Origin of the sequence: Pseudomonas sp. zfem001, assembly GCF_032621725.1 — a bacterium.
Lineage (GTDB): Bacteria > Pseudomonadota > Gammaproteobacteria > Pseudomonadales > Pseudomonadaceae > Aquipseudomonas > Aquipseudomonas sediminis.
In genome coordinates, this window is sequence record NZ_JAVYJI010000010.1 from 1 (window position 1) to 48,737 (window position 48,737).

Genomic DNA, 48,737 nt, shown 5'->3' on the forward strand with positions numbered 1-48,737 from the left:
TGGCCCTTGTAAGCCGGCCCCCGGAGCAGCGCCGGAGCGAGGGAAGTTTCGCGTAGCGAAACCCGAATGTCGGGGTGCCCTTCTTTGGCACACCTTTCTTGGGCAAGCAAGAAAGGTGTGGCGCCCGTAAGGGGCGCAATCAAAACGCTCAGTGGACTCGGTAACGGATATTGCCAAGTCAGTAAGCGATACGCACACAAACTTGCCAGTCCGGTATCAACCCGCACTTTCCCCAATCTGTGCGTAGAAACTAAAAAAACGCCCCCGCAAAGACTGCGGGGGCGGCGCGTTGGATAAGGTCGTCCTTGAAGCGGGTTACGCGCGGTCAACCTTGTGGGGCGTTGTTCCCCGTATTGCTCCAGCCACCACCCAGGGCCTTGTACAGCTCCACTTCACTGCTGAGCTGGGCCAGGCGGTCGGCGATCAGTTGCTGGCGCACGCTGAATAGCTGACGCTGGGCGTCGAGCAGGGTCAGGTAGCTGTCCACGCCGGTGCGGTAACGGCGTTCGGCCAGGTCGTAATAGGTCTCGGTGGTTTCCAGCAGGGCGCGCTGGGCGTCCAGTTGCTGGCGGTAGGTGGTGCGCGCAGCCAGGCGGTCAGCGACTTCCTGGAAGGCCACCTGGATGGCTTTCTCGTACTGCGCGACCTGGATATCGCTCTGCAACTCGGCGTAGTCGAGGTTGGCGCGCAGACGGCCGGCGTTGAAGATCGGCAGGCTGATCTGCGGCTGGAACAGCCAGGTACCCGAGCCGCTGTCGAACAGACCGGACAACTGGCTGCTGGCGGTGCCGGCATTGGCGGTCAGGCTGATGCTGGGGAAGAACGCCGCACGCGCCGCGCCAATATTGGCGTTGGCGGCCTTGAGCTGGTACTCGGCCTGCAGCAGGTCAGGGCGACGCTGCAGCAGGTCGGCGGGCAGACCGGCTGGTACCTGCTCCAGCAGTTCGGCGTTCAATGCCAGACCTTGCGGCAGGTCGGCCGGCAGGCCGCTGCCGAGCAGTTGGGTCAGGGCGTTGCGATCCTGAGCGACCAGGCGCTGGTACTGCGCCAGGCTGACGCGTGCGCTGTCCACCGAGCTGCGTGCCTGGCTCAGGGCTAGGGCATCGGCGACGCCGACATCGAAGCTGCGCTGGGTCAGCTGGTAGCTTTCTTCGAAGGTCTTCAGGGTGTCCTGGGTCAGTTGCAGCAGCGCCTGATCCGCCTGCCATTGCAGGTAGGCGTTGGCGACGCTGGCGACCAGGCTGATCTGCGTGCTGCGCGCGGCCTGTTCGGTGGCCAGGTATTGCTGCAGGGCCTGCTCGCTGAGGCTGCGGATACGGCCGAAGAAGTCCAGCTCCCAGGCATTGACGCCCAGGGTCGCGCTGTACTGGCCGCTGGTGCGGGCTTCACCGGTCTGGCTCAGGTCGGCCGGCAGGCGCTGGCGAGTGCCGGCACCATCGGCGGAGACCGAAGGCAGCAGGTCGGCGCGCTGGATGCGATACAGCGCGCGGTAGGCCTCGACGTTCAGCGCGGCGACGCGCAGGTCGCGGTTGTTTTCCAGCGCTACCTGCACCAGTTGCTGCAGCGCCGGGTCGCGGAAGAACTCGCGCCATTGCAGGTCAGCCGCTGCACGGCTGCCTTCGCTGGCGGCGCTGCCATAGGCTTCGCCTTGCGGCCAGTCTGCGGCCACCGGAGCGTCAGGGCGTTCATAGTCGGGAATCAGGCTGCAGCCGCTGAGCAGAGCGGCGGCTACGGCCAGGGACAACAGGGACTGCCTCATTGCAGTACCTCCTTCTCTTTTTCACTGGTCGGCTCGGGGCGCTTCTTCTCGAAAATCGAGCAGACCACTACGTAGAACAGCGGAATCCAGAAGATCGCCAGGATCATCGCGCTGAGCATGCCGCCGATCACCCCGGTGCCGATGGCGTGCTTGCTGCCCGCGCCGGCACCACTGGCGATGGCCAGCGGCAGACAGCCGAGGATGAACGCCAGCGAGGTCATGATGATCGGGCGCAGACGCATGCGGCAGGCTTCGATGGCGGCTTCAGCGAAGGTCATGCCCTGCTCGTATTGGGCTTTGGCGAACTCGACGATAAGGATCGCGTTACGCGCCGACAGACCGATGGTGGTGAGCAGGCCGACCTTGAAGAACACGTCGTTGGACAGCCCGCGCAGTTCGGTGAACAGCAAGGCACCGATGATCCCCAGCGGCACCACCAGCATCACCGAGAACGGGATCGACCAGCTCTCGTACAGCGCTGCCAGGCACAGGAACACAACGATGGCGGAGATCACGAACAGTGCAGTGGTCTGCGAGCCTGCCAGGCGCTCCTCGTAGGACAGACCGGTCCAGGAGTAGCCAACGCCCTGTGGCAACTGCGAGGCGATTTCCTCGACCGCGGCCATGGCATCACCGGTGCTGTAGCCGGGCGCCGGGGCGCCGAGGATTTCCACCGCCGACACGCCATTGTAGCGCGCCAGCTTCGGTGCACCGTAAGTCCATTCACCGCTGGCGAAGGCACTGAACGGCACCATTCGGCCCTGGTCGTTGCGCACGTACCACTTGTTCAGGTCTTCCGGGCTCATGCGTGCGTCGGACACGCCTTGCAGGTAGACCTTCTTCACACGACCACGGTCGATGAAGTCGTTGACGTAACTGGCGCCCCAGGCAATCGACAGGGTGCTGTTGATGTCCGCCAGCGACAGGCCGAGGGCACGGGCACGCTCGTCATCGATCAGCAACTGATACTGCGCTTCGTCACGCAGGCCGTTGGCACGTACGCTGTCGAGCACTGGATGCTCGTTGGCCAGTTTGAGGAACTTGTCACGCGCCTCGTTCATCACCTGGTGGCCGACGCCCGCCTGGTCCTGCAGGAAGAAGTTGAAGCCGGTGGCGTTACCCATCTCCATTACTGCCGGCGGGGCGAAGGCGAACACCATCGCATCACGGAAGCTGAAGAAGTGCATCTGCGCACGTTGCGCCAATGCGGCTACGCCATTCTCCTCGCCCGGACGTTCGCCCCACGGCTTGAGCATGATGAAGGCCATACCGGAGCTCTGGCCGCGGCCGGCGAAGTTGAAGCCGGTGACGGTGAACACCGATTGGACTGTGCTCGCTTGGTCTTCCAGCAGGTACTGGCGCATTTCGTCGACCACCACCTGGGTACGCTCGGCACTGGAGCCGGACGGCGTCTGCACCTGGGCGAACAATACTCCCTGATCTTCTTCAGGCAGGAACGCGGTGGGAATGCGGGTGAACATCCACGCCATGATGATGACGATCACCAAGTACAGCAGCAGGTACGGCGCCTTGCGCTTGATCATGCCCGCAACGCCGCGCTGATAGGCATTGCTGCCGCGCTCGAAGGTGCGGTTGAACCAGCCGAAGAAGCCGCGTTTGGCTTCGTGGTGGTCACTGTCGATAGGCTTGAGCAGGGTAGCGCACAGCGCCGGGGTGAAGACCAGTGCCACCAGCACCGACAGGGCCATGGCCGAGACGATGGTGATGGAGAACTGCCGGTAGATCACCCCGGTGGAACCGCCGAAGAAGGCCATTGGCAGGAACACCGCCGAGAGCACCAGGCCGATGCCCACCAGCGCGCCCTGGATCTGGCCCATGGATTTCTTGGTCGCCTCCTTGGGCGACAGGCCATCCTCGCGCATCACCCGCTCGACGTTCTCCACCACGACGATGGCGTCGTCCACCAGCAGGCCGATGGCCAGAACCATGGCGAACATGGTCAGGGTGTTGATGGAAAAACCGAACGCGGCAAGTATGCCGAATGTACCCAGCAGTACCACCGGCACCGCCATGGTCGGGATGATGGTGGCGCGCAGGTTCTGCAGGAACAGGAACATCACCAGGAACACCAGCACGATGGCCTCGAACAGGGTGTGCACCACCCCTTCGATGGAGGCCGAGATCACCGGTGTGGTGTCGTAGGGGAAGACCACTTCCATGCCGGCCGGGAAGAATGGCTCGAGATTGGAGATGGTTTCACGCACCGCCTTGGCGGTGTCCAGGGCGTTGGCCCCAGTGGCCAGACGAACCGCCAGACCGGAGGCCGGCAGACCGTTGAACTGCGCGTTGATGGCGTAGTTCTCACCACCCAGCTCGACCTTGGCGATATCACCCAGGCGCACCTGGGAGCCATCGGCCTGCACCTTGAGCAGGATCTTGCGGAATTCTTCCGGAGTCTGCAGGCGCGTCTTGCCGATGATGGTGGCGTTGAGCTGGTTGCCCGGCGAGGCTGGCAGGCCGCCGAACTGGCCGGAGGAGATCTGCACGTTCTGCGCCTGGATGGCGCTGCGCACGTCAACCGGGGTCAGCTGGAAGCTGTTGAGCTTGGCCGGGTCGAGCCAGATGCGCATGGCGTACTGCGCACCGAACACCTGGAAGTCGCCGACGCCTTTGGTCCGCGAAATCGGGTCCTGCAGGTTGGAAACGATGTAGTCGGACAGGTCCTCACGGGTCATGCTGCCGTCTTTCGACACCACACCGATGACCATCAGGAAGTTGCGCACCGACTTGGTGACGCGGATGCCCTGTTGCTGGACTTCCTGTGGCAACAGTGGGGTGGCCAGCTGCAGCTTGTTCTGCACCTGAACCTGGGCAATATCCGGGTTCACCCCCTGTTCGAAGGTAACGATGATCTCCATGCTGCCGTCGGAGTTACTCGACGAGCTGACATAGCGCAGGCCGTCGATACCGTTGAGCTGCTGCTCGATCACCTGCACTACGGTGTCCTGCACCGTCTGCGCCGAGGCGCCCGGGTAGGAAACCTGAATGGCAACGGCGGGCGGCGCGATGCTCGGATACTGGTTGATCGGCAGCTTGAGGATGGACAGGCCACCCGCCAGCATGATCACCAGGGCGATCACCCAGGCGAAGATCGGCCGGTCGATAAAGAATCTGGACATTCAGTACTTCTCCGTTAGTCCTGGCCGCTGGCTTGTTCGGCGTCTTGGGCAGGCTGTTCGGTCTTGACGTTGCCGGCCGGCACGGCCTTGACCTCGGCGCCGGGCTGCACGAACTGCAGGCCTTCGGTGATCAGACGGTCGCCTTCGTTCAGGCCTTCCTCGACCAGCCAGGCGCTGCCAGCGGTGCGGTCGGCCTTGAGCACGCGCAGCTCGACCTTGTTGTCAGCACCCACCACCATCGCCGTCGGCTCGCCGCGCTGGTTGCGGGTCACGCCCTGCTGCGGGGCGAGAATGGCGTTCTGCCTGACCCCGGAGAGCAGCTCGGCATGCACGAACATGCCCGGCAGCAGCAGATGGTCCGGGTTGGGGAACACGGCGCGCAGGGTCACCGAACCGGTGCTTTCGTCCACTGCCACCTCGGAGAATTCCAGGGTGCCTTCATGGGCGTAACGGCTGCCGTCTTCCAGTTTCAGCGCGACCTTGGCGGCGCTGTCGCTGGCCTTCTGCAAGCGGCCTTCGGCCATGTCACGGCGTAGACGCAGCAACTCCTTGCTCGACTGGGTGACGTCGACGTAGATCGGGTCGAGTTGCTGGATGGTGGCCATGGCGTTGGCTTGACCGTTGCTGACCAGTGCACCTTCGGTCACTGCGGAGCGGCCGATGCGACCGCTGATCGGCGCCATCACCTTGGTGTAGCGCAGGTCGATGCGCGCCTGTTCCAGTGCGGCATCGGCCTGTAGACCGGCAGCACGTGCCTCGTCATAGGCCTGCTGGCTGACGGCCTTGTCGGCGACCAGCAGCTTGTAGCGATCAGCCAGGGACTTGGTGGAAAGCTGAGTGGCCTGCGCGCTCTTGAACGCGGCTTCGTAGGTGGCCGGGTCGATCTGGTAAAGCTGCTGGCCTGCCTTGACCTCACTGCCTTCGGTGAACAGGCGCTTCTGAATGATGCCGTTGACCTGAGGGCGTACCTCGGCGATGCGATAGGCGCTGGTACGACCTGGCACTTCACTGGTCAGCGTGAAGGGTTTGGCCTCGAGCGTAATCACTCCGACTTGCGGCGTTTGCTGGGTCTGGGGGGCGCTGGATTCCTGGCAGCCGGTGAGACTGAGCATTGCCACGGCGATGGCGGAAACCAAGACAGCGAAGGCTGGCTTCGAGTGCATCTGAGAACCTCGTTTTATCGAATCATGGCCCAAGGGGCGAAGGGTACGAAGGCAGGGGAAAAAATCGATGGAGGAATATACTTACGTACGTGAATGTTTGTAAATGCCTAAAGCTGCCTGCATACTCTCGCCCGTCCTTCCTTACCGAAGGATTACTGCAAGGCAAAAGTAGGTGACAAATGGCCAGAAGAACCAAAGAGGAAGCGCAGGCGACACGGGTGCAGATACTCGATGCCGCTGAGCGGGTGTTCCATGCCCAGGGCGTTTCCCGTGCGTCGCTGGCCGAAGTAGCGAAAGAGGCCGGAGTCAGTCGCGGCGCCATCTATTGGCATTTCGAGAACAAGATCGACCTGTTTCAGGCGATGCTCGAACGCCTGCGCCTGCCGCTCGAGGAGCTGGCGCGTGCCAGCGAGAGCGAGGACGAGCCCGACCCGCTGGGCTGCATGCGTGAATTGCTGATCACGGCGCTGACACGGCTGGCCTGTGAGCCACAGACTCACCGCACCCACGACATCCTGCGCTACAAATGCGAATACACCGGTGAGCTGCTCGGTCTGCGCGAGCGCATGCAGGCGCTGAGCCTGGAGTGCGATCAGCGCATCGCCAAGGCGCTGAGCAATGCGGTCAACAAGAACCAACTGCCGAGCGACCTGGACTGCGCACGCGCTGCCGTATGTCTGCATGCCTATATGGAAGGTATCGAGTCCAACTGGTTGCTGGTACCCAACTTCGACCTGGCGCAGCAGGCGCCTGCGCTGGTCGATACCGTGCTGGACATGCTGCACAGCCCGGCGTTACGCCTGATGACGGGCGGCCTGGCGAGGTAGGGTGCGCCGTGCGCACCGAGGGCTAGCCCTTTTTTCGGTGCGCACAGCACACCCTACGTCATTGCAATCAGGGCTGAGGTTCAGCTCGCCTGACGCTGCACGGGCCAGTCGGGAAGGTTATGCGGCGCGCGCAGCCGCGCTTCGAGCTTGGCAACGAACTGGTGCGCCTCTTCTTCGCTGCGAAAACTCACGCAATGCTGATCCAGGCGCACCTGCCACAGGCATTCGCCATCCTGATTCTGCGGTTGGACGACAATCTTCATGCTGACCACCTCCTTGAGCTGTGACGAGTCGTCGGCGCTACTTGGGGATAGTCAGGATAGTCCGCTCACATGACCTTATTCTGACGTGGGTCAAAGGGCCGACCAGCGTTAAGAACGCTTTGTGATAAGCAGCGTGATGGCAGACGCGGGATGCAAGAGGTGGTGGGCTGAAGCCCACCCTACGCCCACCTTAAGGACGTGCCGTGGTTTGTCGGGTGGGCCGGGCGGCGATCCGCTTCAGCCCACTACACCATCGCGCCTCAGAACCCTTCGAGTACGATCTTGCCCTTGGCCTTGCCACTTTCCAGCAGCGCATGAGCGCGACGCAGGTTGGCGGCATTGATGGTGCTGAAATGCTCACCGAGGGTGGTCTTGAGCACGCCGCTGTCGACCAGATCGGATACCCGGTCCAGCAAGCGATGCTGTTCGATCATGTCTTCGGTCTGGTACAGCGAACGGGTGAACATCAACTCCCAATGCAGCGACAGGCTCTTGCGCTTGAGTTGCATCACGTCCAGCGGTTGCAGCGGGTCGTCGATCAGTGCCAGGCGTCCCTGCGGCTCAAGGGATTCGACCAGCTGCGTGTAGTGCTGGTCGGTCTGGGTCAGACTGGCGACGTGGGTGACCTGGCCGATACCAATGCGCGCCAGCTCCTCGCTCAGCGGTTTGCTGTGATCGATCACATGGTGCGCGCCCAGCTCACGCACCCAGGCCTGAGTTTCCGGACGCGATGCGGTGCCGATCACGGTCAGGCCAGTCAGGCGGCGCGCCAGCTGGGTGAGGATCGAACCGACGCCGCCAGCGGCACCAACGATCAGCAGGCTCTGGCCCTGGTCTACCGAGCCCTCGGCGACTTGCAGGCGCTCGAACAGCAGTTCCCAGGCAGTGATGGCAGTCAGTGGCAGGGCTGCAGCTTCGGCGAAAGACAGGCTGCTCGGCATATGGCCAACGATGCGCTCATCGACCAGGTGCAGTTCGCTGTTGGCACCGGCACGGTCGATGGCGCCGGCATAGAACACTCGGTCACCGGGCTGGAACAGGCTGACCTCGCTGCCCACGGCTTTGACGACGCCGGTTGCATCCCAGCCGAGCACCTTGGCAGCACCATTTTCGGGGGCGACGCCTTGGCGGATCTTGGTGTCGACCGGGTTGACCGAGATGGCCCGTACCTCGACCTGCAGGTCGTGCGGTCCCGGTGTTGGGGCGTCCAGTTGTACGTCCTGCAGGGCTTCAGGGTGGTCGGCAGGGAGGGACTGGTAGTAGGCGACGGCTTTCATGGCGTAGCTCCGATTCATGGGGGGCAGATGATGGTGCCCATGTTCATCGGTTCTTCTGGTTGAAAAAAGTGGCTGGAGATAGAGTCTCTTTCATCATTATTTTGAAAGTGAACAGCCATGCTGCGCTTCGACGATCTGCAACTCTTCGTGCGTACTGCCGAAACCGGCAGCCTTTCCGCTGCGGCTCGGCTGCTGGATGTGTCGCCAGCCGTGGCCAGCGCCGCCCTCAAACGTCTGGAGCAGCAATTGCAGGTGCGCCTGCTCGCGCGCTCGACGCGCAGCCTGCGTCTGACGCCCGAGGGCGAGTTGTATCTGGTGCATGCCCGGCTGGCGCTGCAGAGCCTGGAGGAAGGGCGCCAGCAACTGGTCGGCAGCCAGGAGGGGATTTGCGGTGTGCTGCAGTTGTCGGCGCCGTCGGATCTGGGGCGCAATACATTGTTGCCCTGGCTCGACGAGTTCCAGAGCGAGCATCCGCAGTTGCAGCTGCGTCTGCTGCTGGCAGACCGGGTGACCGATCTGTTTCGTGAGCCTGTAGACATCGCCCTGCGCTACGGCGCACCGGAGGACTCCAGTCTGGTGGCGCTGCCGGTGGCACCGGACAATCGCCGAGTACTCTGTGCCTCGCCGTCCTATCTCGCCCGGCATGGTTCACCGCAGAGCGTGGAGGACCTGCAGCAGCACAACTGCCTGCTTTATATGCTGCATGGCCGTGCGCATGATCGTTGGCGCTTTCAGGATGGCAAACGTGAGGTAATGGTGAACGTTGCGGGTGACCGGATTTGCGACGATGCCGATGTCACTCGGCGCTGGGCCGTGGCCGGGCAGGGCGTGGTGTACAAGTCCTGGCTGGATGTCGCCGAAGATGTGCACGAAGGGCGACTGCAGGTGTTGTTGCCGAACTGGTTGGGCGAGCCGACGCCTTTGTACCTGGTCTGTGCGCACCGTGCCCAGCTGAGCAAGGCGGTGCACCTGCTGCGCGAATTCGTGCAACTGCGCTGCCAGCGTTTGCTGGACGCTGCGCCGTGGCGTTAGCACTTACCGCGATAAAGACAGGAGCCTCTGCTAGACTCCTGCACCAAACGCCTGCGGCAACGCACCGCAGTGTCGCGCTGCCATCCTCTGTTTAGAGTCGCGCCCCATGAAACTGGCCCGCAAAGACCGCTCACTGACCGCATGGGTGCTGTACTTCAGCATTCTGTTCAGTGCGTTCGTCTGCGCGATCAGTCACGGTCAGATGGCCGGTATGCAACTCAGCGGTCTGGACGGCCAGTACTGCTCGTTCGATGGCAACTTCGGCGCGGGCGCCGACCTCGACGGCTCCGGCATCGTCGCACCGAACCCGGCCACTGGCGCCAACTGCGCCTTGGCCAGCCTGTTCAGCGCCATCATCCTGGCAGCGTTCTTCGGGCTGCTGGGTTTGCTGGCTCCCAGTCGTGCCCCCACCCCTGTCTTGCAGTTCGTCCCGCGAACTGTCCGCTATTTATGGCCCTCGGCCAACCCCCGCGCTTCCCCCGTATCTGTCTGACCTCACTCACGCGGCACTGAGGCCGCGCACGTAATTGTTCGTCAGATAAAAACTGCGCTCGTCGGTGCGTCCATGGCTGATCTATAGCACGCACCCGACAGCCGGATTTGGGGAAGTCCATGCGTTCACTATTTGTATTCAGCCTGCTGGCCGTCGCCGTCAGTGGGGCAAGCTCCGCCTTTGCTGCACAAATCGAACTGGAAGACAGCACCGTTGTTGGCCGCCAGCAGGGCGACGCCACTGCGCCGAGCATCGCCGAGAAGCGTGCAGAGTTCGCGCGCATTCCGGGCGGGGCCAGCATCGTCGATGCCGAAACCTACAAGACCGGGCGCGCCAGCTCTCCACAGGATGCCCTGGGTCAGGCCACCGGGGTGTATATCCAGTCGCGCTCCGGCGCCGAGGAATCACGTCTGTCGATCCGCGGTTCGGGCCTGCAGCGTACCTTCCACCAGCGCGGCATCCTGCTGATGCAGGACGGCGCGCCACTGAACCTGGCGGATGGCAGTGGTGACTTTCAATCCATCGAACCGATTGCTCTGGACCATATTGAGGTCATGCGCGGCGCCAACGCCTGGCGCTATGGCGCTGCCAACCTGGGCGGGGCGATCAACTTCGTCACGCCCACCGGCAAGACCGCGCCCAAGGTGCAGCTGCGCACCGAGGCCGGTAGCTTCGACTACCAGCGCATCTTCGGCGCGGTAGCTGAAGACTATGGTGATTGGGATGCCTACCTGAGTTTTTCCGATTATTCCCAGGACGGTTTCCGCGACCACTCGCGCCAAGAAAACCAGCGCTATTTCGCCAATATCGGCGGACGCATAAACGAACGCTTGGCGACCCGCTTCTATATCAGCCACGTGGAAACCGATTCGGAAATCCCCGGCAGCCTGACCAAAGCGCAGCTACGGCGTAACCCTGAGCAGGCTGCGCTGAGCACAGTGACCGGCGATAACAAGCGCGACTTCACCCTCAACCGCATCGGAAATATCACCACCCTGCAACTGGACGGTGGCCATAGCCTGGAACTGTCGAGCTTCTACAGCGAGAAATCACTGTGGCACCCGATCTTTCAGGTGCTGGAAGTCGATAGTGAAGATGTCGGCGTGCGCCTGACCCACAAATGGCAGAACGCGGATGGCTGGCGCTGGAACGGTGGTGTCGAGGCACTGCAGGGACGCAACCAGGCGAAGAACTACATCAACGTCTCGGGCAAGCGCGGCAATCTGGTAGACCGCCAGGTTCAGACCGCGCGCAGTCTCAACGCTTTCACCGAGCTGGAAGTCCCGCTGGCCGAGGACTGGGCACTGATTGGTGGCCTGACCTGGCTGCACAGCGAGCGCGATGTCGATGACAAGCTAAAAAGCAGCTTCAACTTCGTCGGCATCCCCACCGGCTTTCGCGATGACTCCTTCACCAAAAGCTACAGCGCGCGGATCGGCCGGATAGGCCTACGCCATGACCTAGGCGAAGGTGTGCAGTTTTTCACCAATCTCAGCCAGAGCTACGAGCCGCCAACCTTCAGCGAGCTGACAGGCGGCGCGATCGTCACCGAGAACGAGGCTCAGAAAGCCACCACGCTTGAAGCCGGTATGCGCATCACGCGCGGTAATCTGGATCTGGACCTGGCGGTCTACCGCAGCGAGATCCGCGATGAGCTGCTGGGTTATGTCAATCCGCTCAACCCGACTCAGGTGGTCACCACCAACGCCGATCGCACCGTGCACCAGGGCATCGAACTTGGCGGTGCCTGGCAGGTGGGCAATCTGGTCCTGCGTGGGCAGTACCTACTCAACGATTTCCGCTTCGACAACGATCCCGCCTACGGGAACAACCGTATTGCCGGCGTACCGAGTCAGTTCCTCAAGGGGGAGGTGCTCTGGCAGCAGGGCGGCTGGTATGTCGGCCCGACCCTGGAATGGGTGCCGGTGCACTACGCAGCCGACCATGCCGAGTCGTTGTATGCCGAGTCCTATGCCATTTGGGGCATGAAGGGCGGTTACCGCCCGCGTGAGGGGCTGGGCTTCTTCGTCGAAGGGCGCAACCTCTCGGATAAGACCTACATCGCGACCACCGGCGTCGTCGCCAATGCCAATGGCCAGGATGCTGCGCTGTTCATGCCGGGCGATGGCCGGAGCCTATATGTCGGCCTGGAGTGGAAGCTTTGACGGCGGCCCTGCAAGCACAACAGCTGCCGCGCCTGACCTGGCGCCAGCGCCTGCTGCGGTTGATGCCGTGGCACAAGCGCCTGGCGCTGCTGGCCTGCCTGGGCATCTTCAGCTGGGCGGGCAGCGGCATGCTGCACCCGCTGATGGGCTACCTGCAGCCGCGTCCGCAAACCATGGCCATACCGCAGCAGGTGTTGCCGCTGGATAACCTGCGCAGTCCCGCGCAGGTGCTCGGCGCGGCGGGAGTTGCCCAGGTGCAGGGCTTGCGTCTGTTGGTGCTGGCCGGTGAGCCGTATTACCAGGTGCGTCTGGCTGGCGAACTACAGCCGCGTTACTGGCATGCACGCAGTGGTCAGGAAGTCGAGCTGGCCGGCGCTCATGCCGAAAGCCTGGCGCGGCACTACCTGGGCCGCGACGAGCCGCTGGCCTATGCCGGCAGCATCGAGCGCTTTACCAGTGAATACGCCTTTATCAACCGCCTGCTGCCGGTGGCGCGGGTCGACACCCAGCGTGATGACCAGTTACGCCTGTATGTCGACCTGTTCCATGACCGCCTCGGCACCCTGGTGGATCAGCGCAAGGCTTGGTTCAGCGCGTTCTTCCAGACGATGCACAGCTTTCGCTGGCTGGATGCGGCGGGCCCGTTGCGGCCGGTGCTGATGCTGGTACTGCTGGCCTCGATTGTCTCGGCGACGCTGTTTGGTGTGGCGCTGTTTATCGCCCGTCGGCGTGCCCGTACCTTCAACCGGCGGCTGCATGGCTGGTGGGGGCTGGGGCTCGCTTTAGCGACGTTGAGCTTTGCCAGCAGCGGTGCCTGGCACCTGTTGCACAAGCAAGGTGCGCAGCCCTGGCCAGCGCCCTTTGTGCCGAGCTTTAACGTGGCCGAGTTGGATACGGCACCGGCGGCCGACTGGCTGCTGGCCGGTGAAGAGCTGTACATGCTCAGCCTGCTTGAACTCGACGGCAAGCCGATCTGGCGCGCCCAGGGGCAGCAGTTCGCCAGCATGCCCAGTCTGCATTACCTGGATGTTCAGGGCCGTGAACTGAGCAATGACACGCCACGTCGTTATGCCCAGCAGCGTCTCGATCATTACGCCAAGTCTCTGGGGTTGGGTGAGGCGCAGACGCTCACGCTGCAGCACAGCTTTGACCACGAATACGGCTTCGTCTTCAAGCGCCTGCCGGTGTTCAAGGCCAGCTATGCCGATGCGCACAACACCGCACTGTTTATCGACCCGCTGGACGGTGCCCTGGCCAGCCGCGTGCAGGATGCTGACCGCACGGAAGGCTGGACCTTTGCCTACCTGCACAAGTGGGAATTTCTCGCAGGCCTGGGCAATGGCTACAAGCACCTGCTGCTGGGCATCGTCGCATTAGCGCATGTGCTGTTGGCGCTGGTGGGCCTGAGCCTGCTACGTCGAGGACAGCACCGATGAAATCTCTCTACTACGGCCTGTGTGGCTGTGCCTGGAGCCGACTATGAATAAAGTTTCGTTCTACAACCTGGCTTGGCGCTGGCACTTCTATGCCGGGCTGTTCGTCATCCCGTTCATGATCCTGCTGTCGATCACCGGGATTATCTACCTGTTCAAGCCGCAGCTCGACGCCTGGATGTACGCCGACCTGATGCAGGTACCGGTCGCCGAGCAGCGCCTGAGTGCCGATCAACAACTGGCCATCGTTCGCGAAGCTTACCCGCAGGCAGCGGTCAGCAAGTACCTGCCGCCCGCTGCGCAGGATCGCAGCGCGCAGTTCGTGATCAATCAGGACGGCCAGGAGCTGAACCTGTTCGTCGATCCTTACAGCGGCAGCCTGCTCGGTACCCAGGATGCGCTGTGGAATCTGCAGGCGGTAGTGCGCAAGTTGCACGGTGATCTGCTGATCGGCACCGTTGGTGACCGGCTGATCGAACTGGCCGCGGGCTGGGGCATCGTCTTGGTGGTATCCGGCCTGTATCTGTGGTGGCCGCGCGGCAGCGGCGGGGCGGGTGTGCTGTGGCCACGCCTGAGCGCGCGTGGCCGCCTGTGGTGGCGCGACCTGCATGCGGTGACCGGCTTCTGGGGCAGCGCACTGCTGCTGTTCATGCTGCTCACCGGCATGACCTGGACGGGATACTGGGGTGCGCAGTTCGCCGGTGCTTGGAATCACTTTCCCGCCGCCATGTGGGATGACGTGTCCAAATCCGGGCAATTGACCGGCAGCCTCAATAGCAGCAGTCAGCAGACCGTGGCCTGGGCGGTGGAAGTCACGCCGTTGCCGGCTTCCGACCCGCATGCCGCGCATCAAGGCCATGCCGGGCATCAACCTGCAGCTAACTCCGCCAGCCTGCTGCAGCATGTGGTCGACAGCGCCGCCGAGCGCGGTGTCCAGCCCGGCTACAGCATCAGCCTGCCGAAAGGCGAGCAGGGCGTTTACACCGTCGCTCTGTTCGCTGACGACCCGCGTAACGACGCCACGCTGCACTTCGACCAATACAGCGGCGCGGTGCTCGCCGACGTGCGCTGGAAGGACTACGGCCCGGTGGCGAAAACCGTGGAAACCGGAGTGATGCTGCACGAAGGCAAGCTGTTCGGCCTGGCCAACCAGTTGCTGATGGCGGCGGTGTGCCTGCTGATCATCTTCAGCTCCGTCAGTGGCCTGGTGCTGTGGTGGAAACGCCGCCCGGCCGGGCGCTTCGGAGTACCCCCGCTGCGTCACGACCTGCCGCGCTGGAAGACCGCCATCGGCGTGATGATCGTGCTCGGCGTGATCTTCCCGCTGGTCGGCGCTTCGCTACTGCTGGTCTGGGGGCTGGACGCGCTGGTTGGCCTGTTGCGGCGGCAATTCGCGCCCAGTACCCCGTCTGCCTGACCTATGGATGCCTGGCGGTTTTACTCCGCCAGGCCAGAACTCATTCGGCTCGGCGCTGCATCTTCGTCATGCCGAGCGACACGTTGGAAATCAGTTACATGCGATTCACTTTCAAGCCGCTGGCCGGCACTGCTCAGTTCGTTTTATGGGCGCTTGCTCTGCAGGCAATGCCAGCCCTGGCCGACAGCACACTAGCATTGGGCACAGTAACCGTTACTGGTGAAGAAAAAGGCCCGCTGTCGAGCCACAACATCCTCAGTTCGGTGGATTACGTCGGCAGCGACGTGCTGGAAAAACAACCCGTGCAATACGGCTGGGAGCTGTTCAGCCGTGTGCCGGGCGTGATGCTCACCCAGTTCAACCAGGGCACCACCTCCGGCAAGTTGTCATTCCGTGGCTTTAATGGCGAAGGCGAGGTGAATGCCGTGAAGCTGTTGATCGACGGCATCCCGAGCAACACCAATGACGGCAACATGCCGTTCATCGACATGGTCTTCCCGTTGGATATCGAGGACATCGAGGTGGTGCGCGGCACCAACGATCCACGTTATGGCCTGCATAACATCGCCGGCAACGCCAGCATCAATACCCGCGTCGGCGGCAACGAGGGCAAGCTGCGCATGCGCAGCGGCAGCTTCGATACCCAGGAGCTGCAACTGGTCAAAGGCATCGAGACGAGCAACTGGTCGCAGAACTACTTCGTCGCTTACCAAAAGAGCGGCGGCTATCGCGATCACGCCGACGCCGAACGGCAGAGCTTCGCCGGCAAGTGGTTCTACACCGCCGATGCCGGCTGGCGTGCCGGGCTGATTGCCCGGCATTACGAGGCCGATGCCAAGGAGGCCGGCTACCTGACCCGTGACGATGCCCGTGACGATCCGCGCCAGTCCTACGCCAATAATGCCTTCGATGAAGGCGAGCGCAGCATGGACCAGCTCAGCCTGCATCTGGACACTGATGTCGCCGAGGATCTGGCCTGGTCGAGCAAGGTCTACTTCAACCGCTTTGAGGATCGCCGCTGGACCAAATACTGGATCACCTCGTCTCAGCAGGAGCGCTTCAACAACGAAGACCAGTATGGCGCCATCAGCAGCCTGACCTGGCGGCCGGATGTGCGAGGCCTATATGACTTCGCCCTGGAAGGCGGGGCGGATATCCAGCGTCAGGAGGTGGTCAGCGAGCGCTATCGCACCACTGAGCAGGTGCGTACGGCGAAGATCCGCGACCAGGCCTTCGACCTCACCACCAAGGGAGTCTATGTGCAGGCCGTTATTCAGCCTTGGGAGAGCCTCAAGTTTATTCCTGCCTACCGCGTCGATCAGATCGAGGGGGACTATCGCAACGAACTGACTGGCGAGCGGGCCCGCGCCAACGACTACGGCAACATTCGCCAGCCGAAATTCAGCCTGGTCTATTCCCCCTGGAAGGAAGCCAGTTTCTACGCCAACTGGGGGCGCACCTTCCAGGTCGGTGTCGGCTCCGGCGCCTACAAGCTGGCTGGTCAGGCCGATGACCTCAAGCCTTCGATCAACGAAGGCTGGGAGACCGGTATCAAGTTCAACCCGGTGGTCTGGCTCGATGGCCGCGTGGCGTACTGGGAGCAGCACGCCACCGACGAAGTGCAGCGCAAGCTCAATGATGCAGTCGGTGACTCGGAGAACGTCGGCGAAACCCTGCGCCGTGGCTACGATGTGCAGCTCAACCTGTATCCGGACGATCAGGCGCGTATCTGGCTGTCCTACTCGCGGCAGTTCTCCGAGATACTCAAGGCGAGCCCCAACCTGCCGGCCAGCAAGGGCAAGGAAATGGACCACGTACCGCATCATCTCTACGCCCTAGGGGCCGATTACCAGGCCACTGACAAGCTCAAGCTCAGCGCCTGGGTCAATGGTCAGAGCGACTACTATCTGGAGCGCACCAACAGCACCGGCCAATATGGCGGTTACACCTTGCTCAATCTTGGCGCGGAGTATCGTGTCAGCGAGACGGTGAGCGTGGACGTGCAGATGAAGAACGTCACCAACCGCTATTACGAGTACGTGTGGTACGACCCGGACGGTGCTCAGGATTCGCTGCATGCGCCCGGTGATGGCCGCGCCCTGTATGCCGGATTGACCCTGGATTTCTGATGTTTTCGTTTTCCCACAAGGAGGCAACACCCATGACCCTGAAGAAAACCCTGCTCGGCCTCACCCTGCTGCTGCCGACGCTGTTGGTACAGGCCCACGAGTACGAGGCAGGCCAACTGCATATCGACCACCCGTGGTCGCGCGAGATGCCGCCGGTGGCACCGACTGCTGCTGCTTATTTCGTCATCCACAACAAGGGCAGCGAAGCGGATCGTCTGCTCAGCGCCAGCACCCCGGTGGCCGGCAAGGCTGAACTGCACGAGCACGTGCATGCCGACGGAGTGATGAAAATGCAGCAGGTGCAGGACGTGGCCATCCCCGCCGGTGGCGAGGTGAAGTTCGAGCCCATGGGCTATCACGTCATGCTGTTCAACCTGAAGCAGCAGGCCAAGGACGGTGAGCGCTTCCCGCTGACCCTCAACTTCGAGAAAGCCGGTGCCGTCGAGGTCGAAGTCGCGGTACAGAAGGAAGCGCCGGCAGGTCATGACCATGGTGCCGATCACGGCGAACACAAGCACTGATGATCGCCACCGCAGGTGAGCGAACACTGGCTGCCCGTATTGGGGTAGCGGCGTTCGTACCGGCCTTTGCCAACAGGATGCTGCTGCTCAGCATCCTGTTGGGGCTGTTCGCCTGCGGTCTGCACCATGGCCAGATGAGTGGCCTGAGCCTGAGTGGGCTCGACAGCATTTTTTGCAGTGCCGACGCTGATACATCAGTTGGCACCACAAGCGACAAGAGCCCGACGCAGACGATGTTCATGCAGCTGGGTTGCCCACTGTGTTCGTCGGGCTCACTCGCCGCGCCACTGAATACCTTCGCCTGGGGGCAGGAGTATCTGCCGGCCGTTGCGATGCCATCCAGCGCATTCGGCAACCGGGCGCAAGCGCCGCCGCGCCAAGTGCGTTCGGCGCTCAATCCTCGCGCCTCTCCCCACGACTTCCTCGCCAGCGTTCCAATCGCTTGATCATGCCGGCCCGCGCCTTGGCGCTGCGTGGCATGCATACGTAGTCCATTACGTGGAAGTCGCTTCTGATGAAAACAACAAATACTGCGCTGGTACTGCTCGTCGGTGCCTGCAATCTGGCCTGGGCCAATGGGGAGTCCGAGGGTGTCGTGCTGCCGGACACCACCACCTACGCAACCGAAGGGCGCGCGCTGACGGCCGACAATACGGAGCAAGCCAGGCACGCTATCCAGCGTACGCCCGGCTCGGTTGCGGTGGTCGAGGATGCTGCGTTCAAGAACGGGCCGGCGCAGACGATCAAGGATGTGCTTGGCTGGGTGCCGGGGGTGTTCGCTCAACCACGTTTTGGCGATGACGCCCGCGTGTCGATTCGCGGCTCCGGCCTGTCGCGCAACTATGGTAATCGCGGCATCAACGTGTACGTGGATGGGATTCCGATCAACACCTCCGATGGCCTGGTCGACCTGTTCGAGATTGACCCTACAGCCTATCGCCACGTCGAGGTGTACAAGGGCGCCAATGCTCTGCGCTATGGGGCCAACGCCCTGGGTGGGGCGATCAATTTCGTCACGCCAACCGGCCACGATGCCTCGCCATTCGCCGCACGTATCGATGTTGGCAGCTTCGGCTATCGCAAGTCCCAGGCCAGCACCGGTGGTGTCAGCGGGCCGTTCGACTATTTCGTGACCGGCTCGGTGCAGCGCTTCGATGGTTATCGCGACCATAGCGACGGGCGCCAGAACCGTATGAGCGGCAATGTCGGCTACCGGTTTTCGGATGACGTCGAAACGCGCTTCTACCTCAGTGCCAGCGAGATCAAGCAGCGCCTACCGGGCGAGATGGACAAGGCTGCGGCCTTGAAGTCGCCGCGCCGCGCCAGTGCCGAGTTCGAGCGCCTCGACCAGCAGCGCAACATCGACGCGGTGCGAGTCGCCAACAAGACCAGCTTTCGCTTCGACGATACCCTCCTCGATGTGGGCGTGTTCGGCGTGCAGCGCCACGTGATGCACCCGACCTACCAATGGCTGGACTACGACGTCTATGACTACGGCGGCTTCATGCGCGTGACCGACGAGGGCATGATCGGTGACTACCGCAACCGGCTGATCGCCGGTGTGAACCTGCACAACGGCAAGATCGACAACAAGCAGTACCTCAATCTGGGCAATGCGGTGAAGGGCGACCTGGCATCCTCCAACATCGACAAGTCGAAGAATGCCTCGGCCTATGTGGAGAACTCCTTCTTCATCCGCTCGGATCTGGCGTTGATCGCCGGCGCGCAGTTTCAGCATTCGGTGCGTGATCGTCGCGACCGCTTCCTGAGCGATGGCGACCAGTCCGGCCGCCGCAGCTACGACCACTTCAGCCCCAAGATTGGTGTGCTGTGGGATGTCGATGCCAGTTGGCAGGTGTTCGCCAATGTCTCGCGTAGTGCCGAAGTGCCGACCTATGACGCCAACAGCTTCGCCTCGCCAGCCAGCACCTCGGTCAAGGCGCAGACCGCTACCACCTACGAGGTCGGCAGCCGTGGCCAGCGCGAGGATTTCAACTGGGATATCGCCCTCTACCGCGCCGAGATCGACAACGAACTGCAATGCCTGACTACGGCGCCCTGGAGCCCGTGCAGCGTAGTGAATGCCGACAGCACCGTGCATCAGGGACTGGAACTTGGCTTCGGTCTGGCCCTGCTCAGGTCGTCCCTGAGCCAAGGTGACAGCCTGTGGTTCAACACGGCCTATACCTACAGCGACTTCTTCTTCGATAACGACGAGCGTTACGGCAACAATGAGCTGCCGGGTGTACCGAAGCATCACGTGCGTGCCGAGCTGCTCTACAAGCATCCGAGCGGCGTCTACGCCGGACCGAACATCGAGTGGGTGCCGGACGGCTACTACGCCGACAACGCCAACCAGATGACCACCGACCGCTACACGCTGATCAACTTCAAGCTCGGCTACGAGGCCAGCGGTGGCTGGTCGGGCTACCTGGAGGGACGCAACCTGGCCGACACCCGCTATATCGCCAACGTCGCCATCGCCGGCAGCGCAACCGAGGCCTCGGAGCTGTACAACCCAGGCACCGGACGCGCGCTGTATGCCGGCGTCCAGTTCCAGTGGTAACGGAGTTTCCGGCATGAGCCTGCTGCTGCGGTGCTGGCGCTGATGGGGATGAGCGCCGGCAGGCGACTGCTTGGCGCCCAACTTGGGCTGCTGGCATTCGTCCTGATCGCCTTTGCACCCCTGTTCTCGCAACTGCGCGCCGACAGCAGCGATTGGTCGTGGCTGGCCGAGCTGGCCTGCCACGATGGCAACGAGAAGAGCAGCAGCGCGCCGGTCGATGCACCGCAGCGTTATTCGCTGGATGCCTGCGCCTACTGTTCGCTGCTGATCAACAGCCCTGCACTGGGCTGCCAGGACTGGGCCCGTTTCGACATCTCCGTGGTACAGGCTGTACCGCCGCTATTGCGGCGTCAGCCCGTACTGCAATTGCGTTTCCCCGCATCGCAGTCACGAGCGCCACCTGTTATTGCCTGATCACCGCGAACGAAGCTCGTCGAGCTTCTTGTGCCTCGCAGTGCCGAGGCTGAACCGGATCAGGAGCATGAACCCATGCGTTCATATCGACTCAAGGCGATGCCGCCGGTACGCCGTGCCATTGGCGAAACTTTGTTTCCCGACTACCCGAGCAACGCGCGCTCGTTCATCGCGCTGGATGCCAAGCTGCTGCCGTATTGGCACCTGCTGTACGACCTGTGCCCGTCGCTGCTCAAACTCGACCCGCCTGAAGGCGTGGAGCTGTTTCGCAGCTTCATGATCTGGGCCTATCGCCGCCAGCCCGCGCAGGACTGGACCTTTCATATCAGTGTCTGTCGCTGGCTGCTGCTCTCGGAATACGCGCCGCGGGTCACCACCGAGCAGGTGGAGAGCCTGCTCTCGGCGGCGGCTGCGCGCTGGGTGACCAGCGATGCCAGTTCCGCCCAGGGCATCCTGCTCGCCTGCAGTGCGCGCCCGCTGACATTGGTCGATTGGAAGAACCAGGATGCCGCCCAGGACGAAGACATTCAGGTGCTGCCGCCGGCCCGTTACGACTTTGCCTGGTCACCGTTGAGCCGCTCTGGCGTGGGCGGTTTCCGCCGTTGGTTGCGCATACCGGAATGATAATTCTGCGACAAGCCGCCACACCTGTCGTAAGGCGCCATGAGCACGGGATTCCCGGGCGCTCTGTGGCGGCTTGTCGCAGTTGAGAGGGCTGGGATAGCCCCATAGCATGTGCGGACTTCGGGTTGGAATATGTCTTGTCTGGGCATCCACGGTTAAGCCCGAAGTCCACTTTATCGACGGTGTTCGGTGGCCGGCTCTCCCGCAAGGGAGGGCCTGCTTTTTTGCGCCTGGCGCACGAGACCGTCGCTGACAAGAACAACAGTTGCAACCGATGAGGCTTGAATCATGAACAAACTCGCTCTGCTTGCCTTTACCCTCGGCCTGGCGGCTGCGGCCAATGCCGCGCAGGACCCTGAGGCCGTGTTCAATCGTTCCTGTGGCATGTGCCACAACGGCCAGCTACCCACCGCGCCGAAGAAAGGCGATGCCGCGGCCTGGGAAGCGCGCAAGGCACAGGGCATGGAGACGCTGGTCAAACACGTCACTGAGGGCTTCAACGCCATGCCACCGCGCGGCCTGTGCATGGATTGCTCGGCTGAGGACTACCAGGCCGTGATTACCTGGATGGCCAAGTAACCCTCCCGCCACCCAGGTTTATGCGGCGCTGAGTCGCAGATCGACGAGGCTCGCACGACTGCTACAGTTACTGCCCATGAAGTCATCCCGCCAGCACCGACCACTGATTGCCTGGATGCTGTATTTCAGTGTCCTGTTCGCAGCGCTCGCCTGCGCGATCAGTCATGGGCAGATGGCCGGGATGCAGCTCAGCGGGCTGGATGCGCAGTACTGCTCCTTCGACGGCAATTTCGGCGCCGGGGCCGATCTCGACGGCTCCGGTGTCGTGCCGCTGGGGTTGTTCGGCAGTGGCGGTTGCGCCATGAGCTCCAGCTTCAGCGCCATCATCCTGGCAGCGTTCTTCGGGTTGTTCGGCCTGCTGGCCGGCGAAACGATACGCCCGCTGTCGCGCGTAAGCCCCGCATCGCGTAGCCGCTTTCAGTGGCCATCGCTCAACCCCAGAGCCTCTCCGCGTACCTGAAGTCTGGTCGTCCAGCCAGGGCTCAGCCGAGCCCGACACCTAATAAAAGCTGCCAACTTTCAGGTATTCGCATGTCCGTTTTCGCTATCCGGGGCCACGGCTCCGCTTCGTCCCGTTTCGCCCTGTCCACCCGCAACCTGCGCTGGCGCCATGCCTTCGCCGTGGCCTGTGGCCTGTGTTCCATTACGGCCTTGCAGGCTGCCGAGGAGCATGTGCACGAACTGCCGCCCACGGTGATCACAGCAATTCAGCAAAGCTCGCCGCTGACCGTGGTGGCCGACCCCAAGGACCCACGCCAGCCGGTGCCGGCCAGCGATGCGGCCGACTACCTCAAGACCATTCCCGGTTTCTCCGCGATTCGCAGCGGTGGCAGTAACAGCGATCCAGTATTGCGCGGCCTGTTTGGCTCGCGCCTGCTGCTGCTCACCGATGGCGGGCAGATGATCGGCGCCTGTCCGGGGCGGATGGACGCGCCCAGTTCCTACATTTCGCCAGAAACCTTCGATCGGCTGACCGTTACCAAGGGCCCGCAAACCGTGATCTGGGGGCCGGGTGCTTCGGCTGGGGTGGTGCGTTTCGACCGCGAGCCGGAGCGTTTCGGTGAGCTGGGCGCGCGCCTGCATGCCAGTGTGCTGGCCGGCTCCAATGGCCGTTTCGACCGGACCCTGGATGGCGCCGTGGGTAGCGAGCAGGGCTACCTGCGGGTGATGGGCAACCGCTCGCAGTCGGACGATTACGACAACGGTGATGGTGACACCATCGCCTCGCGCTGGGACAAGTGGAACGGCGACGTGGCCCTGGGCTGGACGCCGGATGCCGATACCCTGATCGAACTCACGGCTGGCCGTGGCGATGGCGAAGCGCGCTACGGTGGTCGTGGCATGGACGGCACTCAGTTCAAGCGCGAAAGCCTCGGCCTGCGCATCGAGCGTAGTAACCTCGGTGGCGTGCTGGATAAGGTCGAGGCCAAGGTCTACTACAACTACGCCGACCACATCATGGACAACTTCCGTCTGCGCGTGCCGGACCCGAGCAGCATGATGGCCGGGCCGATGGCGGCGCAGGTCGACCGCCGCACCCTCGGTGCACGCCTGGCCGCGACCTGGAAGTGGGATGACATCGAGCTGATCACCGGCGTCGATGCGCAGCGCAGCGAACACCGCCAGCGCAGCTCCAGCGGCGGCATGATGGGCATGCCTTACGTCGACGCTGATCGCTTCCCCTGGGACAAGGACGCGCTGATGCACAACTACGGAGTGTTCGCCGAAGCCACCTGGAGCCTGGCCGAGCGTGATCGACTGATCTCCGGCGCACGCCTGGATCGCGCCTCGGCCAAGGACTACCGGCAGAACTTCAGCGACATGATGGGCATGACCACGCCCAACCCGACGGCGGGCGAGACCCGTGCCGATACCTTGCCCAGTGGTTTCGTGCGCTACGAGCACGACCTGTCCGGCTCGCCGACCATCGTCTATGCCGGCATCGGCCACGTGCAGCGTTTCCCCGATTACTGGGAGCTGTTCTCCGCCGGTCTCAATGGCCCAGCCGGCGCGGACAACGCCTTTGATGGCATCAAGCCGGAGAAGACCACCCAGCTCGATATCGGCATCCAGTACCAGGACGACAAGCTGCAAGCCTGGGCCTCGGCCTATGCCGGGCAGATCCGCGACTACATCCTGTTCGACTACCGCGGCATGAACACGCAAGCTGACAATGTCGACGCACGCATCATGGGCGGAGAACTGGGCGTGGCCTACGCCTTCGACTCCAACTGGAAGGCCGACGCGACCTTGGCCTACGCCTGGGGCAAGAACAGCAGTGATGGTGAAGCGCTGCCGCAGATGCCGCCACTGGAAGCGCGCCTGGGCCTGACCTACCAGCGCGACGACTGGAGCGTCGGCGCCCTGTGGCGTGTGGTCGATGGCCAGGGGCGCATCGCCGAAGGGCGTGGCAACGTGGTGGGGCAGGACTTCGGTGACAGTGCTGGCTTCGGTGTGCTCTCGCTCAACGGTGCCTACCGCGTGAGCAAGCAGGTCAAGCTCAGCGCCGGTGTGGATAACCTGCTCGACAAGAACTACGCCGAGCACCTCAACCTGGCAGGCGACGCGGGCTTCGGCTTCCCGGCCGAGACCCGTATCGACGAACCGGGTCGTACCCTCTGGGCCAAGGTCGATTTCGACTTTTGACGCGCCTACTTGTGGGAGGGGCTTTAGCCGCGACGGGCAAGGCCCCAGTCCCACTGCAGTTACTGCGTAGCCCGGATGCAATCCGGGAGTTGTTCTGTCGACCTCCCCGGATTGCATCCGGGCTACGATTTTTTCGCGCGCTAATACGGCCTTAAGGTTGCTGCGCGAAAGTAGTCCCCGCAGACCCACTTTCCCCTGCATCCGAGAGGACTTCACCATGCGCAAACTGCTTCTGCTGTCTCTGGCCCTGGTCAGCCCGCTGACCTTCGCTGCTACCCAATGCACCACCGCCGACAAGGCGCAGTGGCAGGATCAGGACAAGTTCCAGGCCGACCTGAAAGCCCAGGGCTACGAGATCAAGAAGTTCAAGGTCACCGGCGGCAACTGCTACGAAATCTACGGCCACAACAAGGACGGCAAGAAGGTCGAAATCTACTTCGACCCGGTCAGTGGTGATGCCGTCAAGAGCAATGTGGAAAGCTGATGAGCGCCGCGACCGTGCGCCTGTGGGACCCAGTGGTGCGCTTGTTCCACTGGTCCCTGGCCGGCGCTTTCCTGGCCAACTACTTCTTCACCGAAGAGGGCGAGAACTGGCATCGCTGGTTCGGCTACTACGCGGTGGCCTGGCTGGCGATCCGTCTGGTGTGGGGCTTCGTCGGTACGCAGGCGGCGCGTTGGGCGGATTTCTGGCCGAGCCGTGCGCGTTTGCGCGAGCACCTGCGTGCGCTGGTTTCCGGGCAGCCGTATCACCGCCTGGGGCATTCGCCGCTGGGCGCGTTGGTGATGATCTTGATGATGACGTTGATGCTCGGCCTGGGTGTGACCGGCTTTCTGATGGAGGAGGTCGATTATTTCTGGGGCGCGGATCTGCCGCTGGAAATCCACGAATTCTGCGCCAACGGCCTGATGGCGTTGGTCGGCCTGCATATCGCCGCCGCCCTGTTCGAGAGCTATCGGCTGCGCGAGAACCTGCCGTTGTCGATGGTGACCGGCAAGCGGCGCAAGCTTTCGGAACACTGAGTGTACAGTCGCGGCTAAAGCCCCTCCCACGAAGCGTGGGTATTGTGGGAGGCGCTTCAGCGGCGATGCTCTTGCTTAGGTCAGGCGCGCGTCCAGGCTGTTCTGCGCCAGGCGTTTGGCCTGTGCCTCGGTCATGCCCAGGTGCTCGTGCAGGGCGGCGAAGTTCTCGCCGACGTAGCCGCCGAAGTAGGCCGGGTCATCGGAGTTCACCGTCACCTTCACGCCGCGCCCGAGCATCTCGAGGATGTTGTGCTGGCCCATGTGTTCGAACACGCACAGCTTGATGTTCGACAGCGGGCAGACGGTCAGCGGGATCTGCTCGTCGATGATGCGCTGCATCAGCCGCTCGTCTTCGATGGCGCGTACGCCGTGGTCGATGCGCTTGATCTTGAGCAGATCCAGCGCTTCCCAGATGTACTCGGGCGGGCCTTCCTCACCGGCATGCGCCACCGCGTGCAGGCCTTCGCTGCGTGCCTTGGCGAACACCCGTTCGAACAGGCGGGGCGGGAAGCCCTTTTCCGAGCTGTCGAGGCCGACGCCGATAAAGGCATCGCGGAACGGCATGGCCTGTTCCAGGGTCTTGAACGCCTCTTCTTCAGGCAGATGGCGCAGGAAGCTGAGGATCAGGCCGTGGCTGATGCCCAGCTGTTTCTCGCCGTCGAGCAGCGCCTGCTGGATGCCACGCAGTACCACCTCGAAGGGAATGCCACGGTCAGTGTGGGTTTGCGGGTCGAAGAAAGGTTCGACGTGGATGACGTTCTGCGCCTTGCAGCGTTGCAGGTAGGCCCAGGTCAGGTCGTAGAAATCCTGCTCCGTGCGCAGCACGTTGGCGCCGGCGTAATACAGGTCGAGAAATTCCTGCAGGTTGTTGAAGGCATAGGCCGCGCGCAGGGTTTCGACATCGGCCCAGGGCAGGGCAATCTGGTTGCGTTCGGCCAGGGCGAACAGCAGCTCGGGTTCGAGCGAACCCTCCAGATGCAGATGCAGTTCGGCCTTGGGCAGGGCATTCAGCCATTCGGGCATGGTCGGGTTCTCGTTGTCAGGCTTGGGTAGCAGCAAAGTTTAACCGCTGGGACAGGATCGTGCTGTGCCACCTGGCCGGCTGCGTAGGGTGGACATCGCTTTTCATGTCCACCGATGTGCAGGCCCCGATGCTGAAGGGTGGATGAAAAAAGCGTCATCCACCCTGCGCGGCTGTTTCGTGATTGCCCCTACTCAGGGGCGAGCAATGATGTAGGGCGTACTCGCGAAGCAGTACGCCGTGCGTTGCGATGGCGTTCCCGGCCTGGTCTGGCGGACTGTTCGCTTCGCTACGAGCGACCGGCGTCCCGGTCCGCCCTACATCGATGTAATGGCTCGCCTTACGCAGGGGGCATCTCCTCACGTCGATAGGCATAGGTATCGGCGAAGCGCGACAGCAGGTACTCGGCGCTGGTCACCGGTGTGTACTTGGCCGGGTCATCCGCGCTGGAGCAGTTCGGCAGGCAGTCGATCAGTGTGTCGGGATGCGGTTCGGCGAAGAACGGCATCGAGTAGCGATCCACCCCCAGTGGGCTGATCACCCGATGTGGCGTCGAGGTGTACCGGTCGTTGCTCCAGCGCGCCATCATGTCGCCGATGTTGACCACGAAACTGCCGGCAATCGGTGGCGCGTCGATCCACTCGCCATCGCGTGCACGCACCTGCAGGCCGCCGGCATCGTCCTGGTAGAGCAGGGTGATGCAGCCGTAATCGGTGTGTGCGCCAGCGCCTTGCTGATCACTGCTGGTGGCGGTGTGGCGCGGCGGGTAATGGATCATGCGCAGCACGCTGATCGGCTCATGGAAACGTGCGTCGAAGAAGTCGTGCTCGATCTCCAGCGCCATGGCCATGGCGCGCAGCAGGGTCTTGGCCAGGTCCTGCATGTCGGCGTAATGCTGTTCCATCAGCACAGCCCAGCCGGGCATCTCCGGGTGACGGTTCGGACCGCGCAAGGGTTGGCCGGCCAGCACCTCGGGGTGTTCGGCGGGCATGTGGAAACCCATGTCGAAGGTTTCCTTCAGATCGCTCGGTTTGCTCGGGTCGAGCTGCTCGGTGGCGATGGCGCCGTAGCCACGATGGTGGGCGGTCTGGGTGATATCGATCCTGAGTTTCTCTTCGGCGGGCAGTGCGAAGAAGGTCTTCGCCGCGCTGAGCAGGGCGTCGATACGCTGATTGCTGATCGGGTGACCAACGATATAGAAGAAGCCCCAGTCGCGGCAGGCGCGGTCGATCTGCTCGGCGACGGCAGGCCAGGCCGAAGCGTCGTCGGCGTAGAGAGGGGCGATGTCGATGATGGGTAATGCGTTCATGTTGAGCCTCGGGTGGGCGTTGCTGCGAGTCTTCTCGTACCCAGGGCAGCGATGCGTGGCACCAAAGGCCGGCGCCACGGTGATGCGGTTCTGCTGAGATAAGCAGGGACGGCATCGGTGATTTCCAAATTATCGCGGCTGAAGCCGCTCCTACGGACGCAGGAGCGGCTGGGCGGTATTGCGCTTCAGTCGCGATGCTTTACGTGTTTACTTCGGCATTTCGGCCTTCACGTTTTCCACGTAGTAGTTCATCGAGGCCAGCTCGGCGTTGGTCGCACTCACGCCCTCGGCGATGCGTACCGCGCCACTTTGGTCCTTGATCGGGCCGGTGAAGGGGTGGAACGCGCCGCTGCGAATGTCGGCGATGATCTGCTCGGCTTCGCTCTTCACGTCAGCCGGCACCAGGTCGCTGATCGGCAGCTCGATGGTGTCCTCGGCCAGGCCACCCCAGAAGTCCTGCGGCTGCCAGGTGCCGTCGATCACCGCCTGGGTGGATTTGACGTAGTGTGGGCCCCAGTCGTTGACGATGGAGGTGAGCACTGCCTTGGGTCCGAAGTGAGCCATGTCCGAGGCGTAGCCGACGGAGTAGATGCCACGGCGCTCGGCGGTCTGGATCGGCGCCGGGCTGTCGGTGTGCTGGAACATCACGTCCACACCCTGGTCGATCAGCGCGTTGGCGGCGTCGGATTCCTTGCCCGGATCGAACCAGGTGTTGACCCACACCACCTTGATCTCGGTGCCCGGGTTGTATTTGTCCAGCGCCAGCTGGATGGCGTTGATGTCGCGGATCACCTCGGGGATCGGGAAGGAGGCGATGTAGCCGACTTTCTTGGTCTTGGTCATCTTCGCCGCGAGGAAGCCGCCGACATAGCGGCCTTCATAAGAGCGCGACAGGTAAGTGCCGACGTTCTTGTCCTGCTTATAGCCAGTGGCGTGTTCGAAAGTCACCTTGGGGAATTGTTTGGCCACCTTGATCGTCGGGTTCATATAGCCGAAGGAGGTGGTGAAGATCAGGTCGAAACCGCCCTTGGCCATGTTGCGTATCACCCGCTCGGCGTCGGCACCTTCCGGCACGTTCTCGACGAAGCTGGTGGTGACCTTGTCGCCCATTTCCTTGATCAGCATCTGCCGGCCTTGTTCGTGCTGGTAAGTCCAGCCGTGGTCGCCGATAGGGCCGATGTAGACGAAGCCGACTTTCAAGGGATCGGCGGCGGAGGCGCTGAGCATGGCGCCAAAGCCCAGGGCGGCGACGAGGGTGCGTAGCAGCGGTTTTTCGCTCTTCTCGAACATGGTGGGTGCAGCTCCAGTCTTGGTATTGGGATGGCCGTTGGTTGGCTGATCCCATGACTGCAAAAAGCTGACCAACAAGACAGATAGCGGCGTTGCTGCCGTTCTGGCTGTTGGCCTGGCTCGATGCTGGAGCTGGATTGGTGCGTGGTGTTGTGAAGTGCCGTGTTGTGGTGCGTAGGTACTGGGCTCGCATTGATGAAACGACGGTCGCGGCTGAAGCCCCTCCCACAGGTTGGTGCTGTTTTTGTGGGAGGGGCTTTAGCCGCGACTCAGGCGGTTAGCTGATGTCAGCCGGCGATCAGCTCACGCGCCGCCTGGCGGTGATCGGCGATCAACTGCGCCATATCAAGCCCTTCGATCTGCCCATCGATAACGCGCCAGGTACCGCCGATCATCATCCGGTCGGCGCGGTCGGCGCCGCACAGCAGCAGCGCCGAAAGCGGATCGTGGCTGCCGGAGAAGCGCAGCTCATCGAGCTTGAACAGCGCCAGGTCGGCCTGCTTGCCCACCGCCAGCTCGCCGATATCGCTGCGCCCCAGCAGTTTTGCCGAGCCCTTGCTGGCCCAGCCAAGCACGCGCTGCGGGGTGATCTGCTCGGCGCCGTAGCGCAGGCGCTGGATATACAGCGCCTGGCGCGCTTCGAGGATCATGTTCGAGGCATCGTTGGAGGCCGAGCCATCGACGCCCAGGCCCAGCGGCGCACCGGCGGCCTCCAGCTCGACACTGGGGCAGATGCCCGACGCCAGGCGCATGTTGGAGCTGGGGCAATGACAGATGCCGGTGCCAGCAGCGCCCAGGCGGGTGATCTCGTCGGGGTTGAAATGGATGCCATGGGCCAGCCATGTGCGTGGGCCGAGCCAGCCGACGCTGTCCAGGTAATCCACGGTGCGCAGGCCAAAGCGCTGCAGGCAGAAGTCTTCCTCGTCGAGGGTTTCGGCCAGGTGGGTATGCAGGCGCACGTCCAGCTCCTCGGCCAGTTCGGCGCTCTGGCGCATGATTTCCTGAGTCACCGAGAAGGGCGAGCAGGGCGCCAGGGCGATCTGGATCTGCGCCCCGTCGCCGCGCTCGTGGTACTGGCCGATCAGGCGCTGGCTGTCCGCCAGGATCACCTCACCCTGCTGCACAGTTTGCTGCGGCGGCAGGCCGCCGTCGGCTTCGCCCAGGCTCATCGAACCGCGGGTGAGCATGGCGCGCATGCCCAGTTCGCGTACCGCTTCGACCTGCACGTCGATGGCGTTCTCCAGGCCGCCCGGGAACAGGTAATGATGATCGGCCGCTGTACTGCAGCCGGACAGCAGCAGTTCGGCCAGCGCCACCTTGCTGGCCAGGGCGAGCTTTTCGGGAGTGAGGCGTGCCCAGACCGGGTAGAGCGTCTTCAGCCAGGGGAACAGCGGCTGGTTGACCACCGGCGCCCAGGCGCGGGTGAGGGTCTGGTAGAAGTGATGGTGGGTATTGATCAGGCCTGGCAGCACCACGTGCTCGCGGGCGTCGAACACTTGCTGGCAGGGCGCGGCAGGTTGCTGGCCTTTGCTGAGCACTTCGACGATGCGGCCATCCTCGATCACCAGGCCGCCGGAAGCGTCCAGGTCATTGGCGGTGAAGATGGCGAGGGGGTTCTTGAGCAGGCTCCTCTGAGGTTGATGTCAGGTAAGCCAGCTCAGTGTTGACCCTGTCTGCTGATCCAGGTGCGTCGGAAATGACGTGCGCGGAAGATAGCTGACTCTGGAGTCAGGGGCAACAAGCCTGTCGCGGCTGAAGCCCCTCCCACAAGAATGGCACTTGTCTGTGGGATCGGCTTTTGTGGGAGGGGCTTCAGCCGCGACTCTCCCAAGCTCAGAGCCATACCGAATCCCACAATGGATAATCGCCCACCCGGTTGACTAAGCCGGCCCTTAGAGGATTGGCGACGATGTACCGTGCGGCGGGCAGAACATCCTCTTCCCGGCGCAGCGCTCGGTCATGAAAACCATCCTGCCAGAGCTTTCCCTGACGACCGACCAACGCGTTGATTCGCTTGGCACTGCGTCCCTTGATGCGCCGCATCAGGTCGCTGATCGAGCCTTGCTGCATTGCAATCAGCCAGTGCAGGTGATCCGGCATGAGCACCCAGGCCAGTGATTCGGCCAGGCCGTCCTGCTGGGCGGCTTTGAGTTCTGCAACGACGAGCCGACCAACAGTGAGATCCGAAAACAGCGTTTCGCGGTTTTCGGTCGTAGCGGTGAGTAGATAGATGCGTTGTGTTTCCGAGAAACGGCCAGCACGCAAACTGGCTGAGTGGGGCATTCCTTAGCCTCCCGATTGGGGTGTGGCTGAAGGTATAGCCGAAAAAAGCTTGTCGCGGCTAAAGCCCCTCCCACAGTGCGATACGACACCTGTAGGCGGGCTTTTGTGGGAGGGGCTTCAGCCGCGACTAGTAACGGTTGAGCATCAATGCCCCGGCTGCCAAGGCTGGCTCAGCGACACTGGCGCATACAGGCGGGTCTTGATCGCATCGCGCGAGAGCAGCACCAGCACCACGATGGTGGCGACGTAGGGCAGCATGGCCAGCAGGTTCGACGGGATCGACAGGCCGATGCCCTGCGCCACCAGGTGGAGGATGCTGGCCAGGCCGAACAGGTAGGCGCCGAGCAGCACACGGAATACGCGCCAACTGGCGAACACCACCAGCGCCAGGGCGATCCAGCCGCGGCCGGCGGTCATGTTTTCCGCCCACATCGGCGTGTAGGCCAGCGACAGGTAACCGCCTGCCAGACCAGCCATTGCGCCGCCGAACAGCACCGCCAGGGTACGCACGCGCAGCACCGGCAGGCCCATTGCGCTGGCAGCGTCCGGGTTCTCGCCGACGGCCTGGATGATCAGGCCGACACGGCTTTTCAGCAGCACCCAGACCACCAGCGCAAAGAGGGCGAAGGACAGGTAGATCAGCACGTCCTGAGCGAACAGCATGCGTCCGATCAGCGGGATGTCGGACAGCAGCGGGATGACGATGGGCTCGAAACCGCTCAGCGGCTTGCCGACCCAGGCGGCACCGACGAAGGTGGAAAGACCCACGCCGAAGATGGTCAGGGCCAGGCCGGTTGCTACCTGGTTGGCGTTGAAGCCCAGCGCCACGGCGGCGAACAGCAGCGACAACAGCATGCCGGCGACGACGGCCAGCAGCACGCCCAGCCACAGGCTGCCGGTGCTGAAGGCGACGATGAAGCCGATCACTGCGCCGAACAGCATCATGCCTTCCTGGCCGAGGTTGAGCACGCCGCTCTTCTCACACACCAGCTCGCCCAGGGCCACCAGCAGCAGCGGTGTGCCGGTGCGCACCATGGCGTAGAAAATATTGGTCAACAGATCGAGATCCATGGGGATTCCTTTGCATTCATGCTCTTTGTGGGAGGCGCTTCAGCGGCGAGCTTTTGTCGCGGCTAAAGCCCCTCCCACAGTCAGGTGGTCGCTTCTGCGAGGCGCTCGCGCTTCGCCCATTTCCACTTCAGCCGGGGCCGGTAGAGGATCATCACGTCACAGGCCAGCAGGTAGAACAGCATCATCCCCTGAAACAGCTGGGTGATCGCCTGCGGCAGGTTGAGGTTCATCTGCGCGTTCTCGCCACCCAGGTACAGCAGCGCCATCAGCAGGCTGGCAAACAGAATGCCGAGCGGATTGAGACGGCCGAGAAAGGCCACAGTGATCGCTGCGTAGCCATAGCCGGGCGAGACCTGCGGTACCAGTTGGCCGATCGGCCCGGCCACTTCGCCGACGCCCGCCATGCCGGCCAGGGCGCCGCTGACCAGCAGGGCGAACCACACTAGGCGCTTCTCGCGAAAACCGACGAAGCCGGCGGCGCGCTTGTCCAGGCCGAGCACCTTGATCTGGAAGCCAAGAAAGCTCTTGTGCAGCAGTACCCACACCGCCACCAGGGCCAGCAGCGCCAGGTACAGGCCGCCGTGCAGGCGTCCGTCCTCGCTGACCAGCGGCAGGCGGCTGGCATCGCCGAACATGGCCGACTCAGGGAAGTTGAAACCGGCCGGGTCTTTCAGCGGCCCATGCACGAAGAACAGCAGCAGGTTCAACGCGATGTAGTTGAGCATGATGCTGGTTAGGATCTCGTTGGCGTTGAACTGGGTGCGCAGCCAGGCGGTCAGCCCGGCCCAGGCCGCACCGGCAGCGGTGCCGGCCAGCACCACCCAGGCCAGTGCCCAGCGGCTTTCCCAGTCGATCAGTTGCAGCGCCATGGCGCTGCCGGCCAGCGCGCCGATCAGCAGTTGGCCTTCGGCGCCGATATTCCAGATGCGCGCCTGGTAGGCCACCGCCAGGCCTAGGGCGCACAGCAGGATCGGCAGTGCCTTGACCAGCAGCTCAGACACGCCGTACCAGTCGCTGACCGGGGCGATCAGCAGGGTGTGCAGGGTTTCCAGCGGGTCATGGCCGAGCAGAGTGAACAGCAGCATGCCGCTCACCAGCGTCAGTACAGCGGCCAGCAGCGGCGACAGCCAGAGCATGGGGCGCGACTCCTGGCCGCGCGGTTCCAGGGATAACAGCATGACGGGCTCCGTCAGCAGGCCGCAGCAGCGGCGGGTTGATCGAATTCACCGGCCATCCAGCGGCCGACTTCCACGGTGGATACCTGCGCCGTCTCGGCCAGCGGCGACAGCCGCCCGCTGCACAGCGCGCCGATGCGGTCGCTGATCTGGAACAGCTCGTCGAGGTCTTCGGAGATCACCAGGATCGCCGCGCCGGCATCGCGCAGGGCGATCAGCGCACGGTGGATGGCCGCAGCGGCGCCAACGTCCACGCCCCAGGTCGGGTGCGCGGCCACCAGCAGTTTCGGGTTCTGCAGAATCTCACGGCCAAGGATGAACTTCTGCAGGTTGCCGCCGGACAGGCTGCGTGCAGCGGTGTCGGCATCCGGCGTCTTCACCGCGAAGCGCTGGATGATCTGCTCGGCCAGCGCGCGTACCTTGCCGCGCTGCACTAGGCCGCCCTTGACCAGGCCCTGACCGAAGGCAGTGAGCAGAGCGTTGTCCACCAGGCTCATCTCCGGCACCGCACCATGGCCGAGGCGCTCGGCGGGCACGAAAGCCAGGCCAAGCCGGCGCCGCGCATCGGGATGCAGATTGGCCACTGGCGCAGCATCCAGGCTGACTCGCTCGCGCTCGCCACGGGGCAGGCGCGTTTCGCCGCTGAGCAGGGCGAGCAGCTCGTCCTGGCCATTGCCGGCCACCCCGGCGATACCGACGATCTCGCCGCTGCGCACCTCCAGCCGAATGCGCTCCAGCGAACAGCCGAAGGGATCGGGGTTGTGCCAACTGAGGTCATCTACGCGCAGCCGTGGCAGGCCGCCGCTAACTTTCGGGTAACTGCTTTCCAGCCCCTCGGCGTCGCCGACCATCAGCCGCGCCAACTCCAGATCCGAGCACTCGGCCGGTACGCAATGGCCGGACACCCGCCCAGCGCGCAGTACCGTGGCGCTCTGGCACAGCGCGCGCACCTCGCCGAGCTTATGGCTGATGAAGAGGATGCTGCAGCCCTCGGCGGCCAGGCGGCGCAGGGTGACGAACAGCTCGTCGGCCTCCTGCGGGGTAAGCACCGAGGTCGGTTCGTCGAGGATCAGCAGCTTGATGTCCTGCATCAGGCAGCGGACGATCTCCACCCGCTGGCGTTCGCCGATGGACAGGCTGTGCACCAGGCGCGTCGGCTCCAGGGCCATGCCGTAGCGCTGCGATACCTCGCGGATCTTCGGCTCCAACTGCTTCGGCGTACCGGCCTCCGCGCCCATGGCCAGGGCGATGTTCTCGGCCACGCTCAGGGTCTCGAACAGCGAGAAATGCTGGAACACCATGCCAATGCCCAGCCGGCGCGCCATGGCCGGGTCGCGCATCGTCAGCCGCTCACCCTGCCATTGAATCTCGCCGCTAGTGGGTTGAGTGACGCCGTAGATGATCTTCATCAGCGTGCTCTTGCCGGCGCCGTTCTCGCCCAGCAGGGCGCGGATTTCGCCTGGGGCGATGGTCAGGTCGATACGGTCGTTGGCCAGGCAGCCGGGGTACTGCTTGCTGATGGCGGTCAACTGCAAGCGTGGGGAGTCGGGTGAGGCAGACATGGAAAGCGCTCATGGAAATAACTGAGCGGGGTTAAAGCAAAAACTTGGCCAAGGGGTCAGAAAATGCGCTGGCACGAGGTTCGCCCACTGCTACGAGTTTTTTAGCGCCCACTATTGGTGCTCGCCTCTGCGTGCGCAGCGAAAGGCGCACCTTATTTGCGCGCTCGCGGTTATAGCGGCTACGACGTTATGGGTGACGCTCGTGTAGGAGCGGCTTCAGCCGCGATTCGTAACCCCAAAGCCTCGACGTCCCAGATTGGCGACCTTCTGGCGGAGGTAATCTGGATTCAGCGCCGCGATACCCAAGTTGTGTGGTCATGAGGGTTATTACTGCGCTCAATCCACCCCACAACTGCGCTGCCTGTATTCGTGCGTCAGATAAAAAAGCCCATCACAGCCAGTATCCACAGCAAGGCGCAGGGAATGATGAACAGCAGGTTCTGGCCGCTGATCCGTGCATTGCTCTGCCCATCCTCATCACCGCTGGCCTGGTTGGCTTGTCGCTGGATCTGCGCCAGAGGAAAGGCTGGCGCCATTACGCAGCCGAGCAATAGCAGCAGGTCGAGAGCACCGTTCTGGATATCCACCCGTGACAGGCCATTGGTGACGAAGAGCAACAGGACATAGAGCCAGGCGGTGCCCGAGTAATCCCATGATCCCAGACCCTGGCGCTGCTGGTGCTCGCTGATCAGGCGGCACAGCGAGTGGGTGTAGAAAATCTGAAAGAGTGAACGTGCCGCCGGGATGATGTGTTTCGGCAGCATCGTGGCGCGCTGACTGTCCCACTGCTTGTAGAACCAGTAGAGGGAGTACAGGCCGAAGGTGGTGAAATTCAGCAGGTAGAGTTTGTTCTCTGAGGTGACGAAGAAGGCGGTACGGGAGGGCGATTGTTCGTCCAGCAGTTCGGCTTTGGGAGGCTGATACAGGTTGTCCATTGACCTGGTTCCGATTGACGGTGGTGGGAGGCTCGCATCCGGCGAGTTTTTGAAGCACGCAGTATACGGATTCTTTGCCTGTGCACGCTGGCGAAATGGCGTTGGCCTATCCGGCCCGGTAGAAAGGCGGAGCGTCGCACTCTCGCTGGTGCCTGGGAGCTATCGTCTTAAGCCGCTATGCGTGTGCGAGTTGGCGTCGCATTTCAATGAGCTGATGTTCGCCGACGATTTCAACTTCCTTGATGAACTCAAACCCGAATTTTTCGTAATAGCCTTTCAGGTGGCTGTGCGCATGAAGTTCAATGGAGGTGGCGCCTATCTCTTGCGCATGCTGCATCAATGCCTGGACAACGGCCGACGCAACTCCCGCGCTCCGATAAGCCTGACTGACCGCCACCCTGGCCAGGGTAGAAGACCTGTCCTCTTTCAGTGTCAGGCGGGCAGTAGCAATTGGCTCACCCCGTTCAGTTGCCAGCGCATGGAAAGACTCTTCATCCAGTCCATCAAGGTCCAGCTCCGCAGGAATCCGTTGCTCACATGTGAAGACCTGATAGCGGATACCTTGAGCCAGGCGGATCAACGCTGGGTCATTACCGATGTTTACTTCCATCGTTATTTTTCTCCAACACAATTGCACGGCCTGCCAGGTGGCAGGCCGATATCCAGCGCTGACGCTCACCAGGGCAGCGGCTTGCCCTCGAAGTCGAGATAGCGCAGGCCGGGTTGGCCTACGGCGGTGCTGACCTGCCGGACCATGCCCTTGCAGCTGCTGTCGATATCCAGCGGCGCGTCGGCGCCGCCCATGTCGGTGCGTACCCAGCCAGGATGCATCAGCACTACGCCAAGTTTTGGGTTGTCCTGAGTGCGTACGAAGCACTGCACGAGATGGTTGAGTGCGGCCTTGCTGGCGCCGTACAGCGGCATACCCAGGCCGGCACCGGTCTCGATGCTGCCGAGGATCGAGCTCATGAACACGATCAACCCATGCTCGGCGGCCAGCTGCGGCAGCAGGCGTTCGGCCACGCGTAGCGGGGCGACGGCGTTGGTCAGGAACAGCTGGCCCATTTCCTCGGCAGTGGCCTGAGCGGTGCTGTGGTGGTCGGGGCCGGCGACGCCGGCGTTGACGAAGATGACGTCGAATGACTGACCGCTCAGGCGGTCGGCCAGTTGCGCGAGGCTGTCCGGATCGGTCATCTCCAGTCGCTCGACACACACGCCGGGCAGTGCCTGCAGCGGCGCTTGTTGTGCGGCGCTGCGCACGGTGGCGGTCACGGCCCAGCCCTGGGCGGCGAATTCACCGGCCAGACCAAGGCCGAGGCCGCGTGAGGCACCGATGATCAGGATGGATCGAGGGGCAGTCATGTCAGGCTCCATGAGAGATGAGAACGGTGAATCAGGATAGCGCACTTATTCCGTCAACCAGGCCCCCTGGCTACGGCCATGGCCGGTCTGCTGGTCGTACTGCCGCTCCTGCTCGGCATGTCGCTGCAGGATGGCATTGGCGCGCTGATTGGCCTGTTGTTGCAGCTCGGCGCAACTGGGGTATTCGGGCGTTGCCAGCAGGGCGGCGTCGATCTCGGCGGCGGCAGCCTGGCCGATGCGGTAATGGCCCAGCTCATGCTCGCGCAGTGCGTTCAGGTACTGCTCAAAACGCTGGCGCTGCTGCGCATCGCCGCCGCCAAGGCGGGGCAGGGTGATGGTGGCGTGCAATTGGGTGCGTGTGAGGTCTATCTGGCAGCGACCGTCGCGTTGCTCGCGCCACCAGAAATTCCACTGCACCTTCCAGCGGGTATAGGCGTGGTAGATCTGACCGTCCTGGCGAATCGGCGAGGCCTGGTCGATGGCGCGGCTGAGGGACTCGCCAGACGCCACCTGCAGGTCGTAGTACTGCTCCTGCAACTGCTCCTGGACTTCGGCCAGGGCCGGCAGGGCCAGCCATAGCAGCGGCAGCAGTGCAGTAGTCGTCCGCTTCATAGCGCCCTCAGGCTTTCGCGGCCGCGGCTGATATCGCCCAGCAAGCGCTCCATCGCGGCGCGCTCGGCCGGCGCCACGGCCAGGTGCAGGTGTGCGCCGGTGGCGTCGTAATCCTCGCGCTCGATCAGGCTGTCGAACTCGTTCAGACGCGCCTTGAACACCGGCAGTTCGGCGAACTGCAAATGACAGGTGAAGGATTGGCGCAGCACCAGTTCGCGGCGCTCGCCGGCCTGCAGGCATTTAGCCGCGTTGCCGCCGTAGGCGCGGGCCAGGCCGCCGGTGCCGAGCTGGATGCCGCCGTACCAGCGAATCACCAGCACCACGACCTGATCGCAGTCCTGCCCTTCGATGGCAGCGAGGATCGGCCTGCCCGCGGTGCCGCCCGGTTCGCCGTCGTCGTTGAAGCGGTACTGATTGCCGACCTTCCATGCCCAGCAGTTGTGCGAGGCCGCCAGGTCGCTGCGGCTGTCGATGAAGGCTTGTGCTTCGGCCGCGCTGGCAATCGGTGCGGCGAGGGCGATGAAGCGGCTCTTGCGAATCTCCTCGCGGTATTCACAAGGGCCGAGCAGGGTGAAGGCCATCAGGCTTTGGCAGCAGGCGTCAGGCCGCAGCCCTTGAGGATGATCTGCACCAGTTGATCAGAGGCTTGCTCGAAGTCCTGCTTGGTCAGGCGCGAGCTCTGCTTCACGCGGCAGATCTGCGAGGCGAAGTCGGCGTAGTGCTGGGTGCTGCTCCACAGCAGAAAGATCAGGTGGATCGGGTCGACCGGGTCCATCTTGCCGGCGGCGATCCAACCTTCGAACACGGCGGTACGGCCACGGAACCAGTCCAGGTAGTTCTGGTTGAAGTACTGCGACAGGCAGTCGCCACCGCTGATCACTTCCATGGCGAAGATGCGCGAAGCCTTCGGCTGGCGCCGGGAGAATTCCATCTTGGCGCGGATGTAATGCTCCAGCGCCTCGGCCGGATCGTCGTCGACCGTGAGGTTGTTGAAGGTGCTGTCCCACAGTTCGAGGATATTGCTCAGCACCGCCAGGTACAGCCCCAGCTTGTTGTTGAAGTAGTAGTGCAGGTTGGCCTTCGGCAGGCCCACGTTCTGCGCGATGGTGTTCATGCTGGTGCCCTTGAAGCCGTGCCGGGCGAACTCCTCCTCGGCAGCCTTGATGATGGCTTCTTCGTTCTTCTGGCGGATACGCCCGGCGGGTTTGCCGTTGGAGCTGTGGGCGGGGACTTCGAAGGTCATGGGGTGATTCCGAACTGATCAGGGAGCGGGGCGTTTGCACAGATACCCCAGCGCCGCCTGGGTGACAAGCGTTACGGCGTGAAAAAGCCCGTTTGCGTCGGCTGCGTCACCCCAGGGCGGCCGTGAGCGGGTCTCGCTTACGGCCACGCGGGTCATACCTTGAAGTTGGCAATCAGGCCATGCAGGTTGCGGGTCATGCCGGTCAGCTCGTCGCTGACGTTCACCGTGCTCTGCGCTTCATGGGCGTTGCTGTCGCTGAGGCTCTTGATCTCCAGGGTGTTCTGCTCGACGCCCTGAACCACCGCAGCCTGCTGCTCGGCGGCCGAGGCGATCTGGATGTTGTGGTCGATGATCTGATCCATGCTGCCGGTGATCTGCTCGAAGATGTTCGCCGTCAGGGTGATCTGCTCGACGCTCTGCGCCGCGCTCTGGTGGCTGCCACGAATGGTCTTCACCGCGCTGCCGACTTGCTGGCGCAAGCGACCGATGGTCTGGTCGATCTCGCCGGTGAGCTCGTGGGAGCGAATAGCCAGGCTGCGTACTTCGTCGGCGACCACGGCAAAGCCGCGGCCCTGTTCGCCAGCACGTGCGGCCTCGATGGCGGCGTTGAGGGCGAGCAGGTTGGTCTGCTCGGCGACGCTCTTGATCAGGTCGACGGCCTTGGCGATCTCCTCGCTTTCCTTCTCCACCGAGGTGATGGCGCCGATGGAGTCGTCCATCTCGCTGAACAGCTGGTTGATACGTGACACCGCATGGTCGACCTGCACGCGGCCTTCGCGGCATTTCTCGCCCGCGGTATTGGCCTTGTCGGCAGTCACGTGGGAGTTCTGGCTGACCTCCTGAACGTTGCTGACCAGCTCGCTCATCGAGGTAGCGATCAGTTCCAGTTCATTGGCTTGACGCTCGACGCTGCGCTGGCTGGTGGAGGCGCTGTCGCTGACGCTCTGCGCCTTGTCCAGAGTGGTTTCGGAGAAGCGTGCGACCTGCGCGATCAGCTCGCTCATGCGCGTCTGCATCTCGTTGAAGTCCTGGGCCAGGTCGCCCAGCTCGTCACGCGCGGCGGTCTTCACGCTTTGACGCAGGTCACCTTCTGCCATGCGTCGGGTGGCATTGGTCAGGTCGCGAATGGCGCCGCGCACTGATAGGTAGAAACCGACGAACAGGTACACCAGCAAGGCGATCACCACCAGCAGGGTGCCAGCCCACAGCACCAGTTCGCGCAGGTCGGCGTCGGTGCGAGCCTGCAGCAGGCGCGTGGTTTCCTGCAGCAGCAGGCTTGCGGCCTTGTCCAGCTCGGCTACCTGCGGGGCGTAGGAATCGTAGCGCTGCAGCCAGTGTTCCACCGCGTTCTGGTCGAAGTACCCGCTCTGCGTATAGGTGTCGACGATCTCGCGTTTATACAGTGCGGCAGCATCGCGGGCTGCGCCTGTCATCAGTTGCTGCGCGTCGGCGTTGCCCTTGGCCTCGATCCCGCCAGCGTAGCGTTGCAGGATGCTGAGCTGGTTGGTGATGGCCGAGCGCGACGAGGATTCGAGGAAACCGTAGGCGGTCATGTAGCCGGCGTAGGTGCGGGTCTGGGTCAGCACGTCGTACAGCGGCAGCAGTTGGTTGAGCAACAGGTCCATGTTGCGGTAGATGCGTGGATTGCTGTCCTGGCTGAGCTTGGACATGGCGGCGATCTCGCGCATGTTGGCGCTCAGGTCGTGTACCGAGCTGACGTGCTCGATCATTTGCGAGCTCAGGCCCTGTGTCGAGAGCTTCTTGTCCATGCTGAAGCCGGGGTCGCTTTCGGCGAGCTTCATGTCGGCGAACACGCCGCTATCGAGGCTGGCATTGAGTTCCGCGATGGCCGCGACGAAGCTCTGGCTGCGGCGCTCGATCTCCTGCTTGGCGTCGTCCTTGTTACGCGCATAGCCGATCACGTGCATGCCGGCCTGCTCCAGCGCCTGACGATACACCGGCAGGTACTGCTCGATGGTCTGCAGGCCCTGCAGCTCGTGCTGCGATTGTTCCAGCGTGGCGTTGACGTCGAGCAGCTTGCTCACCGATAGCCAGCAGTAGGGCAGCATGAACACAGTGAAGATCAGCAGGAATTTGTGGGCGTAACGCGCGCGGTTCATCAACGCCAGAACCGGTTTGAAGAAGAACATCATGAGCCTCGAGAACCAGGAATAACGACAGCCGAGTGGCCGGCCATGCGAAGGGAGTAAGCGCAGTGCGATCATCGCCCTGGCGATTTGCCAGCAAGAAACTTGCCGTCATTAATATGGCGACATGATATCGGCGTTCTGCACCGGTAAGTCTGGTTTCGACTGGGTTGTTCGGGCGCCGCAGGGATCAAGCGATTGCCCGTTATTGGTGCTCGAGCGCTTTTTTGGTGCGCGGTCAGGCCTCAGCCAGGGCCTCGAGAAAACTCTCCAGCACCAGGTGCGCACGGCGGCCTTTGCGCGTGACCGCCGCCAGGTTGATGTCGTAGAAGCGGCTGCTGGCCTTCAGCGCGCGCAGGCGGCCCTGTTGTACCCAGGCCTGGGCATAGTGGTCAGGCAGGTAGCCGATATAGCGCCCGGTGAGAATAAGGAAGGCCATGCCTTCGCGGTCCGAGGCGCTGGCCGTGCAGTTCAGCGCCTGGTAGTGGCTCTGCACCTCAGGTGGCACGCGGAAGGTCGGGGCGATGGCCTCCTGAGCGTTGAGACGTTGGTCTTCAAGCTGCTGGTCATCGACATAGAACAGCGGGTGGCCGACCGCGCAGTAGAGCAGCGAGCGCTCGTCGTACAGCGCCTGGTATTCCAGGCCGGAGAGGGCGCCGACCTGCGGTACCACGCCGATATGCAGGCGGCCGTCGAGCACGCCCTGTTCCACCTCTGACGGCGGCGTCATGCGGATATTGATGCGCACGTCCGGCCCCTGCACCTTGAGGCGAGCCAGGGCGTTGGTGATGCGCATGTGCGGGATGGTCACCAGGTTGTCGGTCAGGCCGATGTTCAGCTCGCCACGCAGGTGCTGGTGCAGGCCGTTGACCTCGGTGCGAAAACTCTCCAGCGCCGCCAACAGTTGCAGGGTGCTCTGGTACACCTCGCGGCCTTCCTCGGTCAGAGCGAAACCGGCGCGGCCGCGCTGGCACAGGCGCAGGCCGAGGCGTTGTTCGAGGTCGCTCATCTGCTGGCTGATGGCCGAGCGGCCGATGCCCAGGGCGCTTTCGGCTGCGGAAAAACCGCCGCATTCCACCACGCTGCGAAACAGCTTGAGCAGGCGGATTTCAAAGTCGCTGACCTGGGCCAGCGGATCGGGACGGCGGCTGCTCATTTGTTTAGTGGGCCTTGAACTGAAGATAAGAAGAGTACTGTTTTACTGACTCTATGCCCGTGGCACCTTTGCTGGCAACTGATTCAATTCCCTTGTAGGAGGGGCTTTAGCCGCGATTGCTTTTGATCTTCGCGGCTGAAGCCCCTCCCACGACACCGTCGAGTGCGAGGCTCCTCCGATGAACATGCCGCAGACCGCAACCCCGTCCCTGGCCAGCCAGCTCAAGCTGGATGCGCACTGGATGCCGTTCTCCGCCAACCGTAACTTTCAGCGCGACCCGCGTCTGATCGTCGGTGCCGAAGGCAGCTGGCTGACCGACGACCAGGGCCGTAAGGTCTACGACAGCTTGTCCGGCCTGTGGACCTGCGGCGCCGGCCACTCGCGCAAGGAAATCCAGGAGGCCGTGGCCAAGCAGCTCGGTACCCTCGACTATTCGCCGGGCTTCCAGTACGGCCACCCACTGTCGTTCAAGCTGGCCGAGCAGGTCGCTGACCTGATGCCGGGCGACCTCAACCACGTGTTCTTCACCGGCTCCGGCTCCGAGTGCGCCGACACTGCGGTGAAGATGGCCAAGGCCTACTGGCGCCTCAAAGGCCAGGCCTCCAAGACCCGTTTCATCGGTCGTGCCCGTGGCTACCACGGCGTCAACATCGCTGGTACCGCGTTGGGCGGCATCGGTGGCAACCGCAAGATGTACGGCCAACTCATGGACGCCGACCACCTGCCGCACACCCTGCAGCCGGGCATGGCCTTCACCAAGGGCATGGCCGAAACTGGCGGCGTGGAACTGGCCAATGAACTGCTCAAGCTGATCGAGCTGCACGACGCTTCCAACATCGCCGCGGTGATCGTCGAGCCGATGTCCGGCTCGGCCGGTGCCATCGTGCCGCCGGTGGGCTACCTGCAGCGCCTGCGCGAAATCTGCACCCAGCACAACATCCTGCTGATCTTCGACGAAGTCATCACCGGCTTCGGCCGCATGGGCAAGTGGAGCGGCGCGGAGTTCTTCGGCGTGACCCCGGACCTGATGAACGTCGCCAAGCAGATCACCAACGGCGCCATCCCGCTGGGTGCGGTGATCGCCAGCAGCGAGATCTACAACACCTTCATGCAGCAGCCGTCGCCGGAGCACATGATCGAGTTCACCCATGGCTACACCTACTCGGCGCACCCGGTGGCCTGTGCCGCCGGTCTGGCGACGCTGGAGCTGCTCAAGCGCGAGAACCTGATCCAGCAGTCCGCCGAGCTGGCGCCGAAGTTCGAGGCCGCGCTGCATGGCCTGAAGGGCACCAAGCACATCATCGATATCCGCAACTGCGGCCTGGCTGGCGCTCTGCAGATTGCCCCGCGTGATGGTGACGCCGTGATCCGTCCGTTCGAGGCCGGCATGGCTCTTTGGAAGGCCGGTTTCTACGTGCGCTTCGGTGGCGATACCCTGCAGTTCGGCCCAACCTTCAACGCCAAGATCGAAGACCTCGACCGCGTCTTCAATGCCGTCGGCGATGTACTGAACAAACTCGATTGATTCCTGTGGGAGGAGCTTTGGCCGCAACGCTCATTCAGTCGTGGCTGAAGCCCCTCCCACCAACCTGACTTTGGAGATCCCCATGAGCCACATCCCGCACCTGATCAACGGCGAACGCGTTGCCGGCAACGGTCGCAGCGCCCCGGTGTACAACCCGTCCACCGGCGACTCCACCAGCGCCGTCGGCCTGGCTGATCGCGCCACCATGCAACTGGCCATCGACGCCGCCAAGGCTGCCTTCCCGGCCTGGCGCAACACCCCGCCGGCCAAGCGTGCACAGATCATGTTCCGCTTCAAGCAACTGCTGGAGCAGAACGAGAACGAAATCGCTGCGCTGATCAGCGCCGAGCATGGCAAGACCATCGAAGACGCCGTCGGTGAACTCAAGCGCGGCATCGAGAACGTCGAGTTCGCCTGCGCCGCTCCGGAAATTCTCAAGGGCGAATACAGCCGCAACGTCGGCCCGAACATCGACGCCTGGACCGATCTGCAACCCATTGGTGTCGTGGCAGGCATTACCCCGTTCAACTTCCCGGCCATGGTGCCGCTGTGGATGTACCCGCTGGCCATCGTCTGCGGCAACTGCTTCATCTTGAAGCCGTCCGAGCGTGACCCGAGCTCCACCCTGTTCATCGCCGAACTGCTGAACCAGGCCGGCCTGCCCAAGGGCGTGCTGAACGTGGTCAACGGCGACAAGGACGCGGTCGATGCGCTGATCGAAGCGCCCGAGGTCAAGGCCCTGAGCTTCGTCGGCTCGACCCCGATCGCCGAATACATCTATAGCGAAGGCACCAAGCGCGGCAAGCGCGTGCAGGCTCTCGGCGGCGCCAAGAACCACGCAGTGTTGATGCCCGATGCCGACCTGGACAACGCCGTCAGCGCACTGATGGGCGCGGCCTACGGCTCCTGCGGCGAGCGCTGCATGGCCATCTCCGTGGCCGTGTGCGTGGGCGACCAGATCGCCGATGCGCTGGTCGAGAAGATCGTCCCGCAGATCCAGGCACTGAAAATCGGTGCCGGTACCTCCTGCGGCCTGGACATGGGCCCGCTGGTCACCGCCGCTGCGCGCGACAAGGTCAAGGGCTACATCGACGCCGGGGTCGAGCAGGGCGCCAAGCTGGTGGTCGACGGCCGTGATCTGGTGGTCGCTGGCAACGAGAACGGTTACTTCGTCGGCGGTACCCTGTTCGACAAGGTGACACCGGAGATGACCATCTACACCGACGAAATCTTCGGCCCGGTGCTGTGCATCGTCCGCGTCGGCAGCCTGGAAGAAGCCATGCAACTGATCAACGATCACGAGTACGGCAACGGCACCTGCATCTTCACCCGCGACGGTGAAGCCGCGCGCCTGTTCTGCGACGAGATCGAAGTCGGCATGGTCGGCGTCAACGTACCGCTGCCGGTACCGGTTGCTTACCACAGCTTCGGCGGCTGGAAGCGTTCGCTGTTCGGCGACCTGCATGCTTACGGCCCGGATGGCGTGCGCTTCTACACCCGCAAGAAGGCCATCACCCAGCGCTGGCCAGCACGCAAGAGCCACGAAGCGGCGCAGTTCGCCTTCCCCAGCAATGGCTGAGTGAGTTGACGCGCTAACGAAAAGGCCGATCACGTGATCGGCCTTTTTCTTGGTCGCAGCGTCGTGGTGCTCGGGCTTCTCGTGGGAGCGGCTTCAGCCGCGAATGAACTCGCAAGCACCGGCGACGCAATACCTGACCAACCCTGCGGTGCTGGTTGCAATCGTTGATTCGAACGCGCAGAAAAAAGGGAGCCATTGGCTCCCCGTTTTCGTCAGCGGGAGAGGCGATGGTTCCTGCGCAGGTCGATCAGATCCTGATGGGTGCAGGTCTGTGGCGCCGGGCCGGTCAGGTCGTAGCAACGCTGGCCGAAGCCCATCGGCCAATAGGCTATCCCGACCGGTGGCCAGAAGATCGAGGCTACGCGGAAGCGTGTTTTCAGGCGGCCGCTCTGGATGACATGGGATTGTCTGTCCTCCAGACGATAAGGCACGCCTGCTGCGGCACCCCATGAAAATGGGCGAGTCTTGATCAGGCCTTCTTTATGAAGCGTCGGGTGCTCGTTGACGATGAGCGCGCTGTCGTCGGGGAGCTTGACCCAGGTGGCGGTGGAACAACCACTGACGATGAGTGCAGCTGCCAGCATGGCGGCAGACTTGAGGGAAGACATCCGGATTACATCCTTGTCGTAGTGCTGATAGGGGCGCGTACTATAAAGGCTTATCGCCATCAGTGAAGTGCCGAATGTCCACTACGCGCGGATAACGGCATGGCATCAAAGAAAAAGGCCGGTCTTGTGACCGGCCTCCCTGTTTTCAGGCAGCGCATTGTTAACTACAAGCAGATTGCCGCTGGATGGATAGGCGTGCTGCGGGAGTCGATACTCACTGCGCCTGATCGATCGCATCCTGCAGGCGCTGGGTGTTCGCCGCATTGGCCTGGTCGATCTGCTGCTTGAGCTGCTCCATTTGCTGCTGAGCCTGTTTGGCCTGCTCAGCCTGGAGTGTCGCCGTGGCGGCCGTCTCACCGGCGCCGCAGCCGCTCAAGATGAGTAACAGGGAAACAGTGCAGAAACGGCGCAGATGCATCATGGAGTCCTCGGGCAAGCTCGTGCGATGAACAATAGATTGGCGCATTTCTGTCGATTTGTGTGTGCCGACTGCCGCAAACCGAAAACGCTGACTCGAGCACGCCACGCGGCTCATCGCATATCGTCTATCCCCGCCCTCTGGTAAAACAGCCGGCAGTAGAAAGGGAGATGCACGATGACCGAGCCATTCATGCTGGATCTACACACCTACCTCGGGCGCCTGGGGTACTCGTCGGCGCCGCCACCGAGCCTCGACACCCTGCGTGAGCTGCAGGCGCGACACACTGCCGAATTCCCCTTCGAAACCCTGGCCAGCATGCTGCGCGTGCCGGTGGAGGTCGAACCCGCCGCGATTCAGGACAAGCTGCTGCGCCAGGGTCGTGGCGGTTACTGCTTCGAGCTCAACCGCTTGTACCTGCTGCTGTTGCAGGCGCTGGGCTTCGACGCGCGCGGGCTGACCGGCCGCGTAGTGATGGGCGGCCCGGAGGATGCCCTGCCGGCGCGCACCCATATGCTGGTGTTGGTGACCATCGATGGCGTGCGCTACATCACCGACGTCGGCTTCGGTGGCATGGTGCCGACCGGCCCACTGCTGCTCGACAGCGAGGCAGAGCAGGCCACACCGCATGAGCCCTATCGCCTGACGCTGGTGGATGGCACCTACACCCTGCGCGCATTGGTCGCCGGCAGTTGGCGGGCGATGTACGTGTTCGATCTGCAGCAGGTGGCGGATATCGATTACGTGGTGGGCAACTGGTACGTGTGCACCCACCCGGATTCGCCCTTCCTTGGCCAGATGATCGCCGCCCGCACCGGGCCCGGCCTGCGCAAGACGCTGAACAACGGCAGCTTCGCCATCCACCGCCTGGGGCAGGCGAGTGAGCGGGTGCAGTTGCAGGGTGTCGATGAGGTGCTCAGGGTGCTGCGTGAGGAGTTTGGGATTCAGGTGCCGGAGCATCCTGAGGGGCGGGAGATCATCGAGCGGTTGATTGCGGGGACGTGAAGGCAAGGCCGCTGGTATCGCCACGGTCTTGTAGGAGGGGCTTTAGCCGCGACCCGAAGCCACCCAAATCTGTAGGAGCGGCTTCAGCCGCGAAACTCTCGGAAGCCTGCTGAGATTGCTGAAGGCCCGCGATCAGTTCCCCTCTCCCATTTATGGGGCGTAAGCGGAAATAGCGAAGCACTGCTTCGTCCGCTGAAGCGCTCTGAGCTCTGCGAAGGGCTGGGGTGCAGGGCGGGGGCTAGGGGAGAGGGCGCTCTTGCTCTTACTTGAGCCCAGTACTCCGACGCCGCAAATTTGTTGTCTGAAATTACGGTTTCGCCCTTACGGCGAGTCCCTTTTGGCAAACGCCCCAAAAGGAACCAAAAGGTCTGTGCCCCGCCATCCGGGTCTCGCTTCGCTCGACTTCCCTCACTTCATCATTGCTCCAGGGGCCGGCGTACAAGGGCCGTCCCTGGCCCTTTACGCCTCTCGCCGCATCCATGCGGCTCGCGCCCTTCCGCAACGATTCCATTCGGCCTCCTGAAGGGGCGTTTGGCTGCGTTTGATCGTTCTCTGCAGGGTTACCAGAATCCAAGCCGTAGGCCGGATGTAGTCCGCGGCTTTTCCGTAGTTGATTCCGCAGCTTTGGTAGGCGCCGCGATCCCTGATCCCGTCAGGAGGCCGTGTGGAGGTGCTGCGTAGAGGGGCGTTTGGCATGGATGCCAAACGAGGAACGATGGGCCAGGGATGGCCCACCGTGACGACCCCCGGAGCAGCGCTGGAGCGAGGGAAGTTTCGCGAAGCGAAACCCGGATGCCGGGCGCGCTTTCTCTTTGGTTACTTTGTAGTGGATCTACTGATCCCGGACACCCATTTAGGGCGAGAATGCTCGCCATAGAGAGGTGTCTGATGACCAAGCAACGTCGTTCCTTTACGCCCGAGTTCAAACGAGAGGCCGCTGGCCTGGTGCTCGATCAGGGCTACAGCCA

Annotated in this window: 43 protein-coding genes; 20 read left to right on the plus strand and 23 right to left on the minus strand. The window is 63.1% G+C overall.

What is annotated here, in order from left to right; all coding sequences use genetic code 11:
- Positions 1–325 precede the first annotated feature (325 nt).
- From adeC to RTH74_RS23725, 3 genes are read right to left on the minus strand one after another with little or no spacing between them, the layout of a single operon-like run.
- Positions 326–1,759: an AdeC/AdeK/OprM family multidrug efflux complex outer membrane factor gene (gene adeC, locus RTH74_RS23715; RefSeq protein WP_179572256.1), complete on the minus strand. Its 1,434-nt coding sequence runs from the start codon at positions 1,757–1,759 to the stop codon at positions 326–328.
- Positions 1,756–4,899: an efflux RND transporter permease subunit gene (locus RTH74_RS23720; protein WP_316916279.1), complete on the minus strand. Its 3,144-nt coding sequence runs from the start codon at positions 4,897–4,899 to the stop codon at positions 1,756–1,758. The genes adeC and RTH74_RS23720 overlap by 4 nt, the downstream gene beginning before the upstream one ends.
- Positions 4,900–4,913: 14 nt before the next feature.
- A complete protein-coding gene (locus RTH74_RS23725) occupies positions 4,914–6,062 on the minus strand; it encodes an efflux RND transporter periplasmic adaptor subunit (protein WP_179544015.1) in 1,149 nt (382 codons plus the stop codon).
- 179 nt (positions 6,063–6,241) lie between these two features.
- Here RTH74_RS23725 and RTH74_RS23730 point away from each other — a divergent pair, with 179 nt between their 5' ends.
- Positions 6,242–6,889, plus strand: a complete 648-nt coding sequence (locus RTH74_RS23730; RefSeq protein ID WP_316916280.1) for a TetR family transcriptional regulator — start codon at positions 6,242–6,244, stop codon at positions 6,887–6,889.
- 80 nt (positions 6,890–6,969) lie between these two features.
- Here RTH74_RS23730 and RTH74_RS23735 read toward each other — a convergent pair whose 3' ends face one another.
- Positions 6,970–7,152, minus strand: coding sequence for a hypothetical protein (locus tag RTH74_RS23735; RefSeq protein ID WP_316916281.1), 183 nt, complete (start codon positions 7,150–7,152; stop codon positions 6,970–6,972).
- 260 nt (positions 7,153–7,412) lie between these two features.
- Positions 7,413–8,429: a zinc-binding alcohol dehydrogenase family protein gene (locus RTH74_RS23740; RefSeq protein ID WP_316916282.1), complete on the minus strand. Its 1,017-nt coding sequence runs from the start codon at positions 8,427–8,429 to the stop codon at positions 7,413–7,415.
- Between the two features lie 117 nt (positions 8,430–8,546).
- Here RTH74_RS23740 and RTH74_RS23745 point away from each other — a divergent pair, with 117 nt between their 5' ends.
- From RTH74_RS23745 to RTH74_RS23820, 16 genes are all read left to right on the plus strand, one after another.
- The gene (locus RTH74_RS23745) at positions 8,547–9,461 is read left to right on the plus strand and encodes a LysR family transcriptional regulator (protein ID WP_316916283.1); all 915 of its coding nucleotides are present in this window, start codon (positions 8,547–8,549) and stop codon (positions 9,459–9,461) included.
- A gap of 106 nt (positions 9,462–9,567) precedes the next feature.
- Positions 9,568–9,954, plus strand: coding sequence for a DUF2946 domain-containing protein (locus RTH74_RS23750; RefSeq protein WP_316916284.1), 387 nt, complete (start codon positions 9,568–9,570; stop codon positions 9,952–9,954).
- Between the two features lie 119 nt (positions 9,955–10,073).
- On the plus strand, positions 10,074–12,119 hold the full coding sequence (locus RTH74_RS23755; protein ID WP_316916285.1) for a TonB-dependent receptor: 2,046 nt from the start codon (positions 10,074–10,076) through the stop codon (positions 12,117–12,119).
- Positions 12,107–13,555: a hypothetical protein gene (locus RTH74_RS23760; RefSeq protein ID WP_420713179.1), complete on the plus strand. Its 1,449-nt coding sequence runs from the start codon at positions 12,107–12,109 to the stop codon at positions 13,553–13,555. Before RTH74_RS23755 ends, RTH74_RS23760 begins: the two co-directional genes overlap by 13 nt.
- Before the next feature lie 43 nt (positions 13,556–13,598).
- The gene (locus tag RTH74_RS23765; RefSeq protein ID WP_316916287.1) at positions 13,599–14,969 is read left to right on the plus strand and encodes a PepSY domain-containing protein; all 1,371 of its coding nucleotides are present in this window, start codon (positions 13,599–13,601) and stop codon (positions 14,967–14,969) included.
- A 167-nt stretch (positions 14,970–15,136) separates the two neighbouring features.
- Positions 15,137–17,098: a TonB-dependent receptor domain-containing protein gene (locus tag RTH74_RS23770; RefSeq protein ID WP_316916313.1), complete on the plus strand. Its 1,962-nt coding sequence runs from the start codon at positions 15,137–15,139 to the stop codon at positions 17,096–17,098.
- A 32-nt stretch (positions 17,099–17,130) separates the two neighbouring features.
- Complete coding sequence (locus tag RTH74_RS23775; RefSeq protein ID WP_316916288.1) at positions 17,131–17,619, plus strand: copper chaperone PCu(A)C; 489 nt, start codon at positions 17,131–17,133, stop codon at positions 17,617–17,619.
- On the plus strand, positions 17,619–18,065 hold the full coding sequence (locus RTH74_RS23780; RefSeq protein ID WP_316916289.1) for a DUF2946 family protein: 447 nt from the start codon (positions 17,619–17,621) through the stop codon (positions 18,063–18,065). The genes RTH74_RS23775 and RTH74_RS23780 overlap by 1 nt, the downstream gene beginning before the upstream one ends.
- Positions 18,066–18,133: 68 nt before the next feature.
- Complete coding sequence (locus tag RTH74_RS23785) at positions 18,134–20,185, plus strand: TonB-dependent receptor (protein ID WP_316916290.1); 2,052 nt, start codon at positions 18,134–18,136, stop codon at positions 20,183–20,185.
- Positions 20,186–20,233: 48 nt separating this feature from the next.
- On the plus strand, positions 20,234–20,599 hold the full coding sequence (locus RTH74_RS23790) for a DUF2946 domain-containing protein (protein ID WP_316916291.1): 366 nt from the start codon (positions 20,234–20,236) through the stop codon (positions 20,597–20,599).
- 75 nt (positions 20,600–20,674) lie between these two features.
- Positions 20,675–21,223, plus strand: a complete 549-nt coding sequence (locus RTH74_RS23795; RefSeq protein WP_316916292.1) for a putative natural product biosynthesis protein — start codon at positions 20,675–20,677, stop codon at positions 21,221–21,223.
- Positions 21,224–21,511: 288 nt separating this feature from the next.
- Entirely contained in the window at positions 21,512–21,802 is a 291-nt protein-coding gene (locus tag RTH74_RS23800) for a c-type cytochrome (protein ID WP_099526188.1), read from the plus strand.
- 76 nt (positions 21,803–21,878) lie between these two features.
- Complete coding sequence (locus RTH74_RS23805) at positions 21,879–22,262, plus strand: DUF2946 domain-containing protein (RefSeq protein ID WP_316916293.1); 384 nt, start codon at positions 21,879–21,881, stop codon at positions 22,260–22,262.
- 71 nt (positions 22,263–22,333) lie between these two features.
- Positions 22,334–24,448 (plus strand): TonB-dependent copper receptor, encoded by a 2,115-nt coding sequence (locus tag RTH74_RS23810; RefSeq protein WP_316916294.1) that lies wholly within the window; start codon positions 22,334–22,336, stop codon positions 24,446–24,448.
- A 217-nt stretch (positions 24,449–24,665) separates the two neighbouring features.
- Positions 24,666–24,932: a PepSY domain-containing protein gene (locus RTH74_RS23815; RefSeq protein WP_316916295.1), complete on the plus strand. Its 267-nt coding sequence runs from the start codon at positions 24,666–24,668 to the stop codon at positions 24,930–24,932.
- Positions 24,932–25,468, plus strand: a complete 537-nt coding sequence (locus RTH74_RS23820) for a cytochrome b/b6 domain-containing protein (RefSeq protein ID WP_316916296.1) — start codon at positions 24,932–24,934, stop codon at positions 25,466–25,468. The genes RTH74_RS23815 and RTH74_RS23820 overlap by 1 nt, the downstream gene beginning before the upstream one ends.
- A 75-nt stretch (positions 25,469–25,543) precedes the next feature.
- Here the strand turns inward: RTH74_RS23820 and RTH74_RS23825 are convergent, their stop codons facing one another.
- From RTH74_RS23825 to RTH74_RS23900, 16 genes are all read right to left on the minus strand, one after another.
- Complete coding sequence (locus RTH74_RS23825; protein WP_316916297.1) at positions 25,544–26,491, minus strand: adenosine deaminase; 948 nt, start codon at positions 26,489–26,491, stop codon at positions 25,544–25,546.
- A gap of 338 nt (positions 26,492–26,829) precedes the next feature.
- Positions 26,830–27,798 (minus strand): 2-oxoglutarate and iron-dependent oxygenase domain-containing protein, encoded by a 969-nt coding sequence (locus tag RTH74_RS23830; RefSeq protein WP_316916298.1) that lies wholly within the window; start codon positions 27,796–27,798, stop codon positions 26,830–26,832.
- A 207-nt stretch (positions 27,799–28,005) separates the two neighbouring features.
- Positions 28,006–29,088: a BMP family ABC transporter substrate-binding protein gene (locus tag RTH74_RS23835; protein WP_316916299.1), complete on the minus strand. Its 1,083-nt coding sequence runs from the start codon at positions 29,086–29,088 to the stop codon at positions 28,006–28,008.
- A 287-nt stretch (positions 29,089–29,375) separates the two neighbouring features.
- Positions 29,376–30,713 carry an 8-oxoguanine deaminase gene (locus tag RTH74_RS23840; protein ID WP_316916314.1) on the minus strand — a complete coding sequence of 446 codons (1,338 nt, stop codon included), beginning with the start codon at positions 30,711–30,713 and terminating at the stop codon, positions 29,376–29,378.
- 208 nt (positions 30,714–30,921) lie between these two features.
- Positions 30,922–31,371 carry an REP-associated tyrosine transposase gene (locus RTH74_RS23845; protein ID WP_316916300.1) on the minus strand — a complete coding sequence of 150 codons (450 nt, stop codon included), beginning with the start codon at positions 31,369–31,371 and terminating at the stop codon, positions 30,922–30,924.
- A gap of 144 nt (positions 31,372–31,515) precedes the next feature.
- Complete coding sequence (locus RTH74_RS23850) at positions 31,516–32,442, minus strand: ABC transporter permease (RefSeq protein ID WP_316916301.1); 927 nt, start codon at positions 32,440–32,442, stop codon at positions 31,516–31,518.
- An 80-nt stretch (positions 32,443–32,522) separates the two neighbouring features.
- Positions 32,523–33,620: an ABC transporter permease gene (locus RTH74_RS23855; protein WP_316916302.1), complete on the minus strand. Its 1,098-nt coding sequence runs from the start codon at positions 33,618–33,620 to the stop codon at positions 32,523–32,525.
- An 11-nt stretch (positions 33,621–33,631) separates the two neighbouring features.
- Entirely contained in the window at positions 33,632–35,179 is a 1,548-nt protein-coding gene (locus RTH74_RS23860; protein ID WP_316916303.1) for an ABC transporter ATP-binding protein, read from the minus strand.
- A gap of 374 nt (positions 35,180–35,553) precedes the next feature.
- Positions 35,554–36,114 carry an MFS transporter permease gene (locus RTH74_RS23865; protein WP_316916304.1) on the minus strand — a complete coding sequence of 187 codons (561 nt, stop codon included), beginning with the start codon at positions 36,112–36,114 and terminating at the stop codon, positions 35,554–35,556.
- 175 nt (positions 36,115–36,289) lie between these two features.
- On the minus strand, positions 36,290–36,724 hold the full coding sequence (locus RTH74_RS23870) for a GNAT family N-acetyltransferase (RefSeq protein WP_316916305.1): 435 nt from the start codon (positions 36,722–36,724) through the stop codon (positions 36,290–36,292).
- Between the two features lie 65 nt (positions 36,725–36,789).
- The gene (locus RTH74_RS23875; protein WP_316916306.1) at positions 36,790–37,476 is read right to left on the minus strand and encodes an SDR family oxidoreductase; all 687 of its coding nucleotides are present in this window, start codon (positions 37,474–37,476) and stop codon (positions 36,790–36,792) included.
- A 45-nt stretch (positions 37,477–37,521) separates the two neighbouring features.
- A complete protein-coding gene (locus RTH74_RS23880) occupies positions 37,522–38,088 on the minus strand; it encodes a DUF922 domain-containing protein (protein ID WP_316916307.1) in 567 nt (188 codons plus the stop codon).
- Entirely contained in the window at positions 38,085–38,669 is a 585-nt protein-coding gene (locus tag RTH74_RS23885; RefSeq protein WP_316916308.1) for a YigZ family protein, read from the minus strand. The genes RTH74_RS23880 and RTH74_RS23885 overlap by 4 nt, the downstream gene beginning before the upstream one ends.
- Positions 38,669–39,331 (minus strand): TetR/AcrR family transcriptional regulator, encoded by a 663-nt coding sequence (locus tag RTH74_RS23890; RefSeq protein WP_179544044.1) that lies wholly within the window; start codon positions 39,329–39,331, stop codon positions 38,669–38,671. Before RTH74_RS23890 ends, RTH74_RS23885 begins: the two co-directional genes overlap by 1 nt.
- Positions 39,332–39,483: 152 nt before the next feature.
- A complete protein-coding gene (locus RTH74_RS23895; protein WP_316916309.1) occupies positions 39,484–41,481 on the minus strand; it encodes a methyl-accepting chemotaxis protein in 1,998 nt (665 codons plus the stop codon).
- A gap of 235 nt (positions 41,482–41,716) precedes the next feature.
- On the minus strand, positions 41,717–42,634 hold the full coding sequence (locus RTH74_RS23900; protein WP_106733567.1) for a LysR family transcriptional regulator: 918 nt from the start codon (positions 42,632–42,634) through the stop codon (positions 41,717–41,719).
- A 178-nt stretch (positions 42,635–42,812) separates the two neighbouring features.
- Between RTH74_RS23900 and RTH74_RS23905 the strand changes: the two genes are divergently transcribed.
- Entirely contained in the window at positions 42,813–44,159 is a 1,347-nt protein-coding gene (locus RTH74_RS23905; protein WP_106733568.1) for an aspartate aminotransferase family protein, read from the plus strand.
- An 82-nt stretch (positions 44,160–44,241) separates the two neighbouring features.
- Entirely contained in the window at positions 44,242–45,738 is a 1,497-nt protein-coding gene (locus tag RTH74_RS23910) for a CoA-acylating methylmalonate-semialdehyde dehydrogenase (protein ID WP_099526167.1), read from the plus strand.
- 212 nt (positions 45,739–45,950) lie between these two features.
- Here the strand turns inward: RTH74_RS23910 and RTH74_RS23915 are convergent, their stop codons facing one another.
- Both RTH74_RS23915 and RTH74_RS23920 read right to left on the minus strand, forming a co-directional pair.
- A complete protein-coding gene (locus RTH74_RS23915; RefSeq protein WP_316916310.1) occupies positions 45,951–46,346 on the minus strand; it encodes a hypothetical protein in 396 nt (131 codons plus the stop codon).
- 214 nt (positions 46,347–46,560) lie between these two features.
- Positions 46,561–46,881, minus strand: coding sequence for a hypothetical protein (locus RTH74_RS23920; protein ID WP_316916311.1), 321 nt, complete (start codon positions 46,879–46,881; stop codon positions 46,561–46,563).
- A 60-nt stretch (positions 46,882–46,941) separates the two neighbouring features.
- Between RTH74_RS23920 and RTH74_RS23925 the strand changes: the two genes are divergently transcribed.
- Positions 46,942–47,769: an arylamine N-acetyltransferase gene (locus RTH74_RS23925; protein ID WP_316916312.1), complete on the plus strand. Its 828-nt coding sequence runs from the start codon at positions 46,942–46,944 to the stop codon at positions 47,767–47,769.
- Positions 47,770–48,737: the final 968 nt, after the last annotated feature.

What these genes read in the sequence shown, in the direction of transcription:
- RTH74_RS23730 (WP_316916280.1), top strand. Translation starts at nt 6,242, where the DNA reads ATGGCCAGAAGAACCAAAGAGGAAGCGCAGGCGACACGGGTGCAGATA.
- RTH74_RS23755 (WP_316916285.1), top strand. Translation starts at nt 10,074, where the DNA reads ATGCGTTCACTATTTGTATTCAGCCTGCTGGCCGTCGCCGTCAGTGGG.
- RTH74_RS23920 (WP_316916311.1), bottom strand. Translation starts at nt 46,881, where the DNA reads ATGAGCCGCGTGGCGTGCTCGAGTCAGCGTTTTCGGTTTGCGGCAGTC.
- RTH74_RS23860 (WP_316916303.1), bottom strand. Translation starts at nt 35,179, where the DNA reads ATGTCTGCCTCACCCGACTCCCCACGCTTGCAGTTGACCGCCATCAGC.
- RTH74_RS23885 (WP_316916308.1), bottom strand. Translation starts at nt 38,669, where the DNA reads ATGGCCTTCACCCTGCTCGGCCCTTGTGAATACCGCGAGGAGATTCGC.
- RTH74_RS23765 (WP_316916287.1), top strand. Translation starts at nt 13,599, where the DNA reads ATGAATAAAGTTTCGTTCTACAACCTGGCTTGGCGCTGGCACTTCTAT.
- RTH74_RS23870 (WP_316916305.1), bottom strand. Translation starts at nt 36,724, where the DNA reads ATGGAAGTAAACATCGGTAATGACCCAGCGTTGATCCGCCTGGCTCAA.
- RTH74_RS23775 (WP_316916288.1), top strand. Translation starts at nt 17,131, where the DNA reads ATGACCCTGAAGAAAACCCTGCTCGGCCTCACCCTGCTGCTGCCGACG.
- RTH74_RS23905 (WP_106733568.1), top strand. Translation starts at nt 42,813, where the DNA reads ATGAACATGCCGCAGACCGCAACCCCGTCCCTGGCCAGCCAGCTCAAG.
- RTH74_RS23725 (WP_179544015.1), bottom strand. Translation starts at nt 6,062, where the DNA reads ATGCACTCGAAGCCAGCCTTCGCTGTCTTGGTTTCCGCCATCGCCGTG.
- RTH74_RS23745 (WP_316916283.1), top strand. Translation starts at nt 8,547, where the DNA reads ATGCTGCGCTTCGACGATCTGCAACTCTTCGTGCGTACTGCCGAAACC.
- RTH74_RS23735 (WP_316916281.1), bottom strand. Translation starts at nt 7,152, where the DNA reads ATGAAGATTGTCGTCCAACCGCAGAATCAGGATGGCGAATGCCTGTGG.
- RTH74_RS23850 (WP_316916301.1), bottom strand. Translation starts at nt 32,442, where the DNA reads ATGGATCTCGATCTGTTGACCAATATTTTCTACGCCATGGTGCGCACC.
- RTH74_RS23780 (WP_316916289.1), top strand. Translation starts at nt 17,619, where the DNA reads ATGATCGCCACCGCAGGTGAGCGAACACTGGCTGCCCGTATTGGGGTA.
- RTH74_RS23865 (WP_316916304.1), bottom strand. Translation starts at nt 36,114, where the DNA reads ATGGACAACCTGTATCAGCCTCCCAAAGCCGAACTGCTGGACGAACAA.
- RTH74_RS23720 (WP_316916279.1), bottom strand. Translation starts at nt 4,899, where the DNA reads ATGTCCAGATTCTTTATCGACCGGCCGATCTTCGCCTGGGTGATCGCC.
- RTH74_RS23770 (WP_316916313.1), top strand. Translation starts at nt 15,137, where the DNA reads ATGCCAGCCCTGGCCGACAGCACACTAGCATTGGGCACAGTAACCGTT.
- RTH74_RS23925 (WP_316916312.1), top strand. Translation starts at nt 46,942, where the DNA reads ATGACCGAGCCATTCATGCTGGATCTACACACCTACCTCGGGCGCCTG.
- RTH74_RS23805 (WP_316916293.1), top strand. Translation starts at nt 21,879, where the DNA reads ATGAAGTCATCCCGCCAGCACCGACCACTGATTGCCTGGATGCTGTAT.
- RTH74_RS23830 (WP_316916298.1), bottom strand. Translation starts at nt 27,798, where the DNA reads ATGAACGCATTACCCATCATCGACATCGCCCCTCTCTACGCCGACGAC.
- RTH74_RS23855 (WP_316916302.1), bottom strand. Translation starts at nt 33,620, where the DNA reads ATGCTGTTATCCCTGGAACCGCGCGGCCAGGAGTCGCGCCCCATGCTC.
- RTH74_RS23820 (WP_316916296.1), top strand. Translation starts at nt 24,932, where the DNA reads ATGAGCGCCGCGACCGTGCGCCTGTGGGACCCAGTGGTGCGCTTGTTC.
- RTH74_RS23750 (WP_316916284.1), top strand. Translation starts at nt 9,568, where the DNA reads ATGAAACTGGCCCGCAAAGACCGCTCACTGACCGCATGGGTGCTGTAC.
- RTH74_RS23810 (WP_316916294.1), top strand. Translation starts at nt 22,334, where the DNA reads ATGTCCGTTTTCGCTATCCGGGGCCACGGCTCCGCTTCGTCCCGTTTC.
- RTH74_RS23835 (WP_316916299.1), bottom strand. Translation starts at nt 29,088, where the DNA reads ATGTTCGAGAAGAGCGAAAAACCGCTGCTACGCACCCTCGTCGCCGCC.
- RTH74_RS23795 (WP_316916292.1), top strand. Translation starts at nt 20,675, where the DNA reads ATGCGTTCATATCGACTCAAGGCGATGCCGCCGGTACGCCGTGCCATT.
- adeC (WP_179572256.1), bottom strand. Translation starts at nt 1,759, where the DNA reads ATGAGGCAGTCCCTGTTGTCCCTGGCCGTAGCCGCCGCTCTGCTCAGC.
- RTH74_RS23740 (WP_316916282.1), bottom strand. Translation starts at nt 8,429, where the DNA reads ATGAAAGCCGTCGCCTACTACCAGTCCCTCCCTGCCGACCACCCTGAA.
- RTH74_RS23900 (WP_106733567.1), bottom strand. Translation starts at nt 42,634, where the DNA reads ATGAGCAGCCGCCGTCCCGATCCGCTGGCCCAGGTCAGCGACTTTGAA.
- RTH74_RS23915 (WP_316916310.1), bottom strand. Translation starts at nt 46,346, where the DNA reads ATGTCTTCCCTCAAGTCTGCCGCCATGCTGGCAGCTGCACTCATCGTC.
- RTH74_RS23890 (WP_179544044.1), bottom strand. Translation starts at nt 39,331, where the DNA reads ATGACCTTCGAAGTCCCCGCCCACAGCTCCAACGGCAAACCCGCCGGG.
- RTH74_RS23910 (WP_099526167.1), top strand. Translation starts at nt 44,242, where the DNA reads ATGAGCCACATCCCGCACCTGATCAACGGCGAACGCGTTGCCGGCAAC.
- RTH74_RS23815 (WP_316916295.1), top strand. Translation starts at nt 24,666, where the DNA reads ATGCGCAAACTGCTTCTGCTGTCTCTGGCCCTGGTCAGCCCGCTGACC.
- RTH74_RS23785 (WP_316916290.1), top strand. Translation starts at nt 18,134, where the DNA reads ATGAAAACAACAAATACTGCGCTGGTACTGCTCGTCGGTGCCTGCAAT.
- RTH74_RS23825 (WP_316916297.1), bottom strand. Translation starts at nt 26,491, where the DNA reads ATGCCCGAATGGCTGAATGCCCTGCCCAAGGCCGAACTGCATCTGCAT.
- RTH74_RS23875 (WP_316916306.1), bottom strand. Translation starts at nt 37,476, where the DNA reads ATGACTGCCCCTCGATCCATCCTGATCATCGGTGCCTCACGCGGCCTC.
- RTH74_RS23895 (WP_316916309.1), bottom strand. Translation starts at nt 41,481, where the DNA reads ATGTTCTTCTTCAAACCGGTTCTGGCGTTGATGAACCGCGCGCGTTAC.
- RTH74_RS23880 (WP_316916307.1), bottom strand. Translation starts at nt 38,088, where the DNA reads ATGAAGCGGACGACTACTGCACTGCTGCCGCTGCTATGGCTGGCCCTG.
- RTH74_RS23845 (WP_316916300.1), bottom strand. Translation starts at nt 31,371, where the DNA reads ATGCCCCACTCAGCCAGTTTGCGTGCTGGCCGTTTCTCGGAAACACAA.
- RTH74_RS23800 (WP_099526188.1), top strand. Translation starts at nt 21,512, where the DNA reads ATGAACAAACTCGCTCTGCTTGCCTTTACCCTCGGCCTGGCGGCTGCG.
- RTH74_RS23790 (WP_316916291.1), top strand. Translation starts at nt 20,234, where the DNA reads ATGAGCGCCGGCAGGCGACTGCTTGGCGCCCAACTTGGGCTGCTGGCA.